General features: G+C 67.0%; 46 protein-coding genes (1 of these 46 running past the window's edge). 22 read left to right on the top strand and 24 right to left on the bottom strand.

The genetic code is table 11. The features are described 5' to 3' along the window. The first annotated feature begins 110 nt into the window (after positions 1–110). The 3 genes from RMCN_RS20560 to RMCN_RS20550 are packed head-to-tail and all read left to right on the top strand — an operon-like array spanning position 111 to position 3,612. Positions 111–1,697 (top strand): S53 family peptidase, encoded by a 1,587-nt coding sequence (locus RMCN_RS20560; protein ID WP_067393027.1) that lies wholly within the window; start codon positions 111–113, stop codon positions 1,695–1,697. Further along, complete coding sequence (locus RMCN_RS20555) at positions 1,694–2,887, top strand: zinc ribbon domain-containing protein (RefSeq protein WP_067393025.1); 1,194 nt, start codon at positions 1,694–1,696, stop codon at positions 2,885–2,887. The genes RMCN_RS20560 and RMCN_RS20555 overlap by 4 nt, the downstream gene beginning before the upstream one ends. After that, a complete protein-coding gene (locus tag RMCN_RS20550) occupies positions 2,884–3,612 on the top strand; it encodes a hypothetical protein (RefSeq protein ID WP_067393022.1) in 729 nt (242 codons plus the stop codon). Before RMCN_RS20555 ends, RMCN_RS20550 begins: the two co-directional genes overlap by 4 nt. Before the next feature lie 5 nt (positions 3,613–3,617). Here the strand turns inward: RMCN_RS20550 and RMCN_RS20545 are convergent, their stop codons facing one another. From RMCN_RS20545 to RMCN_RS31110, 3 genes are all read right to left on the bottom strand, one after another. Then, the gene (locus RMCN_RS20545) at positions 3,618–5,786 is read right to left on the bottom strand and encodes an elongation factor G-like protein EF-G2 (RefSeq protein WP_067393019.1); all 2,169 of its coding nucleotides are present in this window, start codon (positions 5,784–5,786) and stop codon (positions 3,618–3,620) included. Between the two features lie 99 nt (positions 5,787–5,885). Continuing rightward, complete coding sequence (locus RMCN_RS20540; RefSeq protein WP_064413794.1) at positions 5,886–6,293, bottom strand: TIGR03668 family PPOX class F420-dependent oxidoreductase; 408 nt, start codon at positions 6,291–6,293, stop codon at positions 5,886–5,888. Then, positions 6,293–6,865 (bottom strand): hypothetical protein, encoded by a 573-nt coding sequence (locus RMCN_RS31110; protein ID WP_067393016.1) that lies wholly within the window; start codon positions 6,863–6,865, stop codon positions 6,293–6,295. The genes RMCN_RS20540 and RMCN_RS31110 overlap by 1 nt, the downstream gene beginning before the upstream one ends. 190 nt (positions 6,866–7,055) lie before the next feature. Between RMCN_RS31110 and RMCN_RS20530 the strand changes: the two genes are divergently transcribed. Genes RMCN_RS20530 through RMCN_RS20515 form a run of 4 tightly spaced genes read left to right on the top strand, consistent with a single transcriptional unit; the run spans position 7,056 to position 10,879 of the window. Then, positions 7,056–8,186, top strand: coding sequence for an ABC transporter substrate-binding protein (locus tag RMCN_RS20530; protein ID WP_067393013.1), 1,131 nt, complete (start codon positions 7,056–7,058; stop codon positions 8,184–8,186). Positions 8,187–8,217: 31 nt separating this feature from the next. Beyond that, a complete protein-coding gene (locus tag RMCN_RS20525) occupies positions 8,218–9,063 on the top strand; it encodes an ABC transporter permease (RefSeq protein WP_067393011.1) in 846 nt (281 codons plus the stop codon). Continuing rightward, entirely contained in the window at positions 9,060–9,842 is a 783-nt protein-coding gene (locus RMCN_RS20520) for an ABC transporter permease (RefSeq protein ID WP_067393008.1), read from the top strand. Before RMCN_RS20525 ends, RMCN_RS20520 begins: the two co-directional genes overlap by 4 nt. Continuing rightward, positions 9,839–10,879 (top strand): ABC transporter ATP-binding protein, encoded by a 1,041-nt coding sequence (locus RMCN_RS20515; RefSeq protein ID WP_067393005.1) that lies wholly within the window; start codon positions 9,839–9,841, stop codon positions 10,877–10,879. The genes RMCN_RS20520 and RMCN_RS20515 overlap by 4 nt, the downstream gene beginning before the upstream one ends. Positions 10,880–10,954: 75 nt before the next feature. Here the strand turns inward: RMCN_RS20515 and pyrE are convergent, their stop codons facing one another. Both pyrE and RMCN_RS20505 read right to left on the bottom strand, forming a co-directional pair. After that, complete coding sequence (gene pyrE / locus RMCN_RS20510; RefSeq protein ID WP_064349141.1) at positions 10,955–11,539, bottom strand: orotate phosphoribosyltransferase; 585 nt, start codon at positions 11,537–11,539, stop codon at positions 10,955–10,957. A gap of 14 nt (positions 11,540–11,553) precedes the next feature. Next, complete coding sequence (locus tag RMCN_RS20505) at positions 11,554–12,354, bottom strand: HugZ family pyridoxamine 5'-phosphate oxidase (RefSeq protein WP_067393002.1); 801 nt, start codon at positions 12,352–12,354, stop codon at positions 11,554–11,556. Between the two features lie 79 nt (positions 12,355–12,433). Between RMCN_RS20505 and treS the strand changes: the two genes are divergently transcribed. Both treS and RMCN_RS20495 read left to right on the top strand, forming a co-directional pair. Then, a complete protein-coding gene (treS, locus tag RMCN_RS20500) occupies positions 12,434–14,251 on the top strand; it encodes a maltose alpha-D-glucosyltransferase (protein ID WP_064413801.1) in 1,818 nt (605 codons plus the stop codon). Beyond that, positions 14,248–15,582 carry a maltokinase N-terminal cap-like domain-containing protein gene (locus RMCN_RS20495; protein ID WP_067392999.1) on the top strand — a complete coding sequence of 445 codons (1,335 nt, stop codon included), beginning with the start codon at positions 14,248–14,250 and terminating at the stop codon, positions 15,580–15,582. The genes treS and RMCN_RS20495 overlap by 4 nt, the downstream gene beginning before the upstream one ends. 6 nt (positions 15,583–15,588) lie before the next feature. On the opposite strand, the gene RMCN_RS20490 is transcribed toward RMCN_RS20495, so the two are convergent. Continuing rightward, positions 15,589–16,149 carry a TetR/AcrR family transcriptional regulator gene (locus RMCN_RS20490; RefSeq protein WP_067393144.1) on the bottom strand — a complete coding sequence of 187 codons (561 nt, stop codon included), beginning with the start codon at positions 16,147–16,149 and terminating at the stop codon, positions 15,589–15,591. A 393-nt stretch (positions 16,150–16,542) separates the two neighbouring features. On the opposite strand from RMCN_RS20490, the gene RMCN_RS20485 reads away from it, so the two are divergent. Continuing rightward, positions 16,543–16,923 (top strand): hypothetical protein, encoded by a 381-nt coding sequence (locus tag RMCN_RS20485; protein WP_067392996.1) that lies wholly within the window; start codon positions 16,543–16,545, stop codon positions 16,921–16,923. Here the strand turns inward: RMCN_RS20485 and glgX are convergent, their stop codons facing one another. Further along, a complete protein-coding gene (gene glgX / locus RMCN_RS20480; protein WP_067392994.1) occupies positions 16,924–19,071 on the bottom strand; it encodes a glycogen debranching protein GlgX in 2,148 nt (715 codons plus the stop codon). 109 nt (positions 19,072–19,180) lie between these two features. On the opposite strand from glgX, the gene RMCN_RS20475 reads away from it, so the two are divergent. Further along, entirely contained in the window at positions 19,181–20,002 is an 822-nt protein-coding gene (locus RMCN_RS20475; RefSeq protein ID WP_084377589.1) for an enoyl-CoA hydratase/isomerase family protein, read from the top strand. Here RMCN_RS20475 and RMCN_RS20470 read toward each other — a convergent pair. From RMCN_RS20470 to RMCN_RS20435, 9 genes are all read right to left on the bottom strand, one after another. Continuing rightward, a complete protein-coding gene (locus RMCN_RS20470) occupies positions 19,999–20,550 on the bottom strand; it encodes a nicotinamidase (protein ID WP_067392991.1) in 552 nt (183 codons plus the stop codon). The two genes, RMCN_RS20475 and RMCN_RS20470, sit on opposite strands and share 4 nt — an antisense overlap. 11 nt (positions 20,551–20,561) lie before the next feature. After that, on the bottom strand, positions 20,562–21,890 hold the full coding sequence (locus RMCN_RS20465) for a hypothetical protein (RefSeq protein WP_067392988.1): 1,329 nt from the start codon (positions 21,888–21,890) through the stop codon (positions 20,562–20,564). Further along, positions 21,890–22,315: a hypothetical protein gene (locus RMCN_RS20460; protein WP_067392985.1), complete on the bottom strand. Its 426-nt coding sequence runs from the start codon at positions 22,313–22,315 to the stop codon at positions 21,890–21,892. The genes RMCN_RS20465 and RMCN_RS20460 overlap by 1 nt, the downstream gene beginning before the upstream one ends. After that, positions 22,312–22,479: a hypothetical protein gene (locus tag RMCN_RS31105; RefSeq protein ID WP_165595643.1), complete on the bottom strand. Its 168-nt coding sequence runs from the start codon at positions 22,477–22,479 to the stop codon at positions 22,312–22,314. Before RMCN_RS31105 ends, RMCN_RS20460 begins: the two co-directional genes overlap by 4 nt. Continuing rightward, entirely contained in the window at positions 22,476–24,326 is a 1,851-nt protein-coding gene (locus tag RMCN_RS20455) for a hypothetical protein (protein WP_067392982.1), read from the bottom strand. Before RMCN_RS20455 ends, RMCN_RS31105 begins: the two co-directional genes overlap by 4 nt. Positions 24,327–24,531: 205 nt before the next feature. Further along, the gene (locus RMCN_RS20450) at positions 24,532–25,710 is read right to left on the bottom strand and encodes a zinc-dependent alcohol dehydrogenase (RefSeq protein ID WP_067393138.1); all 1,179 of its coding nucleotides are present in this window, start codon (positions 25,708–25,710) and stop codon (positions 24,532–24,534) included. A gap of 83 nt (positions 25,711–25,793) precedes the next feature. Then, complete coding sequence (locus tag RMCN_RS20445) at positions 25,794–26,765, bottom strand: EspK C-terminal domain-containing protein (RefSeq protein ID WP_165604463.1); 972 nt, start codon at positions 26,763–26,765, stop codon at positions 25,794–25,796. A gap of 1,215 nt (positions 26,766–27,980) precedes the next feature. Next, positions 27,981–28,901: an ESX-1 system-associated protein gene (locus tag RMCN_RS20440; RefSeq protein ID WP_234787728.1), complete on the bottom strand. Its 921-nt coding sequence runs from the start codon at positions 28,899–28,901 to the stop codon at positions 27,981–27,983. Positions 28,902–29,098: 197 nt separating this feature from the next. Then, the gene (locus RMCN_RS20435) at positions 29,099–29,434 is read right to left on the bottom strand and encodes a type VII secretion target (RefSeq protein WP_084377605.1); all 336 of its coding nucleotides are present in this window, start codon (positions 29,432–29,434) and stop codon (positions 29,099–29,101) included. A gap of 307 nt (positions 29,435–29,741) precedes the next feature. On the opposite strand from RMCN_RS20435, the gene RMCN_RS20430 reads away from it, so the two are divergent. Next, on the top strand, positions 29,742–30,407 hold the full coding sequence (locus RMCN_RS20430) for an O-methyltransferase (protein WP_067392974.1): 666 nt from the start codon (positions 29,742–29,744) through the stop codon (positions 30,405–30,407). Here RMCN_RS20430 and RMCN_RS20425 read toward each other — a convergent pair whose 3' ends face one another. Then, the gene (locus RMCN_RS20425; RefSeq protein WP_064413813.1) at positions 30,408–31,079 is read right to left on the bottom strand and encodes an IclR family transcriptional regulator; all 672 of its coding nucleotides are present in this window, start codon (positions 31,077–31,079) and stop codon (positions 30,408–30,410) included. A gap of 66 nt (positions 31,080–31,145) precedes the next feature. Between RMCN_RS20425 and RMCN_RS20420 the strand changes: the two genes are divergently transcribed. The 5 genes from RMCN_RS20420 to RMCN_RS20400 all read left to right on the top strand — a co-directional run bounded on the left by RMCN_RS20420 (position 31,146) and on the right by RMCN_RS20400 (position 34,853). Then, complete coding sequence (locus tag RMCN_RS20420) at positions 31,146–32,483, top strand: FAD-binding oxidoreductase (RefSeq protein WP_067392971.1); 1,338 nt, start codon at positions 31,146–31,148, stop codon at positions 32,481–32,483. A 1-nt stretch (position 32,484) separates the two neighbouring features. Next, positions 32,485–33,258, top strand: coding sequence for a DAPG hydrolase family protein (locus RMCN_RS20415; RefSeq protein WP_067392969.1), 774 nt, complete (start codon positions 32,485–32,487; stop codon positions 33,256–33,258). A 25-nt stretch (positions 33,259–33,283) separates the two neighbouring features. Continuing rightward, entirely contained in the window at positions 33,284–33,799 is a 516-nt protein-coding gene (locus RMCN_RS20410) for an MBOE_33420 family protein (protein WP_067392967.1), read from the top strand. Between the two features lie 40 nt (positions 33,800–33,839). Beyond that, the gene (locus RMCN_RS20405; RefSeq protein WP_067392964.1) at positions 33,840–34,247 is read left to right on the top strand and encodes an SRPBCC family protein; all 408 of its coding nucleotides are present in this window, start codon (positions 33,840–33,842) and stop codon (positions 34,245–34,247) included. Positions 34,248–34,331: 84 nt separating this feature from the next. Continuing rightward, the gene (locus RMCN_RS20400; protein ID WP_457920658.1) at positions 34,332–34,853 is read left to right on the top strand and encodes an MBOE_33420 family protein; all 522 of its coding nucleotides are present in this window, start codon (positions 34,332–34,334) and stop codon (positions 34,851–34,853) included. Positions 34,854–34,880: 27 nt separating this feature from the next. On the opposite strand, the gene ilvD is transcribed toward RMCN_RS20400, so the two are convergent. Continuing rightward, positions 34,881–36,611 (bottom strand): dihydroxy-acid dehydratase, encoded by a 1,731-nt coding sequence (gene ilvD / locus RMCN_RS20395; RefSeq protein ID WP_067392961.1) that lies wholly within the window; start codon positions 36,609–36,611, stop codon positions 34,881–34,883. Between the two features lie 80 nt (positions 36,612–36,691). Between ilvD and RMCN_RS20390 the strand changes: the two genes are divergently transcribed. Then, positions 36,692–37,306 (top strand): DUF305 domain-containing protein, encoded by a 615-nt coding sequence (locus tag RMCN_RS20390; RefSeq protein WP_067392958.1) that lies wholly within the window; start codon positions 36,692–36,694, stop codon positions 37,304–37,306. A gap of 2 nt (positions 37,307–37,308) precedes the next feature. Continuing rightward, the gene (gene ricR, locus RMCN_RS20385; protein ID WP_067392955.1) at positions 37,309–37,599 is read left to right on the top strand and encodes a copper-sensing transcriptional repressor RicR; all 291 of its coding nucleotides are present in this window, start codon (positions 37,309–37,311) and stop codon (positions 37,597–37,599) included. Here the strand turns inward: ricR and RMCN_RS20380 are convergent. Further along, positions 37,596–37,889 (bottom strand): MTH1187 family thiamine-binding protein, encoded by a 294-nt coding sequence (locus RMCN_RS20380; RefSeq protein WP_067392953.1) that lies wholly within the window; start codon positions 37,887–37,889, stop codon positions 37,596–37,598. The two genes, ricR and RMCN_RS20380, sit on opposite strands and share 4 nt — an antisense overlap. A gap of 188 nt (positions 37,890–38,077) precedes the next feature. On the opposite strand from RMCN_RS20380, the gene RMCN_RS20375 reads away from it, so the two are divergent. Continuing rightward, positions 38,078–39,142 carry a L,D-transpeptidase gene (locus RMCN_RS20375; protein ID WP_064413822.1) on the top strand — a complete coding sequence of 355 codons (1,065 nt, stop codon included), beginning with the start codon at positions 38,078–38,080 and terminating at the stop codon, positions 39,140–39,142. An 84-nt stretch (positions 39,143–39,226) separates the two neighbouring features. Here RMCN_RS20375 and RMCN_RS20370 read toward each other — a convergent pair whose 3' ends face one another. Together RMCN_RS20370 and RMCN_RS20365 are read right to left on the bottom strand one after the other, a co-directional pair. Then, a complete protein-coding gene (locus tag RMCN_RS20370; RefSeq protein WP_067392950.1) occupies positions 39,227–41,239 on the bottom strand; it encodes a M13 family metallopeptidase in 2,013 nt (670 codons plus the stop codon). After that, positions 41,236–42,549, bottom strand: a complete 1,314-nt coding sequence (locus tag RMCN_RS20365; protein WP_067392947.1) for a glycosyltransferase — start codon at positions 42,547–42,549, stop codon at positions 41,236–41,238. The genes RMCN_RS20370 and RMCN_RS20365 overlap by 4 nt, the downstream gene beginning before the upstream one ends. Positions 42,550–42,670: 121 nt before the next feature. Here RMCN_RS20365 and RMCN_RS20360 point away from each other — a divergent pair, with 121 nt between their 5' ends. Beyond that, positions 42,671–43,261, top strand: coding sequence for an Rv1363c family protein (locus RMCN_RS20360; protein ID WP_067392945.1), 591 nt, complete (start codon positions 42,671–42,673; stop codon positions 43,259–43,261). After that, a complete protein-coding gene (locus RMCN_RS20355) occupies positions 43,258–43,947 on the top strand; it encodes a hypothetical protein (protein ID WP_067392943.1) in 690 nt (229 codons plus the stop codon). The genes RMCN_RS20360 and RMCN_RS20355 overlap by 4 nt, the downstream gene beginning before the upstream one ends. A 9-nt stretch (positions 43,948–43,956) precedes the next feature. Here the strand turns inward: RMCN_RS20355 and RMCN_RS20350 are convergent, their stop codons facing one another. The 3 genes in view from RMCN_RS20350 to RMCN_RS20340 are tightly spaced (at most 23 nt apart) and all read right to left on the bottom strand, a layout consistent with a single transcriptional unit that may run on beyond the window. Next, entirely contained in the window at positions 43,957–44,352 is a 396-nt protein-coding gene (locus RMCN_RS20350) for a CoA-binding protein (RefSeq protein WP_067392941.1), read from the bottom strand. A 23-nt stretch (positions 44,353–44,375) separates the two neighbouring features. After that, entirely contained in the window at positions 44,376–44,897 is a 522-nt protein-coding gene (locus tag RMCN_RS20345) for a hypothetical protein (RefSeq protein ID WP_067392939.1), read from the bottom strand. Further along, positions 44,894–46,376: the 3' portion of an MMPL family transporter gene (locus tag RMCN_RS20340; RefSeq protein ID WP_064413829.1), read on the bottom strand. It continues 1,418 nt past the right edge of the window; only the last 1,483 of its 2,901 coding nucleotides appear in the window; the start codon falls outside the window, past its right edge; its stop codon occupies positions 44,894–44,896. The genes RMCN_RS20345 and RMCN_RS20340 overlap by 4 nt, the downstream gene beginning before the upstream one ends.

The following is a 46,376-nucleotide window of genomic DNA, read 5'->3' as shown; positions in this document are numbered from 1 at the left end:
ACAAGCCGATTTTCTCAAGCAGGACAGGCACTTCCGTGCATTACACGCCCGTCATCAACCGATCATCACGAAAGATCGAGGCTAGCCGTCCACCGATCCGGGTTCGCACGGTGAGTCCGCGGCAACTCGGCGTGCTGGCGCTGATCGCGGCGGGCGTGTTCGTACTCGTCTCCGATCTGCGCCCCGCCTCCGTGCGCTCCGGCGGCGAGGTGATCGCCGGCCCGTACTCCTACCTGTTGGCGAGCTCGACCGATCTGGGAGCCTCGCGTGACAGCGGGGTGCAGTTGACGATGGCGTTGCGCGACGGGCACCGCCCCGCGGGGGTGTACGCCTGGGCGGACGGTCGCGGGCTTTCCGTGCGGTGGCGCCCCGGACATCAGTGGGCCGTGGTGGAGGGTCCGGCGGCATCGGTCGCCGATGCGTTCGACGTCGAGGTGCGTGACTACCGCGGGCGCCGAGGCCAGGTGTTCTACGCATCCCCGCAGCAGCCGGACGTGCCGGATGTGTTGCGCGACGAGGTCTTCGAGGTCGGCCGGATCCTCGGCTACGTGCCGCATCACACATCGCACATCTGGACGCTGCCGCTCGATGTTCCGGACAAGGGCCTGACGCCGGAGGCGCTGCGCAACACCTACAACGCCGCGCCGCTGACCGCGGCCGGCTACACCGGCAAGGGCACCACGATCGTGTTCTTCACCTTCGACGGGTTCGACCAGGCCGACCTCGACAGCTTCGCCGACACCTACGACCTGCCGCGGTTCACCCCCGAGGTGGTCGGTGAACTCGACGAACCGCGCGGCGAAGCCACGATGGACCTTCAGGTGGCGCACGCGGTCGCTCCCGATGCCCGCAAGGTCGTGGTCAGTGCCCTTCCGACCGTCACCGCCGACGGCGCCTTCGAACGCATCGGCCAGATGCTCGAGGAGACCGACCGTCGGTATCCGGGCGCCGTGTGGAGCTTCTCCATCGGATGGGGCTGCGACAAGCTGATCACCGCCGCCGACCTCGCCCCCGTGCGGTCGGCGCTGGCCACCGCGCAGTCACACGGCACGACGGCGTTCAACGCCAGCGGTGATCTCGCGGGGCTGGAGTGCAAAGGCGGCGACGACTGGTCCTCGCCGCCGGGTGAGTCCGACATCGGCCTGGACTCGATCGCCTCGCTGCCGGAGATGACCGACGTGGGCGGCACCACCCTGTCCACGGACGGCGAGGGTCGGTGGCTGTCCGAGCAGGCGTGGTTCGACGTGCCGCTGTCGGTGGGCACGGGCGGTGGGGTCTCGGCGGTGTTCGACCGTCCGGACTGGCAGCGCCAGGTGTGGCCCGACCGCGACACCGACCGCCGGCTGACTCCGGACGTCGCCGCCGTCGCGGACCCGTTCACCGGCGTGCGCATCGTCTTTGCGCAGACGCCGTTGGTCGGTGGCGGCACGTCGCAGTCGGCACCGATCTGGGCCGGCCTGGCCGCTGTGATGAACCAGTACCTGCTCGCCAACGGGGGCCGCCTGCTCGGCGACCTGAACCCGCTGCTGTATCGCATCGCACGGGGGGCCCCGCTGCCGGCCTTCCGCGACGTCACCCTCGGAGGTAACGCGGTCGCGGACGCCCTTCCCGGCTACGACCTGGTGACCGGCCTGGGCACCCCGGATGTCGACAACCTCGTGCGCAACGTGCTCATCCTCCAGAAGGCGGCAACGTGAGCACCGGCGACGACGACACCGTCCCGACCGCGGAGTGCCGGGTCTGCAAGACCGACGTGCCGGCCGGCGAGTACTGCGGGCTGTGTGGTTGTCACCTGACACCGCGGCCGCGGGAGGGCCCGGATTGGTTGCGCCCGCTCGATTTCAGCGCCGCGCCCAACGAACACCTCCTGCAGGTCTCGGTCGCGAGCTCGCTGTTCCCGCACCTGCCGCAGCGGTCTCGCACCGCGTTCCGGATCGGACTGCTGGTGTTGGTGGCGGCGCTCATCGCTTTCACACTGCTGCGGTTACCCGCCGCCGTGGTGACCGTTGCTGCGCTGGGTCTGCCGCTGCTGTTCGTGCTGTATCTGCGCGAGTCGGATGCGTTCCGCGACTTCCCCGTTGGCACACTGGTTCTCACGGTCGTCCTGGCAGTGGGACTCGCGGTCGGCTGGGCGCTGTTGACCGGTGCGATGTTCGCCAAATCCTATGGTGTCGCGTTGGGTTCGGCGATCGTCGGCATGCGCATGCTGAGCATGGGCATCGTGGTTCCACTCGGCGGGGTCGTTCTGATGTTGTTGCCCGCCGCGATCATTCGCGTGACCCGTCCATCGTCACGAGAAGCATTGGACGGCTTCATGATCGGAGCGTTGGCGGCGTTGAGCTTCTCCGCGGCGGCAACGCTCACGCGGTTGGCCCCGCAGTTCGGCACGGGTGTGGTGAGCAAACGGCCCATGGAGAGCCTGCTGGTCGAGGCGGGTATCCGGGGGCTGGCGGCGCCGTTGATCGCTGCGGCGGCCGGTGGACTGATCGGTGCCGCACTGTGGTTCACCCGGCCACCGAGCAAACGCGATCAACGCCCCGGTGTCGTGCGCGCGATGCTGATCGGCTTCGCCGCCGCGGTGCTCATCGTGTATGTGTCTCTCGGCCTGATCGACGTCGCCCGTTTCCCGCAGGTGCTGATGCTGGTGCTGTACCTCGCGTTGGCGGGGGTGGCGCTGCTGCTGCTGCGGCTGGGTCTACACCTGGCGTTGCTGCACGAGGCGCACGACGAGATCCGCGCAGAGGAACCGCTGTTGTGCCCGCACTGCGGACACGTCGTGCCGGATATGGCGTTCTGCCCGGCATGCGGGGTGGCGACCCGCGCGTCCTCGCGCTCGTCACGCAGGGCGCGGCGCGAATCGCGGCCGGTTCGCGGTGACCCGGAATGAGCGCGCCAACGAACTTCTTTCCCGGCTACGCGGTTCCGGCCGGCGCGTACGCGGCCGCCGCGCCGCGGCGCACCTCGCGCAGTCGGCTGGTGCTCACGTGGTTGGTCGCGATCGTGCTGATCGCCGCCGCGCTGGTCGGGGTGTCGGCGATGATGGCCAAGCCGCCGGTGCGCTACGTGTGCCCGCCCGACTGCGGGCGTCCACCGACCGGCACGCCGGTGTCCATCAATCCTCGCTTCACCTCGCCGGACGGCGCGTTCTCGGTGTCCTATCCCGCGCCCGAGTCGGCCTACCGGGTGAGCACCAAACCCAACGGTGTGACCGCCGAACTGCTCGCCGGGGACGGCGGGACTCTGCAGTTGTTCAGCGAACCCGCGGCGGGCCGATCTGCACAGGAGATCGCAAAGTCGTTGGTGAAAGCCACTTTTCCCGACACCCAAACCGCATATGCGATTCCCAACGCCATGGTCGGCTTCCATCCGGGATACGGCGAAGTCGCCGACTGTTGGCCACAGGGCGCCAACAGCAGCTATCTGCGCATGCGGGTCCTCGTAGTGGCCGCGGTGAAGAACGATCTGGCGTTGGTGGCGGCGGCCGTGGGGCCGTACCACCAGTTCAGCCCCGACTTCGGGTTCGGCAAACCGTCCGGAGCCAATCTCCAGATCGCCCTGGATATGGGCAAATACGTCAACAGCTTCAGTTGGCGTGGGGACCGGCCCCGGTGATGTGCTCAGACCGCTGATGCAACTTTGGCGGCAGCGTGGTCGGGCATCGGGTCGTAGCGGGCGAAGGTCCTGCTGAACGTGCCGGCTCCGTGGGCCAGCGAACGCAGATCGATGGCGTAGCGGGTGAGCTCGACCTCGGGGATCTCGGCCTTGACCAGTGTGCGGTCGTCGCCGACCTTTTCGGTGCCCAGCACGCGGCCCCGTCGCCCGGCCAGATCGCCCATGATCACGCCGACGAAGTCGTCGGGAATCAGCACCGTCACTTCGTCGACAGGCTCCAGCAGGTTCACCTTGGTCGCCGCGGCCGCTTCCCGCAGCGCCAGCCCGCCCGCCATCTGGAAGGCGAAGTCCGACGAGTCGACACTGTGGGATTTGCCGTCGAACAGCGTGACGCGGATGTCGACGACCGGGTAGCCGGGTCCGACACCCTTCTCCATCTGCGCCCGAATGCCCTTTTCGACGCTCGGGATGAACTGGCGGGGTACCGCGCCGCCGACGACCTTGTCGACGAACTCGAAACCGGAACCTTCAGGCAGCGGCTCGACCTGGATGTCGCAGACCGCGTACTGGCCGTGCCCGCCCGACTGCTTGACGTGGCGGCCGTGTCCTTTGGCCTTGCCGCCGAACGTCTCTCGTAACGGGATGCGTAACTCGACGGTGTCGACGGCGACACCGTAGCGTCGGGAGAGCGCGTCCAGGACGACGTTGGCGTGCGCTTCGCCCATCGTCCACAGCACGATCTGGTGCGTCTCGGGGTTCTGCTCGATGCGCAGGGTCGGATCTTCGGCGGCCAACCGTTGCAGACCGCCCGACAGTTTGTCCTCGTCGGTCTTGGCTCTGGGCTGCACCGCGATGGGCAGCAGCGGTTCGGGCATGCTCCATGGCCGCAGCACGAGCGGATCGGACTTGTCGGACAGCGTGTCGCCGGTCTCGGCCCGGCTGAGTCGCCCGATCGCGCAGATGTCGCCGGCGATCACCGAGGGGGCGGGACGCTGTTGCTTGCCCAGGGGAAAGGACAGCGACCCGATGCGCTCGTCTTCGTCGTGGTCCTCGTGAGTGGCGAGCGAACCGGTCAACGAGCCGCTACCGCCGAAGAACGACGAGAAGTGGCCGGACACATGCACTGTCGAGTCGGGCGTGATGGTTCCCGAGAACACCCGGACCAGGCTGACCCGTCCCACGTAGGGGTCGGACGTCGTCTTGACCACCTCGGCCAGAAGCGGGCCGTTCGGGTCACACGGAAGCTCGGCGCGCGGTTTGCCCTGCGGCGTGAAGACCTCGGGCAACCGGTGCTCGGGCGGTGAGGGAAAGCCGGCGGTGATGATTTCGAGCAGTTCGAGCGTGCCGACGCCCGTGCCGCTGCACACCGGAAGCGCGGGGAAGAACGTCGCCCTGGCGACGGCCTTCTCCAGATCGTCGATGAGCACCGACTGGTCGATCTGTTCGCCACCGAGGTAACGCTCCATCAGCGTCTCGTCCTCGGATTCCTCGATGATGCCCTCGATCAGGGTGCCGCGGTGTTCGGTGATCGCGTCGGCGTACGAGCCGTCGGGTTCATGGGTGGCGGTGCGCTTGCCGTCGGCGTATTCGTAGTGCGTCTGCGACAGCAGGCCGATCAACCCGGTGCAGGGCGAATCGGCGGGCAGGTACAGCGGAAGCACCTTGTCGCCGAAGGCCCGCTGCGCGGCGGCCAACGCGTTGGGGTAGTTCGCGCGGGCATGGTCGAGTTTGGTGATGACCACGGCGCGCGGCATGCCCACCTGGCTGCATTCGAGCCACAGCGCCTTGGTGGGTTCGTCGACTCCTTCGTTGGCGGCGATGACGAACAGCGCACAGTCCGCGGCTCGTAACCCCGCCCGCAGTTCCCCGACGAAATCGGCGTAACCGGGAGTGTCGATGAGATTGACCTTGATGCCGTCGTGTCGCAGCGACGCGAGTGCAAGGCCCACCGAACGCTGTTGGGAGATCTCGGCTTCGTCGCTGTCGCAGACCGTGGTGCCGTCCTGCACGGAACCCTGTCTGGTCAGGACTCCCGCGGCCACCAAAAGTGCCTCGACGAGTGTTGTTTTGCCGCCACCCGATGGGCCCACCAGCACCACATTGCGGATGGCGGCCGGACTGTCCGCGGTCGGGGCGGCTCCGGCGCCCTGGGAATGTGTCGTCTTGTCAGCCATGACGTTCCCTTCCACGACGGCTGCGCTGCCGCCAAAGTGTGTGTTAGACCACAATTCCCCTAACCGACAGCCAGCACAAGGGCTTGACCGAAATCGCGCTCAGGCCTGCCACGAAGCCCACTTGGTGATGGTCACGCTGACCACCGGGCCGTCGAGGGCGATCCGCTCATACTGCGGATACTTGTTGCGCAGCAGCGCGTACCCGGTAGCCAATTCTTCGCCGCTGTAGTGGATTTCGGCGCTGCCGTCGACACGCACCCACCACAGCTGCGTCCAGTCGTCGTCGTAGTGGTCGGCGAGCACACTCACTTGCGGGTTGCCCTCGATGTTGCTCAACCGCCGCAGATTGCGCGTCGACTTCCGTTTGGCGTCGACGGCGGTGTAGACGGTTCCGGCGTGCACGGCGAACACGACGGGCACCAGGTGTGGTGCTCCTGCGGGTCCCACGGTGGCGAGCGTCGCGACGGGCGCCGCGGCGAACATGGCCTCCGGATCGAATGCGTCCATCACCGCTGGCTGGGCCGCTGCGGCGCGACGCTGATCGGTGACCGGGTCACCGGTGTGCGCGTCACCCCGATCTCCGGGTCGCGGCCGGTCCTGGTCGGAGGGGTGCGCGGCCGGTAGGTCGCGGGCGGCGGAGGGGCGACCGGCGCCGCCGAGGTCTCGACGCGCGGCGGTGGAGCCGGCCGCGGCGGCGGCGGGGTGCTCGGTGATTGCGGTGACGTGCGCGCCGGTGCCGTGGTCTGAACGGTCGGGCGGACCGGTTCGGGCTCCCGGTCGGCGGGCTCGCCGGGCGCGCCGAAGACCAGCAGGACAGCGGACACGACGAGCGCGACGGCCGCGATCGCGGCGGCGAGCAGAAGGCTGAGATTTCGTTTCGTGCGGTACCAGGGCGGCGGGGCGGGCGCGAAATACCAGGAGTTCTCGTCGAAGGCGTCGAACAGCATGTCCCGGCCCGGCACCTTGGCGGGGTCGAAGACCTCCGCGTCCGCATCCGCCCCTGAATCGGCGGCATCGGCGACATCGACCGGGTCGTCTATGAGGTAGTCGAAGTCCCCCGAAACTTCGCGTCGCGCCACACGAGAATGCTAACGCCGGGCAAAGGTGGCGGCCTGGCAAAGTCCGGTGGAAGTCCGGTGGAACTTGCGCGTCGCCACAACCGCCGCGATAGGGTTTCGGACGCCCTCGCGCGGAGTCGTTCACCGCGGCGATCCGGTGCGGTGACCGCTGCGTCACCGCACCGACTCCTGACCATCGGAAGGTTCGGCAATGAAGATCACCAGCCTGGCGGCCGCGTTGGCCGCATCCGTTCTGCTGCTGGCCGGTTCGGTTGCCTGCGCGCCGCCGGACAAGAGCGGTGACGGGCAGCAGACGCAGTCCGGTGTCAAGGCCGCCGAAGCCACTTCGGCCGAGGATTTCGGGGGGATCGACGGGCTCGTTGAGGCGGCCAAGAACGAGCGTGAGCTCAATGTCATTGCGCTACCTCCGGATTGGGCCAACTACGGCGCGATCATCAAAGCGTTCAGCGACAAGTACGGCATCAAGGTCAATTCGGCGCAGCCCGACGCATCCAGCCAGGACGAGATCAACGCGGCCAATCAGCAGAGGGGCAGGAGCACCGCGCCCGACGTGTTCGACCTCGGCCAGTCCGTCGCGTTGGCCAACACCGAGATGTTCGCGCCTTACAAGGTGGTCAATTTCGACGACATCCCGGCGGCGTTCAAAGACGCGGAGGGAACCTGGGTCAACGATTACGGCGGATACATGTCGATCGGCTTCGACTCGGCCAAGGTGCCGCCGGTGACCCGCATCGACGACCTGCTCAAGCCGGAGTATCGGGGCAAGGTGGCTCTCAACGGCGACCCCACGCAGGCGGGCGCCGCGTTCTCCGGGGTGCTGATGGTCGCGCTCTCCCAGGGCGGTTCGGTCGACGACATCGCCCCGGGCGTCGAGTTCTTCCGAAAGCTGGCCGACGCGGGCAACTTCCTGCCCGTGGACCCGACGCCGGCCACCATCGGATCCGGTCAGACGCCGGTGGTGATCGATTGGAACTACACCAACGCGGCGCAAAGCAAGAAACTGCCCTCGTGGCAGGTTCTGGTACCGCCGGAGTACGCCGTCGCGGGCTACTACTACCAGGCGATCAACAAGGACGCGCCGCACCCGGCCGCCGCGCGCCTGTGGCAGGAATTCCTCTACAGCGACGAGGGCCAGAACTTGTTCGCGCTCGGCGGTGTTCGGCCGGTTCGCGCCGACAACATGGCCACCGACGGCACATTGGACAAGGCGGCCGCGCAGACCTTGCCCGTCATCGACGGACCGGTGACGGTTCCCTCGCCCCAGCAGACCGAGGCGGCCACCAAGTATCTGTCGGAGCACTGGGCCGCCGCGATCGGCTGACCGTGCACGGGAGGGAGCGAGTCTGACCAGGCTGCGGGACACCGCGCGAGACATCCTGCCGCTGCTGCCGTTCCTGGCGGTGGTGGTGGTCTTTCTGCTCATCCCCACCGCGACGGTGATCGTCAACGCGTTCGTCGTCGACGGCGTGTTCTCCCTGGAGCGCATCAACGCATTGTTCTCCGGTCCGGCGTTGTCGGCGCTGAGCAAGAGCGTGGTGCTCTCGGGCAGCACCGCGCTGATCGGCGCGGCACTCGGGGCGGTGCTGTCCTGGTTGATCGTGTCCGGCCCGCCGACGTCGACGGTGCGGCGCGCCGTGCTGGCGCTGTGCAGCGTGCTCGCGCAGTTCGGCGGTGTCGCACTGGCTTTCGCATTTCTGGCGACGGTCGGGCTCAACGGCGTGTTGACGTTGTGGCTGGAGCACCTGCTCGGATGGAACCTCGCGGCGTCGGGGTGGTTGTACGGGTTGCCGGGCCTGATTCTGGTCTACACGTACTTTCAGATACCGCTGATGGTGATCGTGTTCATGCCCGCCCTCGAGGGTCTGCGGGCGCAGTGGCGCGAAGCGGCGCTCACCCTGGGCGCATCACGGCTGCAGTACTTCCGCGAAGTGGTCGTGCCGTTGTTGACGCCGGCGTTCCTGGGGTCGGCACTGTTGTTGTTCGCCAACGCATTCGCGGCGTACGCGACGGCCGCCGCGTTGGTCAGCCAGGGCAGCCCGATCGTGCCGCTGCTGATCAGGGCGGCGCTCACCAGCGAGGTGGTGCTGGGTCAGACGGGCTTCGCGTATGCGTTGGCGCTCGAGATGATCGTCGTCGTGGCGGTGGTGATGGTGGCCTACAACAGGTTGGTGCGACGTTCGGCGAGGTGGCTTCGATGACCCGGGCCACCAAGGTGATTCGCGGCGCGCTCTGGGTGCTTTTCGGCGCGTTCTTCCTGTTTCCGCTCTACGCGATGGCCGACTTCTCGACGCGCAACCTGCTCGCAGGTGGGCGCACTCTGCGGGCGTGGGGCAACCTGATCGCCGATGACGCGCTGTATGCGGCCATCATCGTATCCCTGCTGCTCGCGGTGTACACGGTGGTCGCGATGTTGGCGATCCTGGTGCCGACCATGATCTGGGTAAGGCTGCGGGCACCATGGGCCAAGGGCGCCGTCGAGTTCCTGTGCCTGTTGCCGTTGACGATTCCGGCGTTGGTCATCGTGGTCGGCCTGCGCAATGTCTATCTGTGGGTGACGTACTTCCTCGGAGAATCCGCGTTGACGCTGACGTTCGTCTACATCGTGTTGGTGTTGCCGTTCGCGTATCGTGCGCTGGACGCGGCGCTGTCGTCGATTGACCTGCGGACTCTCACCGAGGCCGCGCGATCGCTCGGCGCCGGTTGGGCGACAACGATTCTGCGGGTGGTCGTGCCGAACATCTGGTCGGGAATTCTGTCCGCGGCCTTCATCTCGGTTGCCGTCGTTCTCGGGGAGTACACCATCGCATCGCTGAGCGGTTATGAGACTTTGCAGGTGCAGATCGTGGCGATCGGCAAGGCCGACGGCCCCACGTCGGTGGCCGCATCGTTGGCCGTGCTGCTGCTGGGTTTCGTTCTGCTGACGGGCCTTTCGCTCGTCACCCGCGGGCGCCGTCGAGGCCGAGGAGTCGCCGCATGACCACCGGAGTCGCCGTCGAACTCAACGACCTGACGCGGGTGTACGGGTCGAGAAGGGCACTCGACGGGCTGACGCTGCGTGTCGAACCCGGCGAGCTCGTCGCGCTGCTGGGTCCGTCGGGCTGCGGTAAGACCACCGCGCTGCGCATCGTCGCCGGGCTGGACACGGCGACGTCGGGCACGGTGAGCGTCGACGGGCGAGACGTCAGCCGCGTACCCGCGAACAAGCGCGACATGGGCATGGTGTTCCAGGCCTACAGCCTGTTCCCCCACCTCACCGTGCTCGACAACGTCGCGTTCGGTCTGAAGATGCGCGGTGCCTCCAGACAAGAACGCCTGTCCCGGGCCGCCGAGATGCTGGACCTGGTCGGGCTGTCTGCTCACACCGACAAGTACGCCAGCGAATTGTCGGGCGGGCAGCAGCAACGCGTCGCACTGGCCCGCGCCCTGGCGATTGCGCCGCGAGTGCTACTGCTCGATGAACCGCTGTCGGCGTTGGACGCCATAGTCCGGTCCCAGTTGCGCGACGAGATCCGCCGTGTGCAGTTGGAGGTCGGTACGACGATGTTGTTCGTCACCCACGACCAGGAGGAAGCGCTCGCGGTGGCCGACCGTGTCGGGGTGCTGAACCAGGGCAGACTCGAACAGGTGGCCGCGCCCGCCGACCTCTACGCCAACCCGGCGACACCGTTCGTCGCGGAGTTCGTCGGCCTGAACAACAAAGTGCGCGCGACGGTTTCGAATGGCACCGCCCAACTGCTCGGGACGTCGTTGCCGACGCTGCCGGGTTCGGTGGCTTCCGGGCCCGGGCTGGCGATGGTCCGGCCGGAATCGGTGACGGTGACCGCTGATGCGGCAGGCAGCTCGACCGTCAGCTCGGTGGCGTTCCTCGGCGCGATCTCGCGGGTCTACGCCGCGATGGGTGACGGCACGGTGATCTGCGCGCAGATGGGAAGCCCGGCGGCGCGCCACCTCGCACCCGGCGACTCGGTCAGCATCGGCGTGGAATCCGACGGCGTGCTCGTCGTGCCGGCCTAACCGCGCCGAACGTGGGTTACCAGCACGCTCCGCGCGCGAAAAATGTGCGGGTAACCCACGTTCGCGGAAGAGGGGTCAGACGTCCTTGACCGGTTCGATGCCGAGGTCGCGGTAGGTGACCAGCGCGGCGAACGGCACACCCCGTGCGGCAAAGCGTTTGGCGGCGATGTCCCCACGGTCCACCATCGGGATCACGCCGGTGACCACCGCACCCGCCGCGGTCACCCGGTCGAACGCGATCTCGGTCGAGCCGCCGGTGCTGATCACGTCGTCGACCAGCAACACCCGCGTACCCGGCGCTAAGCGGGTGCCCTCGATCCACTGCTCGCGTCCGCGCGCCTTCTGCTCCTTGCGCACCGAGAACCACGCCTTGCCGGTGACCATCGCGACGCCGTGCGCCAACGGGTCGGCGCCCATGGTCAGCCCACCCACCGCGTCGAACTCGATGCCGCGACTCTCGGCCAGCTCGGCGACCGCGCGACTGACGATCGTCAACCGCTCACCGGTGTCGATCGCGTACTTGCCGTCGATGTAGTCGTGGCTGAGCTGCCCGCTGGCCAACTTGAACGGCTCGTCGCGTCGCTCGTGGCCGCGGGTGGCGATCAGATCGAACGCCGCTTGCCAGGTGGCCGGTCGCCCGGAGGGAGCCGCAGCAGTCATGAGGTGATCGTATTTCAGCCGCGGCGCGCCAGGCGGGTCAGCTCGACGGCGGCCGAACGTAATTCGTCGATCGAATCGATCTTCTTCGGATAGCCGATCCGCGTGTATGCCAGCCCGCGGTCGGTGGTGAGCCGCAGGTCGAGGCCGTACCGGTCGGCGCCCGTGCACGTCGCCGCAGTGGTGTCCGGGTAGCCGCCCAGCGCCTTGGCCATCGCGACCAGCGTGTCGGCATGGTCGGCGTTGAGATGCGCGACGGCCCCGGCCGCCAGCGGTTGCACCGGATCTGGCTGCGCGGCCGAATACGCCGCACCGCTCGTCGACTCCATCCGCCCGTAGCCGCCCACCCAGCGCACCCGCTGTACCCGCAGCACCCACAGCGTGAAGTCGCTGTAGTCGATGTAGTACTTGGCGGCCGCGACGGCCGACAGGTGTGCCTCGCGCGCGGCGGCGAGTTCGTCGTCGGCGGGCCGTTCCGCCACCCCGGCCAGGGTGACCCTCCCACTGGCCAGCGGGTCGGTCTCCGACGTCGGCGCGACGATCGCGATGCTCGCCCGCGGGTCGGCCAACAGGTTGCGCCCGTGCTCGGCGAGGTTGGACACGCACAGCACCGGGGCGCCGTCGAGCAACCCGTACGTCACGAACGACGCCCACGGGTCGCCGTCGGCCGTCAGCGTCGCCAGGGTTGCGGTATTGGTGGATGCGGCGATGGTCCGAGCTTCCTCGGCAGCCGTGGGTCGGACGGAGTTGACGACCTCCGTCAGCGGCGGAGGAATCGACGGTGCGTCACCCGGGTCGCCGTGATCACGTGTGGCCACGCCGGAACGATACCGAAGTGAGCGCCCGCACGAATTCCACCGATTCGATTCTTCGCGACGTGGGTAGGTTGAACACGGTATGGAACTACACCGGTTGGACCAGCACAGCGGTGCCCGCGCATCCGACGACCACGACCCGGCGGAGGGCAGTCACGTCGAGGACGGTGTCGTCGAGCACCCCACCGCAGAAGACTTCGGACACGCCCGGGTCCTGCCCGAGGACCGCACCTGGTTCAAACGCGCCGTCTTCTACGAGGTGCTGGTGCGCGCGTTCTACGACTCGAACTCCGACGGCATCGGGGATCTGCGCGGACTGACAGAGCAACTCGACTACGTGAAGTGGCTTGGCGTGGACTGTCTTTGGCTCCCACCGTTCTACGATTCGCCGCTGCGTGACGGTGGTTACGACATCCGCGACTTCTACCGGGTGCTGCCCGAGTTCGGCACCGTCGACGACTTCGTCGAACTCCTCGATGCCGCGCACCGCCGCGGAATCCGCGTCATCACCGACCTCGTGATGAACCACACGTCCGATCAGCACGCGTGGTTCCAGGAATCGCGTAGGGATCCCGACGGACCGTACGGCGACTTCTACGTGTGGAGCGACACCAGCGACAAGTACTCCGACGCCCGGATCATCTTCGTCGACACCGAGGAGTCGAACTGGACGTTCGATCCGGTGCGACGGCAGTTCTATTGGCACCGCTTCTTCAGCCACCAGCCCGACCTCAACTACGACAACCCGGCCGTCCAGGAGGCGATGCTCGACGTCCTGCGGTTCTGGCTCGACATCGGCATCGACGGTTTCCGGCTGGACGCGGTGCCCTACCTCTTCGAGCGGGAGGGCACAAACTGCGAGAACCTGCCCGAGACGCACGCGTTTCTCAAGCACTGCCGCAAGGTGATCGACGACGAGTACCCGGGCCGTGTGCTTCTGGCCGAGGCGAACCAGTGGCCGGCCGACGTCGTCGAGTACTTCGGTGATCCCGACACCGGCGGCGACGAATGTCACATGGCGTTCCACTTCCCGCTGATGCCGCGGATCTTCATGGCCGTCCGACGGGAGTCGCGTTTCCCGATCTCGGAGATCCTGGCGCAGACGCCCGACATCCCCGAGATGGCACAGTGGGGCATCTTCCTTCGCAACCACGACGAGTTGACGCTGGAGATGGTCACCGACGAAGAGCGCGACTACATGTACGCCGAGTACGCCAAGGATCCGCGGATGAAGGCGAACGTCGGCATCCGCCGACGGCTGGCGCCGCTGCTGGACAACGACCGCAACCAGATGGAACTGTTCACCGCGCTGCTGCTCTCGCTGCCGGGGTCGCCGGTGTTGTACTACGGCGACGAGATCGGGATGGGCGACATCATCTGGCTCGGCGATCGCGACGCGGTGCGTACCCCGATGCAGTGGACCCCGGACCGCAACGCGGGCTTCTCCACCGCGACGCCCGGGCGGGTGTATCTGCCGCCGAACCAGGATGCGATCTACGGCTTTCAGGCCGTCAACGTGGAAGCGCAGCGCGACATCTCGAACTCGCTGCTGAACTGGACCCGCACGATGCTCGCGGTACGCGGCCGCCACGACGCGTTCGCCATCGGCAGCTTCCACGAGTTGGGCGGCTCGAACCCGTCGGTGCTCACCTACGTCCGCGAGGTCGAAAAGGCCGACGGGCACAAGGACACCGTGCTCTGCGTCAACAACCTCTCCCGGTTCCCGCAGCCGATCGAGCTGAATCTGCAGGCCTACAACGGATACACGCCGGTCGAGATGACCGGATACGTGGAGTTTCCCCGCATCGGCCAGTTGCCGTACCTCCTGACCCTGCCCGGCCATGGGTTCTACTGGTTCTCGCTGAAGGCACCCGGCCCGGAGCATGGAGAACTGTCATGACGCTGCCGTTCGAAGAGTGGCTGCCACACCAACGGTGGTACGCCGGGCGCAGCCGCGAATTGGCCGCGGTGCACCAGGCGGCCTGCACCGCGCTGCGCGACGATCTGGACCTCGTGCTGCTCGACGTCTCCTATACCGACGGCTCGAGTGAGCGCTATCAAGTGCTGTTGCGCTGGAACTCCGGACCGATCGAGGAGTACGCGGAGGTCGCCACCATCGGCACCGACGGTGACCGCACCGCCTACGACGCGCTCTACGACCCGGCAGCCGCGCAGTTCCTGCTGTCGCTGATCGATTCCTCGGCGACGGTCGGGGATGTGCGGTTCGTGAAGGAACCCGACGTCGAGTTGCCGCTGGATGCGGCGCCGCGGGTCTCGGCAGCAGAACAGAGCAACACCAGCGTGGTGTTCGAGGAGGAGGCGATCCTCAAGCTCTTCCGTCGCATCACGCCGGGAACGAACCCGGACATCGAGTTGAATCGCGTGCTGGCGCGCGCCGGCAACCCGCATGTGGCGCGGCTGCTCGGCTCCTTTGAGACGACGTGGGACGGGCACGAGGACGGTGAGCCGTGCGCGCTCGGCATGGTCGCCGAGTTCGCGGCGACCTCTGCCGAGGGTTGGGATATGGCGACCGCCAGCACCCGTGACCTGTTCGCCGAGGGTGACCTGTACGCCGACGAGGTTGGCGGTGACTTCGCCGGCGAGTCGTATCGGCTCGGTGAGGCGGTCGCGTCGGTGCACGCCACGCTGGCCGACGAACTGGGCACCGAGACCGCAGTGTTCCCGGCCGACACCGCGTTGGAGCGGCTGGCCGCGGCGACCAAGTCTGTGCCCGATCTCGAGAAGTACGGACCGCTGATCGAGGAGCGGTACCGCAAGCTGTCGGAGGAGACGATCACCGTTCAGCGCATCCACGGCGATCTGCATCTCGGCCAGGTTTTGCGCATACCCGAGGGCTGGCTGCTGATCGACTTCGAGGGTGAGCCCGGTCAGCCGCTCGAGGAACGGCGCCGGCCGGATTCCCCGCTGCGCGACGTGGCCGGAGTGTTGCGCTCGTTCGAATACGCGGCCTACCAACGGTTGATGGAACAGTCGTCCGATGAGGACCGCGATCGTCAGCTCGGGGCGCGGGCCCGGGAGTGGGTGGACCGCAACGCCGCATCGTTCTGTGAGGGCTACGCCGAGATCTCGGGTACCGATCCTCGGGACAACGGCCAGCTGTTGGCGGCCTACGAACTGGACAAGGCGATTTACGAGGCCGCGTACGAGGCGCGCTTCCGGCCGAGCTGGTTGCCGATCCCGATGAAGTCGATCGCGCGCATCATCGGCTGAGCTGACCTATCGGTGGAGCATGAGGTCGAGCACGCGGTCGCTCAATAACGCGGGCTCGCGCGGCGCCGACCGGACCTCGTGCAGCAAGCCGATGCCGGTGGCGAACAACAGAGCCGAACGCAGATCCGCCTCGCCATCGTCGAAGCCGTAGTCGACCAGCGCGTCGCGCACCGCGCTCAGCACGCGTACATCGCTCTGGTGGACGCTGGCCAGCACCGTCCGGTCGGTCAACGACCACACGCGCATCGCCCGCTCCAATGCCCACTGGTCGGGACACATCAGTGTCTGGATCATCGCTATCAGCCGCGCGCGGGGTTCGTCGCCTCCCATGTCCTCGAACCGGCGCCGCTGCTCGTCGTGGTGGTTGGCCCACGCCCGGGCCAGCGCGTCGCGGTAGGCCGGCATGTCGGTGAAGTGCCAGTAGAAGCTGCCCTTGGTGACGTCGAGGCGTTCACACAGGCGGCCGATCCGCAGCGCGCCAGGGCCACCTTCGGCGAGCACAGCGAAACCGGTCTGGATCCAGTCTTGAGCGGTGACCCGACGCCCGGCGCTGGTGGGGGCGGTCATGGAGGGCAGCATACGGTGGCCGCACCACCAATACTGACACTCACGAAAATTTTGGCCGGCGCGAGTCACGGCCGAGTGCGTGCCGTGTGGAAGAAGGAGGACGGCAACCGTGGCCGCCGGTAGGCGCCGCCGCTCATCGGCTCCTACTCGCCCCGCCCGGGCGTGTGACAACTCAGACTGTCATTCGCGACGGCCACGGTTGCTGTGAGGCAAACCGTAGCACAAAAGCAGGTCCCCGTCCCGAATTTCGACGGTCAAGAAGCCTGTCGCACAGTCGTTTTCGGGCGCGACCCAGTCGGATGCGGGCTCCGCGGCCCAGCCGGCGGACAGCATGGGTCCGCCCGCCGGGCGATGCGGCGTTTAGCCACCAGGCAGGTGGGCAATCGAATACCCGTGAGCGCAAACCCGGACCCAGGTTATTCACCCAACGACGGCGGTGGCGTCGGCGACACGCTGCGCCCGACGGAGGCGATGGACTCCGACGACGTGCGCAACGCCGACGGCGACGAGACCGTCGACCCGCCAGAGGGATGGCGTGAAGCCGACAAGATCAACGCCGACGGCGAGGTCGACGAGAGCCTCGACGAGAAACTGGCCGCCGAAGAGCCCGAGCAGCCCGAGCTGAACCAGCCGGTGGGTGAGCCGAGCGGCGACACCGAGCTGCGCCCCGACGACGAGGTCGACCGCATCGACCCAGACCAGCACGGCCGCGACGAAGGCCAGATCGACGGCACCCCGGAGGACGGCGACTCGTTCTTCCCGGTGGTCGAGTAGCTACTCTGCCGGGGCCGCCTGCAGCACAAGCATTGAGCGCGCTGCGACCTCGACCTTCTGCCCGGCGTCGACCGGGGTCGGCTCGTCTTCATCGTCGGCCGACGTGTCGATCACCGGGATCCAGGAGTCGCCGAACTTGCGCTCCGGCACCACGAAGTCGATCGGTTCGTAGTGGGCGTTGAAGCACAGCACGAACGAGTCATCGACGATGCGCTGCCCGCGCACGTCGCGGTCGGGAATGCCGTTACCGTTGAGATACACCGCGATTGACTTGGCGTAACCCGTTTCCCAGTCCTCGTCGCTCATCTCGGACCCGTCGGGTGCGAACCAGGCGATGTCGGGCAGCCCGTCGCCGCCGCGCTGGCGCACCGGGCGTCCGGAGAAGAACCGGCGCCGACGGAACACCGGGTGCGCCGCGCGCAGCGCCGACACCTTGCGGGTGAACTCCATCAGCTCGGTGTCTGGGGTGGACCAGTCGATCCACGACAGCTCGTTGTCCTGGCAGTACACGTTGTTGTTGCCCTGCTGGGTGCGGCCGAGCTCGTCACCGTGGGCGATCATCGGGACGCCCTGCGAAAGCAACAGTGTGGTAAGGAAATTGCGCTGCTGGCGCGCTCGCAGCGCATTGATCTCGGGATCGTCGGTCGGTCCCTCCACGCCGCAGTTCCAGGACCGGTTGTGGCTCTCGCCGTCGTTGTTGTCCTCGCCGTTGGCCTCGTTGTGTTTCTCGTTGTAGGACACCAAGTCCCGCAGCGTGAAGCCGTCGTGGGCGATGACGAAGTTGATGGAGGCGACGGGACGGCGACCGGTCTGCTCGTACAGGTCGGCCGAACCCGTTAAGCGATAGGCCAATTCGTCGAGCGTGGCGGGCTCACCGCGCCAGTAGTCGCGGACCGTGTCGCGGTACTTTCCGTTCCACTCCGTCCACTGCGGCGGGAAGTTGCCCACCTGGTAACCACCGGGGCCGACGTCCCACGGTTCGGCGATCAACTTGACCTGGCTGACCGTCGGATCCTGTTGTACGAGTTCGAAGAACGTCGACAGCCGGTCGACGTCGTAGAACTCGCGGGCCAATGTGGAGGCGAGATCGAAACGGAACCCGTCGACGTGCATCTCGGTCACCCAGTACCGCAACGAATCCATGATCAGCTGAAGCGAATGCGGATGACCGACGTTGAGGCTGTTGCCGGTACCGGTGTAGTCCATGTAGTAACGCTTGTCGTCCTCGACGAGCCGGTAGTACGCGCCGTTGTCGATGCCCCGCATCGACAGGGTCGGGCCCAGGTGGTTGCCTTCGGCGGTGTGGTTGTAGACCACGTCGAGGATGACCTCGATGCCTGCCTCGTGCAGTGCGCGGACCATCGCCTTGAACTCCTGCACCTGCCCGCCGGGATTGGGGCTGGAGCTGTATTTGGAGTCGGGTGCCAAAAAGCCGATCGTGTTGTAGCCCCAGTAGTTGGACAGGCCCTTGTCGATCAGCGTGGAGTCGTTGGCGAAGTGGTGCACCGGCAGCAACTCGATCGCCGTCACACCGAGCGACTGCAGGTGCTCGATGATCACCGGATGCGCCACGGCCGAGTAGGTGCCGCGGATGTTCTCCGGGATGTCGGGGTGCGTCTGCGTCAGGCCCTTGACGTGCGCTTCGTAGATGACCGAATCGGCGTACTCGTAATCCGGCGGCCGGTCGTTGCCCCAGTCGAAGTAGGGGTTGATGACCACCGACTTGGGCATGCTCGCAGCGGAGTCGTCGTCGTTGCGGCTGTCGGGATCGCCGAAGTTGTAGCTGAACAGCGACTGGTTCCAGTCGAAGTTGCCGTCGATGGCCTTCGAGTACGGATCGAGCAGCAGCTTGTTGGCGTTGCAGCGCTGTCCCGACGGTGGGTCGTACGTACCGTGCACCCGGTAGCCATACCGCTGGCCGGGTTCGATGTTCGGGATGAAACCGTGCCACACGAACGCATCGTTCTCGGGCAGCGTGATGCGGGTCTCGGTGCCATCCGCGTCGAACAGGCACAGCTCGACCTTCTCGGCGGCCTCACTGAACACCGCGAAATTGGTGCCCGTCCCGTCATAGGTCGCGCCGAGCGGATAGGCCTTACCCGGCCAGACCTCATGGGACGCGGCTTGGGGGGCGGGGGCTTGGGTCAATTCTCACTCCAGACGACGACACACATGGACAACGCGACGATACGGGTGTGCCCGATGCGGCAGCATCACAACCAACTCCGCACGAAATCACACTAGCCAGGAGAAACGCGTGCCTGCCCGCCCCGACCTGCCCGGTTACCGCACACTGCTGACCGGTTTCGATGACGGGGTCGCGACCATCACGTTGAACCGGCCGCGGCAGCGCAACGCCGTCGGCGACGGTATGCGCACCGAACTCGCCGACGCCTACCGGCGACTGGGCCGCGACGACGAGGTGCGGGTCATTGTGCTGACCGGAACCCCGCCCGCGTTCTGCGCAGGAGCCGATTTGGCCGCCGGCGAGGACACCTTCGTCGCGCCGGGGGCAGGGTTCAGCGCGGCCGGTATCGATGTGCCCGCCTGGACGCTGCCCAAGCCGGTCATCGCGGCGGTCAACGGGCACGCGATCGGGTTGGGGCTGACGCTCGCGCTGCAGTGCGACATCCGGTTGTTCGCCGCCGAGGGTCGCTACGGCGTCGTGCAGGTGCGACGCGGAGTGGTCGGCGACGCCTACTCGCACTGGATCCTTCCGCGCCTGGTCGGCGTGGCCAACGCGGCCGAAATTCTGTTGACCGGGGCGACTTTCGATGGTGCGCGGGCGGTCGAGCTCGGCCTGGGCAGTCGGGTGTTGCCCGCGCCGCAAGTGTTGCCCGCCGCGCTGGACCTCGCCCACGACATCGCCGTCAACACCGCGCCGATGTCGGTGGCGGCCAGCAAGCGGCTGCTGTGGGACTCCTACGATCTGGACCGGTCGGCGGTCGGCGCCCGCGAGACCGAGATTCACCTGCGCCTGATGGGACACGACGATGCCAAGGAAGGCGTGCGCGCGTTCCTGGAGGGGCGAACGCCGTCGTGGACCGGTAAGCCCGTCGACCCGACGGCCGAGGACTAGACGATCTGGACGCCGACCGCGCGCAGGTCTTCGACGGCCTTGGCCGTCGACTCGACGCCGACTCCGGCGGTCAGGCCGAGCAGGACGCGCGTGGTGAACCCGTGGGCTACGGCGTCGGACGCCGTCGCGCGCACGCAGTGATCGGTGGCGATGCCGACCACGTCGACTTCGTCGACTCCGCGCTGACGCAACCAGTCGGCCAGTGACGTTTCGGTCTCGTCGCTGCCCTCGAAGCCGCTGTAGGCGGCCGAGTACTCGCCCTTGGTGAACACGGCCTCGACCGCGTCGGGCCGCAACTGCGGATGAAAGTCGGCGCCGGAGGTACCGACGACGCAGTGCCGTGGCCACGACGTCACAAAGTCGGGGTCATCGGAGAAGTGGTCACCGGGGTCGATGTGAAAGTCCTTGGTGGCCACCACATGTGCGTATTCGGTCTGGTCGGCGAGTAACTGGCTGATATTGCGGGCGACGTCGGTTCCGCCGCTGACGGCCAGCGAGCCGCCCTCGCAGAAGTCGTTCTGCACGTCGACGATGATGAGCGCCTTCATGCCCTTCGACGCTACCCGCCGAACAGCAGGTACAGCCCGGTGAAGGTGTAGCCGACCATCACCAGCATCATCGCCAGCTGCCCGGTCAGCTGATGAGCCGACGGCAGCAGGCGCAAGGCCCGGTCATGCGCTGCGACCACACCGGCGACGTGCCCGGCCAGAACGAAGCCGACCTTGAGCGTCGCCAGCACCGCGGGGTGCTGAGACAGGAAGTAGCTGACCTCCGCGTCTTGCAGCCAGAACAGGTTCCACCCGCGAGCCAACGGGTCGGCCAGCAGGACGATCGTCTGCTGACCGCGCTCGACCAGATAGGTCAGGTAGTGGGCGAATACGTAGCCGATGACGATCGGGATCAGCGAGTGAGCCATCAACCCCGGCAGTCGGCGGCGACGGTCGCGGTCCACTCCTCCGGTGGCGACGGCGGCGAGCGAGAATGTGGCGGCGACGACGGCCGCGAACGTGGCCAGGCCGGCGGTCTTGATGAGGGTCGCGCTCAGCGTCGACGAGGAATGGTCGTCGACGAAGTTCCGCCATTCGGGCATGGCCGAAAAGCTGTCGAATGCGGTCGATCCCAGAAGCACGGCCATGACGGCGACGAGGCCCGGGCGTACCGGTAACGACGGCAGATGGTCGAACGGGTTGCCGATCGCGATACGGCCCGTGCCGGGGTCTCGGCGAAACGGCGACAGCCGCGAGGCCACCACGCTGTACATCTCGAAAGGGTCGGCCCGCGTGCACCAACGCTCACCACACACCAGCGCCCCGGCCAGCGTGACGACAAGGTAGATCAGCAGCCAAATACGGATGGCGCCAAGGGAACCCGGGTCGGGGCTGGCCAGCTCCAACCAGACGAACGCGAACAACCCGAAGACCGCGGGCCAGTATCCGAGCCACGCGGGGTAGGTCAGGCGCAGCGACCGTCCGCCCAGCAGCCGAAGGACCGCCCGCACCGGTGATATCGCCCGCCACACCGGCCCGATGATCAGCGAGAGCGCCACCAGGCCCACCCACAGCAGGACGTAGAACACACCGGGTAGCGGGTTCCTCGCGTCTTGGGGGCCGAGGACGGCAGCCACACCGACCCACACCGCGAAACCCAACCCGGCAAGCGCGAGGGCCCAACGGGTCACCGGCGCATCGATCACCGCCGTCACCCAATGAGGAAGGGGGCGAACCGAATTGTCCGGATCGAACCGTGGCTTCTTCCACGCGAATGCCACGACCGCGAAGGTGAACGTCAACGCCCATGCGGCCCCGACCACCGCGTAGGTGAACGGAATCGGCAGATCCGTCGAACCGCCGAGGCCGTGGGCCAGTACGGAGACCGACGGCCCTGACATCACTGCTGAACTTGAACGGTGGCGATCACGCGATTCAGGTCATGCAGCTCGATCTCGACGTTGCCGGGCACATCGACGGTGAACTGGAATTGCTGGCCAGGCGTCGGGTCCACCTTGAAGGTGTGCTCGGGCACCGAGTGCACATGCAGTTCATCAGCCGCGTCGCTGTTGACCCGCAGCACGATCGGCTCGCCGACCTTGCCCTGAATCTGTGCGTTCGTCGGGTCGACGTTGCCGCCCTCGATCGTGACGTCGATGGTCAAGCGATCGGGCGGACGCTGCTGATCCGGCATGTCCGCCGCGTCAACAGTCGACTGCGCGGGACTACTCGCTTCCGGTTCGGTATCGCGCGAGCCGCCGCAGCCGGCGACGAGAAGTGTCGCGGCGAAGCAGATCGCGCCGGAGCGGATGAGTGTCGGTTTCACGTTGTGCTTTCCCCGTTGGATTCTTCTCGTTTACGACGGTTCTTCATTGCTATGTAAACCACCACCCCGGCGACGACGATCGCCGGGGCGAACGCGGGCACCGCTATCCAAATCGGATGGTCGGCGAGGACCACGACGTCGGCGCTGTTCGGCGCGCCCGTCATGATTGCGCACTGGGTTGTAGCTCGGCCTCACTCCCGCTGGGCTCGCTGCGGTTGATCCGGCCGCCGCCCCAGGTGACACCGGCAACCATGGCGAGCGAGCACAGGAGCACCACCAGGCATCCGATGAGCCACAACGACTCTGGGATGTCCGGGCTGCGTTCGCGCTGGAGGATCGTGATCTCCGAAACGAACGGACGCGTCATGTTCGGCTCGGCGGGCACTTCCTCCGCGCCGATGCCCGGATCACCGGCCAGGTAGATCGGCACCGCCGTCAGCATCCGGCCGTCGTGGACACGCAGCAGCGTCTTCCACGTGCCGGAGACCGGCATCGGCTCGGTGGAGCGGTAGTGGCCGGGCCCGACCTGCTCGAGGTTGTCGACGAACATGCCGCGCTGGTTGGGCAGGCCGCCCTGCCAGCCGAGCACCGACACCCAGTTCGGATCCTCGCTGAGCAGGTTGGCGGGCGTGATCTGCACGTCGGCGGTGACGAACCGCGCGTCGTCATCACCGGGGACTTCGGTCAAGACGATGGTGGCGTTGGCGTTCTCGGGAACGTCGTAGCGCAGGCCGTTGGCGGTGGCGCCGCCGATCGCAAGCACCGTCAACACGACGAGGCCGACGCTCAGCGCCCGGCGCGGAAGTCGCTGTTCGGTCAACACCATGCCGATCATCGCGCCGCACGCGCCGGCCAAGATGGCGACCGGTACGGACATCGCGAGCGCCTCGGGCCAGATGCTGCTAGGCCACGGCAGGTGGTAGACGGCGTTGATCCACAGCGACTCCAGCCACAGGCCGACGGTGCCGACGCCCAGGCCGGCCACGGCGCCGAAGAGCACCGGACGCTTGATCAGTGGCGTCAGGGCGATGAGCTCGACTACGACGGCGGCGCCGAGATAGAGGGGGAACCAGTTGACCGGTGCGTCGAGCACGGGGGTGACGAGGAACGCCACGATCCCGCGCAGGCCGATGGCGATGACGGCCGCGATGATCGCCGCGCCACGGCCGAGGAAGATCCGCGCGGCCACCAGGGCGAGCGCGGCCGCCGCGGCGATCAGCATGGGCTGGAAGACCTGGCGGAACTGCGGGACGCCGAAGTCGAACTCGATCTGGTAGACGGACATGCCGATCAGCACCCCGGCGAATGCCAGGTACTGGATGAACTTCAGACCGATACCGTCAGGCGGCGTGTCGGGCGTCCGGACCCGTTTGCCTTCGAGTTCGAGGTAGGCAGCGGCCAAGGTGGAAAAGCCTGCGCCACCGATCATCATCAGGTGGGTGGGGCCCCACAGCGTGACGTCCTGGCCGAAAATGCGGTGCCACATGTCGTCGAGGGGGAAACCGAGCAGCGCGTACAAACCGCACCCGGCCATGACGATGCCGCCCACCGGGGCATACCAGTGGTCGGTGATGCGCACCGCGGCAGGACCGGGACGCTCTTCCTCGCCGCGGGGCAGCACCATTGCGGTGCAGCCGGCGACGAAGATGCCGAACAGGCCGATGAGGATGAAGTAGTGAGCGGGGTTGGCGAGTGCGCCGTCGTCGCGTCCGTTGCCGATGTGCAGGCTGACGTCCCAGATGAATCCGAACAGCGCGCAGATGATCGACGCGATGAAAAGCGCAATGGGCAAGGCGACCCACGACGGCCGCTTGAAGCGGCGTCCGGACCAGTCGCCGAGGCGGGCCAACCACTCGATCTTGTGCGTGCGGTGCATCCAGCCGATCCACAACAGCACCACGGCGATCACAGCGGCGGCGATCGACAGACCGATGATTTCGTGGATGGCGGCGCCGCCGCCCTCGCTCTGGGCCACTACCGAAATCTCTGAGGCTTTCCAAGTACTCGTCATATGCCCACCTGCCGGAAGTCGGAGGAAACTCCTTACTCGTCGGTAATGTTGCCAGAACTTCCGATTGCGAAACCAGGGGTATCAGGTAGCGACAACACGGATTGTCTCAAGGGTTGTGTCGGCCGCGGCCGGGTGGCCGTAGCGGTTGGTTGGCGGTAGTCGACGAGAGCGTCGAGTAGCGGAGCCTCAGACTGATCCATCGGCATCAGGGCTTCAGAATGGTCTTGACCATGCCGTCTTCCTTCTTCTGGAAGGTTTCATAGGCGCCAGGAGCGTCGTCGAGCGGTAGCCGGTGGGTGGCGAACTGCTCGACGCCCAGCGGGTCCTCGGCGGTCAACAACGGCATGATGTCGGGCACCCACCTCTTGACGTTGGCCTGGCCCATCCGCAGCTGGATCTGCTTGTCGAACAACGTCATCATGTTGATCGGGTCGGCTGCGCCGCCGTAGACGCCGGACAGGGAGATGGTGCCGCCGCGGCGGACGAGGGCGATCGCGGAGTTAAAAGCGGCGAGCCGGTCGACGCCGGCGTTCTTCATCACGACGCGGCCGATGGGGGAGGGCAGGAAGCCGCTGGCGGTCTGCATGGTTTCGGCGACGGGCGAGCCGTGCGCCTCCATGCCGACGGCGTCGATGACCGAATCGGCGCCCCGACCGTCGGTGTGGCTCTTTACGACCTCGTCAGCGTCGTCGGTGCGTAGATCGATGACCTCATCGCAGTAGGCGCGGGCGCGCGAGAGCCGCTCGTCGACCAGATCGATGCCGATGACCTTGCAGCCCTTGCGGTGCGCGGCGATACGGCAGGCCATCGAGCCGATCGGACCAAGACCGAGGACGACCAGGGTGCCGCCGTCGGGTACCGCCGCATACTCCACGGCTTGCCATGCGGTGGGCAGGACGTCGGAAAGATAGACGTAACGGTCGTCTGGTCCATCGTTCGGAACCTTGATGTGGGTGTACTGCGCCTGCGGGACGCGCAGGTACTCGGCCTGCCCGCCGGCGACTTCGCCGTAGAGCTTCGAGTAGCCGAACAGGGCGGCGCCCGTCCCTTGGTCACGGTTCTGGGTGGTTTCGCACTGGCTCTGCAGGCCGTGATCACACATGAAGCAGTGGCCGCAGGAGATGTTGAAGGGGATCACCACGCGGTCGCCGGGCTGCAGACCGTCGACCTGGCTGCCGATCTCTTCGACGATTCCCATCGCTTCGTGGCCCAAGATGTCGCCGGGGTTCATGAACGCGCCGAGCACCTCGTAGAGGTGGAGGTCCGAACCGCAGATGTTGGTGCTGGTGACCCGGATGATCGCGTCGGTGGGTTCCTTGATCGCGGGATCGGGCACGTTGTCGACGGATACTTTCCGACGACCTTGCCAGGTGACTGCTCGCATGCGCGCCTCCTCGTGGTCTGAGGATGGCGTGCCCATTCGGCTGAGCGCCAAACTTCGGCTGGTGCTCGAACGTGACGCGGCGGTCAGACGGTGGCGTCGGTCGCGATCGCATCCTGCATGAGGACGCTCAGGTGCTGCCAGTAGATCCAGTCGGCGATGGCCGCGCGCTGGTCGGCGGCGTCGGTCGCGTTGTGCGCTCGGTGCAGAGCAAGCTCCTGGGCGTGGTCGGCATAGGTGATGAAACACTGCAACTGGACCGGGGCGCGATCGGGAGAGTTGCTGAGCAATGGACGGAAGACTTCGAACCACAGCAGCGCGCGGCGGTCCTCCGGGGGAGTGGCGTCAGTGGGTGGTGGAGGCAGCACCTCGGATAGCCCGGTCGGGGTGATGGCGGCCAATTTACTTGCCGCGTCAGGGGATATCACCTGAAGACGATGGCGGCCAGCCATCTGGCCGCTATCGGGAATGTCGTCGGGATGCAGGATGATCCGGGGTGCGCCGGGGTCGAAGCCCTTGAGCTGATCCTCGGTGGCGATTACGGCGCGAAGCTCGGTGTTGTGGTGCTGTGCCCAACCATGAAGTGCGAGAATGGGATACGTTGCCCAAGATCCGCGGACATGAGCGGGGATACCTTCGTCGGCGGTGGCCATCTTGACGCGGTCGGGTAGTTTCACATCGTCGGGGATGTAGCCGAGGCCATAGTTGTTGGCGACGACGATGGTTCCGTCCTTCGCGAGGCCGGTGACCCAGTAGAAGCCCATATCGGTGATGCCGACGTTCAGGGCTGCCGCGATCCGCTGTGCGAGTTGAGCAGGATCGCTGCCGGGCCGCCGAAGGGTGGCGGCCGCGATGGCCTCGCGCTGGGCGCGTGCGGCCGAAACCGGAACGGGCGCAGGGGCGCCGACTGTGCTGGCGCCGGGTGCTGCCGTGCCGGGTGGAACGCTGGGGCCGACGTTGGCGGCCGGCGCGACAGGAGCGGCCGGGGGCGGAGTGGGTGGTGGACCCAGGGGTATGGGTGAAGCGGGAGCAGCGCCGGGCGCGGGAAGCGGTGCCACGGGGGCTTGGCCGGTCGCTGGGACTGTCGTGGGCGGGGATGTGGTCTGGCTGGATTGTGGTGGCGATGGCGCGTCAGCGATCGGGGGAAGATTGGACGGCTGCATACTCGAGGTCGCAATCGGAGCGGACTGCGGCGGCGCAATCGGAGACTGAGCAACAGCTTTGGACGCCGACTCGGCCATCGTCCGTTGGAAGTCGGCCATCTGCGCCTGAGCCGGTGTGGCGGCTGCGGGGTTGACGGTGCTTGGTGCGCTCGGCGTGGACGGCACCGACGGGGCTGACGGCGCAGACGATCCGCCGCTCGATAAGGGACTGGCCGGAGTGGTGATGCGGGGAGACGCAGGGGCTGCGGGACTGCTTGGCGCACTGGGGATTCCGGGGGGTACCGCTGTCGGCGAATCTGTACCGCCTTGTATCGATGGCGAACCACCGACACCGACGGGAGCTGCTTCGGGGCCGTAAGTCGGTTCTGAGGCCTCCTCACCACTGGACACTCCGATGGGAAGTTCTGCACCAACTGTCGGCGCGGCCGGGGAGTACCTGCCTTCTGGCGTCGGCGGAATACTCGGCGTTGGTGCGAGCGGAGGTGTCCCGGTTTCGATTCCAGCTGTGGCACTTTCGGGGTCATAGCGATTGCTCGCGGGGATGATTGACGGACCATTCTTCGGCTCAGTGCCATGGAGAAAAGAGACGTCGTCAGCTGGCGGTTCTTTTGTCTGGTCAAACTTGCTGCTGACTATTCTTGCCGCTGCTGAATTTGCGGTCGCTAAGTTCTCGGCGCGAACGACTGCTATGCCTTGACTTATCGCTGCGGTCTTTGCGTCCTCAGGAATTTCGCTATGCCCGCGTACCCAATCAAGGATCCTATTGGCTATCTCGACTCTATCGCTGATCTCACTCTTCGCCGCGATTGTTGCCGCTGCGCTGTGTTCGTAAAGTCTCGCTGCCGCATGTAAGCCGTCTTTAGTGGTTTCCAAGGCGGCTATCCGCCTGTCGAGGGATGAGGTGGCAGCGCTTGCCGCACCACCGCACCATGTGCCTATGCCATTGAACGACCGCGACCGTTCGCGCTTGAGTACTTCTATCTGTTCTCCGACGAATGCCGATACACGGTCGAAAGCGCGCTGGAAATCTTGAAGAACATTTTCATCGACTTCTGGCCACCTAGGCGGAGCGGTGAGCGCGTAAGGGTCGTGTGGTCGAGGGGTTCCCATTCACGCCTCGGCCGCTTTACATGCTTCATAGATGATGGAGGTTGTCCTATATGAGGCGGAGTCTAGGTACACGTCCGAAGGCGTGTACGTCGGCAATGCTTGTGCGAAAGCGCGACGGTACTGGGCAGCCATGACAGCGAAGTCTTGCAAGGTTGGGTTCGATGACTTCTCACCAAGTTCGTAGATGTCATCCGCGAACTTGTTCATCACGGGTACCACTGACTCCGCGGCTGCGCGGTGTTCCGTTGTCCACGCGCTCACCGGAGTATTGGTGTCCACTGCCTGCCATGCCTTCGTATCGGCATTGAACTTATTGAGGAGTCTTTCCCACTCTCCGCAGGTACTGTCGACTTCCATCATGAATATTTGAGAGTTGTTGGGGTCCGAGATTCGCGCGAATTTCCGTGGCGGAGGGGGAACCTCGATGAGTGGCACCCGTGCTTCAGCCGATCCTGAAGATATCGCGGAACAGAGATACACGAGGACCATTGAAGTTGTTACCGTGACGCCAGCGAGATGGTCGTCCGCTGGAGTGTATGCAGGTACGGCATCGCTGTACGCCCGCGCATAAGCGATGAACTGTTCGTAAAGCTCACGCATCACGCGATGGGGCGTCAAGCGTGCCAACGTGACCGTCTGGTCAGCAGCTTCGCGCGCAGCATCTGCGACACGCTCATAAGCAGCGCGTTGCTCAGATGACCAGTCTGAAGCTGGGATGCTGGCATCGCGGTTATTCCATCCGGTTTTCTGAACATCTACGAAGGTTTGATTAATCGGTCCCCAGGCCGCGCAACTCGGGTCTTCGGTGATGATGTTCGCCGGGCCCTTATCGTCGGCGCTTGCTAGGCCGAAAGTCTCTCCTGAAGGCGCCGGATCGTCACCGTCTCCACTGTCCGAAGTAACCGAAACCGTCACTGCCACAGTGACTCCGATGACAGCCAGCAGAGCCACACCACCGAGCAGCCACTTCCAGACATTGCCGCGCTTCTTCGGCGGCGGGCCCGGCGGCCACTGCTGCTGCCACGGCGGCTGCTGCGGAGGCGGACCGTAGGGTCCCGAATACCCCTGTGGCGGGCCGGGATTGCCCGGCGGCGGACCCCCAGGCGGTGGCGGATAACTCACAGCGCGGCCCCCGGCCCCTCCCCGGCAACATCGCTGAGCGTCTCGAGTCGCTTCCGTATCTCCTCGGCGATCTGACCGTCAACCGCGTCGTAGGTGTTGGCGGCGTTGACCACGTTCTGCGCGTACTTCGCCAACTCCGCCTTGACGACCGGCAGCTGCGCGATCGCCGGGTCGACCACTTCAGCGACCTTGGCAGCGATCGCCGTCGACAAAGCGTCACCACCCGCCGGCTTGAACGAGGCCGGTGGCTCAGGGATGGCATCCGCGACCGCACGCAACCGCCCGCCGGCCTCGAGCACCAGGTCGGTATCGATTCGCAGCGTCTCAGTCATCGTCAATCCGCGCAGCGACCAGCGTCGCACCGATCGGTTGGCATGCCCCCTCCCGCATCACCCGGCAAATGCTACCCGACCCGCAACACCGGCCGACGCGCTAATTTGCATCCCTGCGGCTCGCCACATTCAACGCAGATCCCCGTGTCCGACACCTCCCTGCCACGGACGACGAGTTACTCAGCATCGTGGCGTCTGGGCCGAACCGTCACCGGACAATCGGCCACAGCCACTGGCCCCAGCAAACCCCTATTCGGCCAGCCGGCGGGCGTCGCCGCCGGGAACCGCTTCCGCTATCGTTCCGCAGATGTCCGACCCCGACTCCAAGACGCTCGACGAGCTTTTCAACCGCATCCTGCACACCGAAGACGACGCACTGCGCGCCGCGCGTGAGTCCGGCAATGCCGCAGGCATGCCACCTATCGAGGTGTCCGGCCAGCACGGCAAGCTTCTCTACTTGTTGGCGTCGTTGTCCTCGGCCACCCGCGTCCTGGAGATCGGCACCCTCGCCGGTTACAGCACCATCAACCTCGCGCGCGGCGTCGGGTCGGCCGGCCACGTCGTCACCTTGGAGTACGACCCCACACACGCCGAGATCGCCGAGGAGAATTTCGCTCGCGCGGGCGTGCAGGACCGCATCGAGATCATCGTCGGCGCGGCACTCGACACACTTCCGATGCTCGCCGACCGCGGCGACGTGTTCGATCTAGCCTTCATCGACGCCGACAAGGAGAACAACGTCGCCTACGTCGAGTGGGCTATCAAGCTGGGCAGGCCGGGCTCAATCATCGTGGTGGACAACATCGCTCGTTTCGGTCGCGTACTCGAGCCGGCGGCCGACGATGCCCAGGCCCGCGCCGTGCGCGAGATGCTCGAGATGATGGGCGACCATCCGCAATTGGAAACCGCCGCGATACAGACCGTCGGGCTCAAAGGCTGGGACGGCTTCGCCGTCGCCCGCATCGTCGAGTAGTCATCTCGACCAGGGCGCCGTCGCGGCCGCGGCCGTCAATGCCGCGACGATCCGCTCCTCATGTGCCACGAACCGTTCGGTCGGCGCGGGCACCGAGATAGCGACGACATGACCGCCGGTCGTACGTCCCGCCACCCCGGCGGCCGAAATCCCGACCGTGTGTTCGTCCCGATCGAACGCCACCTCGGTCGACCCGTTCAATAGCGCGCTCGCCGCCTTGCCGTTGGCAGTCGACTCCAGCGGAAAGCGCATGCCGACCGCCGATACCGCGCGCAGTCGATGCGCCGATTCCAACTGTTCGATGAACAACATCTCGCCGCCCCGCAACACCGACAGATCGACCGTCTCTCCGGTGGTCGCCGCGAGTTCCTCGAGCGTCGGCCGGAACAACGCGGCCAGCCCTGCGACATCGGCACTTCCGAGGCCGAGCAGCCGATCCCCAAGCGAGAATCTGCCCTGGTCGTCGACCGCGGCGAAGCCGACCTCGACCAATCCGACGAGCAGGCGGCGCGCGGTCGACTTCGCCAGACCGAGCTGAGCGCCCAGATCCACCAGCCGCAGCCGACCGGGTGCCGCGGCGATCTCGTCCAGTGCCGCTGCGGCGCGGCGCAGCACCTGTATGCCGTCTTCCCGCCCCGCATCAGTTCGTTCATTTCCGTCCGGACGAGTCACGCCCTCACTATATTGATCCGCATACCGGTTCACAAAGATTCGGTATACGGACCAAGGAGGTCCCGGATGTCGCTCCCATCTGGTCGTTCCTTCACCCGCTCCGACGACGGATACGAGGCAGCTCGCCGCGCGACCGTCTGGAACGCGCGCACCCCTGACCGCTATCCCGAAGTGGTGGTGCAAGCCGCTGACGTCGACGACGTCGTCGCTGCGCTGCGCTATGCGGCCGCACACGGCCTCCAGGTCGGTGTCCGCTCGGGCGGTCACAGCTGGGCGGGTAACCACGTACGCGACGGCGGCATGCTGCTGGACGTCAGCCGCCTGAACGACTGCGCGATCGATGCCGAACGCATGACCGCGGTCGTCGGGCCCGGAAAAGGTGGCAGCCTGCTGGCCGCGGACTTGGAGGCGCAGAATCTGTTCTTTCCGGCCGGACATTGCAAGGGCGTGTGCATCGGCGGATATCTGCTGCAGGGCGGATACGGCTGGAACAGCCGCATTCTCGGGCCGGCCTGCGAAAGTGCGGTCGGACTCGATGTGGTGACCGCCGACGGCGAGAGGATTCACTGCAGCCCCGACAGCCATCCCGATATGTACTGGGCGGCAAGAGGTTCTGGACCCGGCTTCTTCGGTGTGGTGACCGCGTTTCATCTCAAGCTCTACCGGCGCCCCGTCATCTGCGGCAGCAGCCTCTACGTGTATCCCATCGAGTTAGCCGACGAGATCTTCACCTGGGCCAGGGCGATCAGCGCCGACGTCGACCGACGGGTCGAGTTGCAGATCGTCGCGTCCAGGAGCGTGCCCGGCGCGGGGATCGAGCAGCCGGGGATCGTCATGGCATCGCCGGTGTTCGCGGATTCGGAGGACGACGCGAAACAAGCGTTGGCGCTTCTGGATACCTGTCCGGTGCGCGACCGGGCCGTCGTCGCGGTCCCATACGCACCGGCGGATCTCGCGACTTGGTACGACGGGGTCATGAGCAACTATCCGACCGGATACCGCTACGCCGCCGACAACATGTGGACGTCGGCATCCGCAGACGAACTGCTACCGGGGATTCGCCGCATCATCGAGACTCTGCCCCCGCACCCGTCACACTTCCTGTGGTTGAACTGGGGCCCCTCGCCGGCTCGCCAAGACATGGCGTACAGCCTCGAGGACGACATCTATCTTGCGTTGTACACGGTTTGGCACGATGCCGCCGACGACGATCGCTACGCGGATTGGGCCTGCTCGAACATGGCGGCGATGGCGCATCTGGCCACGGGCATCCAACTCGCCGACGAGAACCTCGGGCAGCGGCCGGCCCGGTTCGCCACGGACGACGCGATGACCCGCCTCGACCGCGTGCGTGCCCAGTACGACCCCGGCGGGCGGTTCTACAGCTGGATGGGCAGGGTGTGACATGAAGTCCTACCTCGGCTACCGCGACGACGACCTCTCCGTCGAGTTCGCGGAGTTCTACACCCCCGAGATGGCTGCTCTTCCAGGCCATGTCGTCGAGGCGTTGGAGCACGGGCCCCAGGCCGAGCCGACACTTCCGTCGTTTGACGACCTCACCGCGATGCGCGCCGAGGGATATCAGCAGACCGAGAACGGGTACGGGGTCCTGCACGACGGCGGTATTCAGGTGTCGGTACGCACCGACATGCCCGGCGTCACACCGGCCATGTGGGACTGGTGGTTCGGGTGGCACGGCAGCGACTCGCGCCGCTACAAACTGTGGCATCCCCGCGCGCACGTGTCCGTCCGTTGGGCCGACGGTGGCGGCGAAGGCGGGTACGTCGGCCGGACGTCTCTGGTGCAGGAGTACCTCGGTTCGGCGTTCACCCGACCTGCGATCCGGTTCGTGCAGCCGTCCGAGTTGGGACTCGGCGACCTGGGCGACGGTGTGGCGATCTGCGCGCGACTCGGATCCAGCGACATCCCGGTCGATGTCGGCTGGCTGGTGCATCAGGTCCGCGAGACGGCTGACGGCGCCGAGATGCGTTCACGGTTCTGGATGGGAGGAAGCCATGTCGCCGTTCGACACGGAAATCGGTTGACTGACAGGGTCATTCGTCCGGTCGCGGCGCGTCAGCTTCCGGATCCGCGGGATTTGATGGTGCACTGTGCGCAGGAAATGAACCATCTCGCCCGATTTCTGCCCGAACTTTTCAACCGATTCTCCGGGCACTGATCGCCTCGGTGTGTTACCCAGGCCTATGTCGAAATCGTTGCCAGTGGCTGTCTTTGCCGTCGCCGCAGCCGCGGTCGTGGCTCCCGCCGCGCACGCGGATCGCGCCGAACCGCCGCCACTGTACGGGTTTTACAACGTCTTCATCGACTTCTCGAAGCAGACGTTCAACGGCCGTCCGACGCCGATGAACGCGATCACCGTGCCCGTCGAGTTGACCACTCAATGTGACGTCAACGGATGTGTCGCACACTGGAACAACGAGGACGACCATGCCCGCAATCCGGGCGCTCCGATGGTCTACGAGTACAGGTGGACCGGCGACCGTTGGGCGACAAGCGGCCAGTATCCCTATTTGTGCGATCGCCACGACCCGAGCAGCGCGGTGCAAGCCACTCGCTCGGACTATCTGATTCCCAACCCGGACGGCAGCTTCTTCGGGCAGCGGACCCTCGTCATCGACGGGGCGGGATGTCCGGGAGAAGGACCGGGTACCCACTGGCTGCCCTTCTCTCTGACTCCCATCGATCCCCCGCCTCCCTAGTCGTCGTTTAACGCGCCACTTGCCGGGGCATCTGCCAGAGATGGACTTCGGATTCCGGCGCGGGATGCCGACGGTGGAGTTACGCAGCGACGCTGCTCCCGAAGCGGTGTGGGACGTCATCACCGACCTCGACACGTGGCCTCAGTGGGGGCCGACCGTGTCGGGTGCCGAGCTGGACGAGGCCGGGGCGCTGCACCTCGGATCGCAAGGCAGGGTGTTCACGCCGGTCGGTGTCGCGCTGCCGTTCACCATCACAGAATTTCGTCCCCGCCGCTGCTGGGCGTGGAAGGTCGCAGGCGTCGGCGCCACGCGCCATGAGGTGATCGCTGAAAACGGCGGGTCCCGAATCGTGTTCGGCGTGCCGTGGTGGGCGACCGCCTACCTGCCTGTGTGTGCGATTGCGCTGCCGCGCATAGCCCGGCTGGCGTCCGCGCGCACAACTCGCTGATTCGGCGACATCCGACGTGGCGCTGTGTTATTCAGAGCCGCAGAGTTCTCAGACCGCGGAGGGCTCCGACGAAAAGGAGCTCCGGTGAGGTCTCAAGCACTGTCCGTGGCCGTGGGCATCGGCTGCACCGTGGTGGCGCTGGCACCCGTGGCCACCGCCGAGCGTCCCGAGCCCGTGCCGATCTACGGCTATTACAACGCTTTACTCGATCACGCGAAACAGACGTTCAACGGTGCGCCGGTGTCCGCGCATCCGGCCACCCAGCTCGGACTCTTCACCACTCACTGCGATGTCAACGGCTGCGTCGCCCGCTGGTTGAGGGAGACCGAGATCTCCCAAGACCCCAACGCGCCAGCGCAATTCGAGTACCGCTGGAACGGCGATCGTTGGGAGTCCGCCGGCGAGTACCCCTTCTACTGCAATCCCGACGGCAGCGGCGGCACCGTGACGACGCAGCGTTCGGACTGGCTCAAGCCCAACGGCGACGGCAGCTTCTCCGGTGAGCGCATGTTCACGGTGCCCGCACCGGGATGCCCGGGCCAGGGGCCGGGCACGTACTGGTTGCCCATCGCGCTGACGCCGACCGATCCGCCGCCGCCTCGATAGCCGTCGTCGAGTGGCCGGTGCCCTGCGCTATCCGCAGACCGCGCCGACTGCCGCCGACCCCACCAGCTTGGTGTACTTGGCCAGCACGCCGGTGGTGTATCGCGGTGGCAGCGGCTCGAAACCGGCCTTGCGGGACTCGAACTCCGCGGGATCGACCAGGACGTCGAGCGTGCCGTTGGCCACGTCGAGGCGGATGCGGTCTCCGTCCTGCAAGAACGCGATCGGACCGCCGTCGACGGCTTCGGGCGCGACGTGGCCGACGCACAGGCCGGTCGTCCCGCCGGAGAACCGGCCGTCGGTCATCAACAGCACGTCCTTACCCAGGCCCGCACCCTTGATGGCGCCGGTGATCGCCAGCATCTCGCGCATCCCGGGCCCACCCTTGGGACCCTCGTAGCGGATGACCACGACGTCACCGGCCTGGATGGTGCCGTCCTCGAGAGCGTCCAAGGCGGCGCGCTCGCGCTCGAAAACCCTTGCGGTGCCTTCGAAGACGTCCGAGTCGAAGCCCGCCGACTTGACCACCGCGCCCTCCGGGGCCAGCGAGCCGTGCAGGATCGTGATGCCGCCGGTCGGATGGATGGGGTCGCTGAGCGCGCGCAGCACCTTGCCGTCGGGATCCGGTGGTGCGATGTGGGCGAGGTTCTCGGCCATGGTGTGACCGGTGACCGTCAGGCAATCGCCGTGCAGCAGACCGGCATCCAGCAACGCCTTCATGACGACGGGCACCCCGCCGATGTGGTCGACGTCGAACATCACGTGCTTGCCGAACGGTTTGACGTCGGCGAGGTGGGGCACCTTGGCGCCCACCCGGGTGAAGTCCTCGAGCGTCAGTTTGACGTTGGCCTCGTGGGCGATCGCCAGCAGGTGCAGCACGGCGTTGGTGGACCCGCCGAACGCCATCACCACGGCGATCGCGTTCTCGAACGCCTCCTTGGTGAGGATGTCGCGGGCGGTGATGCCGCGCCGCAGCAGATCGACGACGGCCTGACCGCTGCGCCGCGCGAACCCGTCCCGGCGGCGGTCGGTGGCCGGCGGTGCCGCGCTGCCGGGCAGGGACATGCCCAGCGCCTCGGCGGCCGAAGCCATCGTGTTCGCGGTGTACATGCCGCCGCAGGCGCCTTCACCGGGACAGATCGCACGCTCGATCGCGTCGACGTCCTCGCGGGGCATCAGCCCGCGCGCACACGCTCCGACCGCCTCGAACGCGTCGATGATCGTCACCTCGCGTTCGGTGCCGTCCGACAGCTTGGCCTTACCGGGCAGGATCGACCCGGCGTAGAGGAACACGCTCGCCAGGTCGAGGCGCGCGGCCGCCATCAACATGCCGGGCAGCGACTTGTCGCATCCGGCCAGAAGCACCGAACCGTCCAGGCGTTCGGCCTGCATGACCGTCTCGACGCTGTCGGCGATCACCTCGCGCGAGACCAGCGAGAAGTGCATGCCCTCGTGGCCCATCGAGATGCCGTCGGACACCGAGATGGTGCCGAACTCCATCGGGAATCCGCCCGCGGCGTGCACCCCGTCTTTGACGGCCTTGGCCAACCGGTCCAGCGAGAGGTTGCACGGGGTGATCTCGTTCCACGACGAACCGACGCCGATCTGCGGTTTGGCGAAGTCGTCGTCCTCCATACCCACCGCGCGCAGCATCCCGCGGGCGGCGGCCTTCTCCAGGCCGTCGGTGACGTCGCGGCTGCGGGGCTTGATGTCGGGTTCCGCCCGACGGCGGGCTTCGGTGCCGGGAGTTTCTGAGGGCATCAAATAAGTATGCCTTCGGTGTTTTCCCCCGGCCAAACCGTTATCTATACCCCGGTGGGGTATCCGGTACCATCGGGTTCATGACGTCGCTGATCGCTCGCCTCGCCGCTGTCCTGATCGCCCTCGCCACCGCCCTGTTGCTCGCATCGTGCAGCAGCCCCGCCTCTGACGGACACACCGACCACGAGCATCCCGACCAACCGGTGATCAGCGGGCAACCGGCCGGCTACAACGCCGACGATGTGGCGTTCGCGACGAACATGATCCCGCATCACGAGCAGGCCGTCGAACTGTCGGCGCTGGTTCCGGACCGCTCCACGAATCCGGAGTTGCAGGCGCTCGCCGAACAGATCTCGAAGGCCCAGGAGCCCGAGATCCGCACCATGCAGGTGCTGCTCGTGCAGTGGCAGGAGAACCCCGACGCCGACACCGGGCACGGCGGGCACGAGGGACACGGCGGTGCGATGCAGGGCATGGTCGACGACGCCACCATGGCCAAGCTTCAGACCCTGTCGGGCCCCGAGTTCGACACCCTGTGGCTGCAGTCGATGATCGCCCACCACCAGGGTGCGATCGAGATGGCCCGCGCGGAACTGGCCAACGGCGAGAACGTCGACGCCAAGCGGTTGGCTCAGACGATCGTCGACACGCAGCAGGCCGAGATCGACCAGATGAATCAGATGTTGAGGGGCTGAACATGACTGCGGTGCATGGCTATTCGCAGCAGAAGGACAACTACGCCAAGAGGTTGCGTCGGATCGAGGGCCAGGTTCGCGGCATCGCGAAGATGATCGAGGACGACAAGTACTGCATCGATGTGCTCACCCAGATCAGCGCCGTCAACAGTGCGCTGCAGTCGGTCGCGCTCGGTCTGCTCGACGAGCATCTGGGCCATTGCGTGGCCCAGGCGGTCGCCGAAGGCGGTGAGGGGGCCGACACGAAGCTGGCCGAGGCCTCTGCCGCCATCGCGCGGCTGGTGCGCTCCTAGCCGCCCAGGGCCTCGTCGATCCGCTTGACCTTCGCCGTCAGCTGGTCGGTATGGCCGGGTCGGATGTCGGCCTTGAGCACCAGGCTCACCCGCGGAGAGGCCGCTGCCACCGCGTCGACGGCCCGCTTGACGACGTCCATCACCTCGTCCCAGTCGCCCTCGATGTTGGTGAACATCGCGTTGGTTTCGTTCGGCAGCCCCGACTCGCGGACCACTTTGACCGCTTCGGCGACCGCGTCACCCACGCTGTCGTCGCCACCCGTTGGGCTCACGCTGAAGGCCACAATCATGCGACAAGCCTGCCACCGGCGGGCGGCTTGGTAGCTGCGCTGCTAACACTTCGCGCCCGTGACCGATGAACAGTGCAGGTCACGAGTGTGGATCGAGCGTTTGCCGTGCTGGAGGGGCGCGCCGACGGGCGGGGAGGCCCGGGGCGTTATGCCACACTGGTTGGAGTTCTGCGACTGGGAGGTTGTGTATGCGCAGGGTAAAGCGCAGTCGGCTGCTCACTGCGATGGCGGCGGCGAGCGTCGTCGGGGGGATGCTGGCGAGCCCGTCAGCGCTCGCTCAGCCGGGTGTCCCGCCACCGCCACCGCCGGCGCCGGTCGATCCGGCCGTCGCCGCGGCGCCGCCACCCGCTCCGGTTCTCCCGCCGCCCCCACCGGCGGATCCGTTCGCCGCACCAGCACCGCCGGCTCCGCCGGCCCCGGCCGCCGAGGCTCCGCCGCCCCCGCCGCCGTCGAACCCGTTCTTCGCGCCGCCAGATCCGCTGGCTCAGCAGCAGCCGATTCCGGAGGGCACGCCGGCCGGGCAGAACCCCACGCCGTACGTCGGCGCACCGGTGTTCGCGCCGCCGTCCTTCAACCCGACCAACGGTTCGATCGTCGGCGCCGCCAAACCGATCTACATCAACTTCCAGCGGCCGATCGCCAACCGTCAAATGGCCGAGAGCGCGATCCACATCTCGTCGAACCCGCCCGTTCCCGGCCGGTTCTACTGGACCAGTGACACCCAGGTGCGGTGGCGTCCGCAGGACTTCTGGCCCGCGGGCACGGTGGTCAACATCGACGCCTCCGGCACCAAGTCCAGCTTCACCGTGCCCGAGCAGCTCGTCGCCACCATCGACAATGACTCCTTGCAGATGTATGTCCACCGCAACGGCGAGCTCGAGAAGACGTTCCCGGTGTCGATGGGCAAGAAGGGCCACGACACCAAGAACGGCACCTACTACGTGTTGGAGAAGTTCGCCGACATCGTGATGGACTCCTCGACCTACGGCGTGCCGGTCGACTCACCCGAGGGCTACAAGCTCAAGGTGAAAGACGCCGTGCGCATCGACAACAGCGGTGTCTTCGTGCACAGCGCCCCGTGGTCGGTCGGGTCCCAGGGCGAGAGCAACGTCAGCCACGGCTGTATCAACCTGAGCCCGGCCAACGCGAAGTGGTTCTTCGACAACTTCGGCAGCGGTGACGCCGTGGTCATCAAGAACTCGACCGGGATCTACAACCAGCCCGACGGCGCATCCGATTGGCAGATGTTCTGAGGCGGTTTCGCCGAGACTACGGTTTCTGATGGGAATCGCGAGTGACCCCGTCAAAAACCGTAGTCTCGCGGCGTTCTGGGGCCGCTAGTTCCAGATGTGGACGCGGCGTTCGGGTTCGAGGTAGAGCGCGTCGTCCTCGGTGACGTCGAACGCCTCGTAGAACGCATCCATGTTGCGGATGACGCCGTTGCACCGAAACTCCGGCGGTGAGTGCGGGTCGATCGCCAGACGTCGGATGGCTTCGGCGTCACGCGATTTGGTCCGCCACACCTGAGCCCAGCCGAAGAAGACCCGCTGCTCACCGGTCAGCCCGTCGATCACCGGCGCGGGCTCGCCCTTCAGCGACAGCCGGTAGGCCAGCAGCGCGATCGACAGCCCACCGAGGTCGCCGATGTTCTCACCGACGGTGAAGGCGCCGTTCACGTGGTGCCCGTTGCTCAGCTGCCGGGGCACGTACTCGTCGTACTGCTCGATCAACTTCTTTGTCCGCGCGCCGAACTCGGTGCGGTCCTCGTCGGTCCACCAGTCGACCAGGTTGCCGTCGCCGTCGTACTTGGCGCCTTGATCGTCGAAGCCGTGCCCGATCTCGTGGCCGATGACCGCGCCGATGCCGCCGTAGTTGGCGGCGTCGTCGGCGTCGGCGTCGAAGAAGGGCGGCTGCAGAATTGCCGCCGGGAAGACGATCTCGTTCATCCCCGGGTTGTAGTAGGCGTTGACGGTCTGCGGCGTCATGAACCACTCGTCGCGGTCGACGGGCCCGCCAAGCTTGCGCAGCTCGCGCTCGTATTCGAACGCATAACCGCGGCGGTAGTTGCCGTAGAGGTCGTCGCGCTCGATCACCAAGCCCGAATAGTCGCGCCACTTGCGCGGATACCCGATCTTGGGTGTGAACTTGTCGAGCTTGGCCAGCGCCTTTTCCCGCGTCTGCGGCGTCATCCAGTCCAGCGAGTTGATGCTCACCCGGTAGGCCTCGCGGATGTTGGCGACGAGTTCGTCCATCCGTTCCTTGGCGTGCGGCGGGAAATGCCGCTCCACGTACAGCTTTCCGACCGCGTCGCCCAGCAGGCTCTCCACCACCGACACCGCACGCTTCCAGCGGTCGCGAATCTGTTCGGTGCCCGAGAGCCTTCGGCCGTAGAACGCGAAGTCCTCGGCGACCAGGTCGTCGGTCAGCAGGAAGGCGCGCGCGTGGATGACGCGCCAGCGCAGCCAACTCTTCCAGTCCTGCAGATCCCCGCCGGACCACTCGGCGGCGAATGCGGTGAGGTAATCGGGCTGGCGCACAACGACTTCTGCGGCATTTTCCGGCGTGGCGCCCAGCTCGGACACCCAGCCGGACCAGTCGAAACCCGGCGCTTCGGCCGGCAGGTCGGCGAAGGCGCGCAGGTTGTAGGTGAGGTCGGCGTCGCGCCGCTTGACGACGTCCCAGTGCGCAGCGGCCAGCTTGGTTTCCAACGCCACGATGCGGGCGGCGGTTTCGGTGTGATCGCCTGCGCCGTACACCAACTCGAACATCGCCGCGATGTGTTGCGGATAGGCGGCGAGGATCTCGGCGTGCTGCTCGTCGCGGTAGTAGGACTCGTCGGGCAGGCCGAGACCGGACTGGGTCAGGTGCAACAGGTAGCGGGTCGAGTCCATGGAGTCGGTGTCGACGTAGACGCCGGTTCCGCCGCCGATTCCGGTGCGCTGCAACGCACCGAGCACCCGCGCCAGCGCCTCGGGGGAGTCGGCTGCGTCGATCGCCGCCAACTCCTCGAGCAGTGGGTCCACACCCCGCGCGGCGACGGCCTGCTCGTCCATGAAGCTGGCGTACAGATCGCCGATGCGCTGTTCGTCGGTGCCCGTTGCCGCGTTGGACGCCGCCGCCTCGGTGCCCGCGGCCGCGTTCGACGCCGCCGCCTCGGTGATCAGGTCGCGCACGTGTTCCTCGGCGCGGTCGTACAGCGATCGGAACGCACCGTCGGTCGCCCGGTCGCCGGGCATCTGGTACTCGGTCAGCCAGCGGCCGTTCACGTGGCCGAACAGGTCGTCCTGCGGGCGGGCGTCGGCGTCGACGTAGCTGAGGTCGATGCCTGATCTGATTGCTTCTACCGTCACCCCACCAGGGTGCCAGAACGCACTGCCGGCTTCCCTGGCCGCTGCGGTACCGCCAGACCCGCCAGCGTCTCGGCGATACGGTCGAAGGCGTTCACGGCGCGGATCTCGCGGCTCAATCGGCGGGCCGCGGCGCGGTGGGCGCCGGTGCCGAGGATCGCGTCGAGCGCGCCGACGATCTCGGCGCGGCCGGGCCGGGACGTGCCCAGGTTGATCCCTGCCCGCGCGTAAGCGACCCGGGCGGCGACCTCCGGTTTGTCGGCCGAGCCGCCGGCGACGATCAGGGGGATGCCGTGCGAGAGCGCCTGGTGCACACCGCCGTATCCGCCGTTGGTGATCATCACGTCGACGTGCGGCAGCAGTTCGGCATAGGGCAGAAAGTCGGTGACGTAGGCGTTGGCGGGCACCCGGCCCGGGATCGTCGTGCGGCCCTCGCGTCCCGTCGTCGCGACCACCAGGAGATCTTCGCGGCCGGCGAGCGCCTCGACCGTGGGGACGACGAGCGCGCCCTGGTCGTCGTTGTCCCACGTGCCCTGGGTGACGTGGACCACGGTGCGCGGATCGCCGGCCGGATCCCACGGCAGTCCCCGCTTCTGAGCGGCGGGCCTCGGTATCACCGGGCCGGTGTAGACGACGTTCGCCGGCAGATCGCCGCGCGGATACTCCAGCGACGGCACGGTGAACTGCAGAAGCCGGTCGGCGAGCACGGGCCAGTCCGTCAGGAACACCGGCGACGGTGGGGCGCCGACGGCGTCGAGCGCGGCGTTCAGATCGGCGCGGACGTCGCCGAACAGCACCCGGTGCGTCACCCAGGTCATCGGCTCGTAGTTGACGTCTGACCGCGGGGCCCACGCCGTTCCGAACGGCGGTGCGTCGGCGCTCGACAACGTCAGCGGGCCCACCCCGCACACCAGAATCCACGGCCGGGGGCGGTGACCGGTCAACAGCGGCAGGGCGCCGGTGAAGGCGACATCGCACAGCACCGCGTCGAAGTGGTCATGGCTAAGCGCCTTACGCAACGCCCAGTACTGCGCCGCCAGTGGCTCGATGAACACCGAGCGCATCTCGGTGCGCCCTCGATGCCAGCGGTCGAGCAGCGGCGGTAGGCCACGCAGACCGCTGTCGTCTCGTTTGGGGCGAGCCGCGTCTGGCAGCTCCAGGGCCGCGAGACCCCGAACGGACACCGCGTCCTTGTGGTCGGCGTCCGTCAGCACGGTGACGCGGTGACCGCGCTGCACCAGGTCCGCGCCGACGTGCAGCAGTGGCATGACATGCCCGGGGATCGGGCTGGCGGCAATCAGGTAGTTGGCCACGCATCCCTTTCCCTCGCCGGTCGCAAGCCTGCATACCCGTCTTGTCGTTTCTCCAGTGCCGGGTGGATGTGACTTTGACCGCTCACGGGCGTTCGGCCCGCAGCCCGGTACCCTCACGCGCATGCCCGAGGACGCGCCCACCGCAGTCGAGGACGGTCCCGTCTTCACCAAGTACGGCGTCGCATCGGCGGTACTGGGGCTGATCTCGGTCGTGGCGGTGGCACTGGCCGCCCTGATCTGGATTCAGCACCACGACCACACCGACGAGTTGCGCTACCGCGCCCGCGTCATGCAGACCGCGGTCGACTGGACCAACGTGCTGATCAACATGAACAAGGACACCGTGCAGGCCGACATGATCCGGCTGCACGAAGGCACCGTCGGCCAGCTCAACGCGGACTTCGAGGCGGCCGTCGAGCCCTACCGCAGGCTCGTGCACACCCTGCAGTCGCAGACCACCGGGCAGATCGACTCGGTCGCGGTCGAGTCGATCCATCACCCGCCGCCGGGCCCGGGCGGGGCGCCGCCGCGGCGACCTCAGCCCGAGCTCGCCGAGTTCGCGTCGCGCACCGACACCGTCATGGTGGTGGCGACCTCGGTCAGCGAGAACGTGGGCGGGGATGAGCCCAGGACGGTGCGCTGGAATCTGCGGCTCGACGTGTCCGACGTGGACGGCAAGCTGATGATCTCGGGGTTGGAGCCGATCCGATGAGGAACGTCCTGCGGGTCGCGGCGTTCGACGTGGCGCCTCCGGTGGCCGCGATAGCGGCGCTGGTGTACATCGGCATCGCGCTGGCGTGGCCGCTGTGGTGGGTGTCCGTCTGTTCGGTGCTGTGCCTGTTGATCGTTCAGGGCGTGGTGGTCAACGTGGTGCTGGCGCGCCGCGATGCGGTGACGGTCGGCACCGACGACGACGGACCGGGCCTGCGGCTGGGAGTGGTCGCGGTCGCGACGGCGGCGGTGGCGGCCGCAGTGCTCGTCGGCTACCTGCAGTGGACGGTGCCCGACCGCGCGCTGCGCAACGACAGCACCGAGGTCGTCGGCATCGCCAGCAGTGTGGCCGAAGCGTCGGCCACGTTCACCCCGCAGAGTCCGACCGCGTCGATCGACCGTGCGGCGGCGATGATGTCCCCGGAACGCGCCGACGTGTTCAAGAGCGAGTTCGCCTCGGTGGCAAAGGATTTGGCGAACCGCAACGTTTCGGCCCAGGCGAGCACCGTCTCAGCGGGCGTCGAGGCGATCGGCCCGGACGCCGCGAGCGTCGCGGTGATCCTGCACGCAACCCAGAATTCGCCGGGGAAACCGCCGGACACCGCGGTGCTGGCGTTGCGGGTCACGTTGTCCAAGACCGACGGTCGGTGGTTGGTCGACAACGTGTCGCCGATCCACGCGCGGTGACGGGGTCGGCTAGCGGAGCAGCCGGGCGTGGTCGACCTTGATGCAGCGGTCCATCACGACCTGGAGTCCGGCCGCCTCGCCGTCGCGGGCGACCTGCTCGTCCCACAGGCCGAGTTGCAGCCACAGCACCTTGGCTCCGATGGCGATGCCGTCCTGCAGCACCCCGGGCAGGTGCTCGCGCCTGCGGAACACGTCGACGAGGTCCGGCACCACAGGCAGATCGGCCAGCGACGGGTAGACCGGGGTGCCCTCGATGTCGCTGACGGTCGGGTTGACCAGGTACAGGTCGTAGTCGGCGGCCGCCTTGAGGTAGGTCCAGATCTCGTGGCTGGCGCGGTCGGGGTTCGGCGACGCACCGACGATCGCCACCGTGCGGGTCTCCCGCAGAATCTGTTCGAGGTCCATTCCCGGCGTATACCCAGTGGCCGTCAGCCGTTGGGCCGGTTCGAACGCATCCGCGCGAACCGCTCCGAGAGCCGCTTCATCCGCACCATCAACGCCGCCGACGGACTGGTCTGGCCGTCGAGGAACGATGCGAACTCATCGGGGGGCACGCCGATCCGCGATGCGAACTCCTGGTGTCCCAGCCCGGAGTGCTCCAACAGCACGCGGATGTGTCGGGCCACCTCCTCGCGCTCGTTGGCCTCCAGATGTTCGCGGGTCCGGGTGAGCACCTCGGCCAGCGCTTTGGACACGCCGTACGGTCGCGCGGTCTCGAGGACCTCCTCGACCTGACGCGCGGTACGGCCGAACGGGTCCCGCTTGATCGCCGCGACGATGCGCTGCCAGACCGCGAGGTCATCGGTCTCCAGGGCCGCGCGGATGGCCGCGGTCGGCCAGAACTCGACCGGGCGCTCGTCAGCCCCCTGCGTCGCGGGCGGTCTCGGGCTCTGCTCTGCGGAGACACCCTCGCGGCGGCGGGTATCCCGAATGTCGGGAGTCACCGTCACCTCGCCTCCTCCAGCATCGCGACCGCCACCGAAAGGCAGCGCTCTCGAACTTTCGCCCACTCCGCCTCCGCCTCCGGACCGGACATCCGGGTGTCGTGCTCGTCCGAAGGCGCAGGGTCGGCCAGTCGGCGCACCAGCTGAGTCGCCACCCACTGCTTTCTTGACTGTGAACCAGAGTAGTACCGGTCCATTGTGCTCAGTACTTCTGCCGCCGTGCGCGTGTCCATGCACTCGACCAGGTCGGCGAACTCGGCGTAGTCGCGCGTGGTGTTGCGGCACATGATCAGGTAGCCCTTGAGCCGCAGCGTCTCCGCGCCCGTCGGGATCTGCAGCCGGTCGCCGGTCGGCAGTTGCACGTTGGTGGTTTCCATCGGACGGCGCCGCTCCATCGTGGCGTGCTCGCAGTCCGAAGCGGTGTCGAGGGCGTCGAGGGCGACCGCGAGTCGGCCCCGCCACATCGTCACCGGATGGACCGGCGGCGGGGCGGTGGCCAACGCGGTACCGCCGCCGCGGTGCCCGGCGTTGAGCCGCCCGACGCTGCGCATCTTCGTGGTGGGCGCGTCGGGACTGCAGCCGCTGAAGGCCAGCGGATCGGCGACCGTGACAGCCTGGGGTACAAGGGTTTTCAACTTAGCCGCCGATTTGACGACGGTGCGCAGCTCGGAGCCGGTCGGTCCCAGCGACGAGAGGTCGTCGGGGATGATGATCAGATTGGGGGTGTCCACCTTGGGCAGGGGCTTCTCGAAGTCCACCGACGGCAGGATGCGGGCCAGCCAGTGCGGTAGCCACCAGTTCCACTCGTCGAACATCGCCATTAGGGCCGGCACCAGGACCAGCCGGACGACGGTCGCGTCCACGGCGATCGCCACCGCACAGGCCACACCCAGTTGAGCGACCAGCGGCATGCCCGCGAACGCGAACCCGATGAAGACCGCGATCATGATGAGCGCGGCGCTGGTGATGGTCCGCGCGCTGGTGCTCACGCCGTAGGCCACCGCGTCGCGCGTGTTGCGGGTCAGCAGGAAGCGCTCACGGATGCGGGTCAGCAGGAAGATCTCGTAGTCCATGGACAGGCCGAACGTCATCGCCAGAACCAGCGGCGGGATCGTGCTGTCCAGCGACGAGAGCCGGTCGAAGCCCAGGTCTTCCAGCCAACCCCACTGGAATACCGCCACCAGGCTGCCGTACGCGGCGGCCACCGACAGCACGGTCATCAGGACGCCCTTGAGCGCCAGGACCACCGAGCGGATCGCGACGAGCAGCATGAGGAACGCGATCAACGCCACGAACAGGAACACCAGGGGCTGAGTGGCAGAGACCCGGTCGTCGAAATCCTTGATCAGCGCGGTCGGACCGCCGACGTCGATCTGCACGTTCTCGGTGCCGGGCGTCGAGGGCAGCTCCGCGCGCATCCAGTCGACCGTCTCGCGCGCCCCCATGTCCTCGGGGTCGACCGACAGCACCGCCGACAGCAGCGCG

This window comes from Mycolicibacterium novocastrense (assembly GCF_001570485.1).
GTDB classification, from domain to species: domain Bacteria; phylum Actinomycetota; class Actinomycetes; order Mycobacteriales; family Mycobacteriaceae; genus Mycobacterium; species Mycobacterium novocastrense.
Note: the sequence above shows the minus strand (reverse complement) of the source record. Positions and strands in the feature narration are given on the sequence as shown.

Excerpts from the sequence above, each read along its gene's own strand:
- RMCN_RS20465 (WP_067392988.1), bottom strand. The coding sequence starts at position 21,890 with ATGTCAGGGCCGTCGGTCTCCGTACTGGCCCACGGCCTCGGCGGTTCG.
- RMCN_RS20450 (WP_067393138.1), bottom strand. The coding sequence starts at position 25,710 with ATGCGAGCAGTCACCTGGCAAGGTCGTCGGAAAGTATCCGTCGACAAC.
- RMCN_RS31105 (WP_165595643.1), bottom strand. The coding sequence starts at position 22,479 with ATGACGGGCGCGCCGAACAGCGCCGACGTCGTGGTCCTCGCCGACCAT.
- RMCN_RS20350 (WP_067392941.1), bottom strand. The coding sequence starts at position 44,352 with ATGGACCTCGAACAGATTCTGCGGGAGACCCGCACGGTGGCGATCGTC.
- RMCN_RS20495 (WP_067392999.1), top strand. The coding sequence starts at position 14,248 with ATGACGCTGCCGTTCGAAGAGTGGCTGCCACACCAACGGTGGTACGCC.
- RMCN_RS20360 (WP_067392945.1), top strand. The coding sequence starts at position 42,671 with ATGCCCGAGGACGCGCCCACCGCAGTCGAGGACGGTCCCGTCTTCACC.
- ilvD (WP_067392961.1), bottom strand. The coding sequence starts at position 36,611 with ATGCCCTCAGAAACTCCCGGCACCGAAGCCCGCCGTCGGGCGGAACCC.
- treS (WP_064413801.1), top strand. The coding sequence starts at position 12,434 with ATGGAACTACACCGGTTGGACCAGCACAGCGGTGCCCGCGCATCCGAC.
- RMCN_RS20550 (WP_067393022.1), top strand. The coding sequence starts at position 2,884 with ATGAGCGCGCCAACGAACTTCTTTCCCGGCTACGCGGTTCCGGCCGGC.
- RMCN_RS20420 (WP_067392971.1), top strand. The coding sequence starts at position 31,146 with ATGTCGCTCCCATCTGGTCGTTCCTTCACCCGCTCCGACGACGGATAC.
- RMCN_RS20375 (WP_064413822.1), top strand. The coding sequence starts at position 38,078 with ATGCGCAGGGTAAAGCGCAGTCGGCTGCTCACTGCGATGGCGGCGGCG.
- RMCN_RS20430 (WP_067392974.1), top strand. The coding sequence starts at position 29,742 with ATGTCCGACCCCGACTCCAAGACGCTCGACGAGCTTTTCAACCGCATC.
- RMCN_RS20470 (WP_067392991.1), bottom strand. The coding sequence starts at position 20,550 with ATGAAGGCGCTCATCATCGTCGACGTGCAGAACGACTTCTGCGAGGGC.
- RMCN_RS20545 (WP_067393019.1), bottom strand. The coding sequence starts at position 5,786 with ATGGCTGACAAGACGACACATTCCCAGGGCGCCGGAGCCGCCCCGACC.
- RMCN_RS20380 (WP_067392953.1), bottom strand. The coding sequence starts at position 37,889 with ATGATTGTGGCCTTCAGCGTGAGCCCAACGGGTGGCGACGACAGCGTG.
- RMCN_RS20435 (WP_084377605.1), bottom strand. The coding sequence starts at position 29,434 with ATGACTGAGACGCTGCGAATCGATACCGACCTGGTGCTCGAGGCCGGC.
- RMCN_RS20355 (WP_067392943.1), top strand. The coding sequence starts at position 43,258 with ATGAGGAACGTCCTGCGGGTCGCGGCGTTCGACGTGGCGCCTCCGGTG.
- RMCN_RS20515 (WP_067393005.1), top strand. The coding sequence starts at position 9,839 with ATGACCACCGGAGTCGCCGTCGAACTCAACGACCTGACGCGGGTGTAC.
- RMCN_RS20455 (WP_067392982.1), bottom strand. The coding sequence starts at position 24,326 with ATGACGAGTACTTGGAAAGCCTCAGAGATTTCGGTAGTGGCCCAGAGC.
- RMCN_RS20410 (WP_067392967.1), top strand. The coding sequence starts at position 33,284 with ATGTCGAAATCGTTGCCAGTGGCTGTCTTTGCCGTCGCCGCAGCCGCG.
- RMCN_RS20530 (WP_067393013.1), top strand. The coding sequence starts at position 7,056 with ATGAAGATCACCAGCCTGGCGGCCGCGTTGGCCGCATCCGTTCTGCTG.
- RMCN_RS20415 (WP_067392969.1), top strand. The coding sequence starts at position 32,485 with ATGAAGTCCTACCTCGGCTACCGCGACGACGACCTCTCCGTCGAGTTC.
- RMCN_RS20390 (WP_067392958.1), top strand. The coding sequence starts at position 36,692 with ATGACGTCGCTGATCGCTCGCCTCGCCGCTGTCCTGATCGCCCTCGCC.
- RMCN_RS20520 (WP_067393008.1), top strand. The coding sequence starts at position 9,060 with ATGACCCGGGCCACCAAGGTGATTCGCGGCGCGCTCTGGGTGCTTTTC.
- RMCN_RS20490 (WP_067393144.1), bottom strand. The coding sequence starts at position 16,149 with ATGACCGCCCCCACCAGCGCCGGGCGTCGGGTCACCGCTCAAGACTGG.
- RMCN_RS20405 (WP_067392964.1), top strand. The coding sequence starts at position 33,840 with ATGGACTTCGGATTCCGGCGCGGGATGCCGACGGTGGAGTTACGCAGC.
- RMCN_RS20540 (WP_064413794.1), bottom strand. The coding sequence starts at position 6,293 with ATGGACGCATTCGATCCGGAGGCCATGTTCGCCGCGGCGCCCGTCGCG.
- ricR (WP_067392955.1), top strand. The coding sequence starts at position 37,309 with ATGACTGCGGTGCATGGCTATTCGCAGCAGAAGGACAACTACGCCAAG.
- pyrE (WP_064349141.1), bottom strand. The coding sequence starts at position 11,539 with ATGACTGCTGCGGCTCCCTCCGGGCGACCGGCCACCTGGCAAGCGGCG.